The sequence below is a fragment of the Paraburkholderia sp. 31.1 genome, from assembly GCF_014397645.1.
Lineage (GTDB): Bacteria > Pseudomonadota > Gammaproteobacteria > Burkholderiales > Burkholderiaceae > Paraburkholderia > Paraburkholderia tuberum.
Genome location: NZ_VZQN01000008.1, coordinates 1 through 57,671 on the forward strand (window position 1 = coordinate 1; position 57,671 = coordinate 57,671).

Here is a 57,671-nt window from a genome sequence, read left to right on the forward strand (position 1 = left end):
CTGGACACCGGTTGGTGCCGTGACGCTTAACCCCGAACGCGACTCAGTCGTCGAGATGGCGTCGATCAGCGCAAATAAACAGCCTCTGGCTGCATGAGTGAGGCGACAACTTGCTTGACGCGCGCCGATAAAGCGTTTTGGTATGTGCCGGAGGTCGGCCGTTGGGTGAAATCGGTGGAAGAGTATTACGGCAGCAATGGCGTGAGAAACGAGCGCTATACGACCGAACTCGAGTCGTTTAAAAAGAGCGGGCAATAATCGGGTTCAGGCGTTTGATGCGTTCCCGCATTCATTGGGGCAGCGCATTCCGCTCAACGGCGTGTCCGGCGCGCGCACGGGAAGGGCAACGCACGCCGGCGCGCCTCATCCAGGCCGGGCGATAGAATCGCACCATCGTCATCGCCCGTTTTCATTGAAGCCGCATGTATTTCCAACTCACCGGCACTCAGGTCCGCCTGCTCGGCTCGATGCATCTGTTTCCCGCGACGAGCCGTCGAACGCCGCCATGGGTCGCCGAAGCCTATGACTGGGCCGACGCGCTCGTATTCGAGTCCGACCCAGCAACGATCCTGCCGTTTCTCAAAGCCGACGCACACCCCGACGCCGCGCAACTGCGGCCCCTGATGCGCGACGAAGCCTGGACGCAACTGCGGGCGCTGTGGCCGACCGATGGCCTGCTCGCGCCGCTTGAAACACTGCGTCCGTGGGCCGCGCTGATCGTCGCGCCGACGCTGCTGCAGCAGGTCGTCGAGGGTGTCGAGCCGCGCATGTTGCGCTCGGCGCTCGCGCAGGCGAAGCCGTATCGCTATCTCGAGTCCGCGCGGGACGTCGCAGTCGCGCTCGAATCGATTCCGCTCGAAGCCATTGCCGCGGCGCTCGACATGCTGATGGCCGACCGCGGCGAACCGCAGCGCACGCTCGAACGGATGCACGCGGCGTGGCTGGAGGGCGATCTGCACGCGATACAGCAAATCGCCGTCGAAGCGCCGATGTTCAATCTGGCCGGCATCCGTCAGGCGATTCTCGACGTGCGCAATCGCGCGTGGGCCGCGCGGCTGAGCGAGTTGCTGGACGTTCGCGAGCGCACGCTGGTGGTCGTCGGCGCGCTGCATCTATGCGGCCCCGGCAATCTCCCCGACTGTCTCGCGCGACCCGTGCAAGCGGTGTTCTGAACGCGTGCGCGGCTTTCGCGACCGAAAACAGCGGTGTCGACCGCCCGGATGCCAGGCCTGCGCATGCTCGATGACGAGGCGCGCGGCATAATTGCGGATCGTTGCCCGCGCTGTCGCGCATTGACCCTGAAAGCTACCGATGACTGAACCGCAACACACCGCCGCCGCGCGGCTCGCCCAGCTCGAATGGCGCTGGAAGCCGTTCGGGAACCTCACGAGCGTCGAAGTCTATGAGATGCTGGCCGCCCGCAGCGCGGTGTTCGTCGTCGAACAGAACTGCGTGTATGGCGATATCGATGGGCTCGACGTCGAAGCCTGGCATCTGCTTGCGTATGGCACCGGCGACGGTGCGGCGCTGCCGCCGTTGGCCGGCTATCTGCGCGTGTTGTTGCCCGATGCGGCGGATGCCGATGTGCGCATCGGCCGGGTGTTGACGACCGCGCCGTTTCGCGGCATCGGTCTCGGCAATGCGATCCTCGAACGCTCGCTCGCGCAAATCCGTGCGCAGTGGCCCGATACGCCGATCCGTCTGCACGCGCAGGCGCATCTGCAAGGCTTTTACGGTGCGTTCGGCTTCGAGCCGGTCTCGGAGGTTCACGACGAAGACGGCATCCCGCATGTGTGGATGCGCGCGCTGTGAACGCGAACGGGTCAGCGGGGCACGTTCGTGGTCGTCGACGCCGCATGCGTGAGCCCGCGCGCCGCTTTTGCATGCCGCTCGGCGCGCAGGCGTCCGCGAGACGACAGCCGCATCCAGTGACGCAGCGCGATCAGCGCGCCGACCACGCTCATCATCGAACCCGGAATCCATAGCAGGAGCCCGCCGATCTGCTGATCGCGCATCGGGCTCAGCCACGTGAACGCGCGGCCGCAGATCGAGTAGATCGGATACAGCTCGTGCGTCGTAAAAAAGATGAATGCGCCGAGAACGATCTGCGGCGGAATCGCCGCGATCACGACGAGCACGCGCTTGCCCGGAGACAGACGCGCGGGCGGCGCCGGACGCGGATCGAGTACGAGCCACCAGAACAGCAGGCCGTCGATCGCCATGCTCCAGTTCATTACGCGATAGAGCCGCCAGTCGAGCATCGCGACGAAATGGATCGGCGACAGCAGCCAGAAATAGATCAGCCCGACGAATAGCGTGACCGCGACGACCGGGTGCATGACGACGTCGAGCGCCGTGCGCACGAGCGGTGTTTGCAGCGCGGGCCGCACGAAGCGCTGTCGCCAGCGCAACGGAATTCCCGCGCGCAACGCCGCGCCCGGATACGACAGCGCAATGAAGAACGGCCCGAGATGATGCAGCACCAGATGCTGCAAGCGATGCATGAAGAATTCATGCTCGAAGAAATAATCGAGCCGCGTATGCAGCACGACATACAGCGCGACCAGCCCGAACCAGAATGACAGACGCCGCGCGAACGACAGCCGCGCCTTGCGTGCGCCGCGCACGAACAGGATCGCGGGGATCAGCAACGCGATCACGACGGTCGGCGAAAACTCCCAGGGATCGAGCCAGTAGAGCAGGTTCATGGCGATGGCGCGTGCGGTGGCGGCGGCCCGTCGTGCCGCTTACTTGGTCTGGCCCGGCGACTTGACCGCGAACGGCGCGCTCAATGTTTCGCCGTCGGAGAACTTCAGCGTCAGACGCACGGTGTCGCCCGGCGCGACCTTGTGCTTCGCGTCCTCGAGCATCACGTGATAGCCGCCCGGCGCGATCGCGACCTGGCCATGCGCGGGCACCGTCAGCTTGTCGACCATCACCATCTTCTGCGTCGAACCGTTCGATACGGTTTGATGCAGCATCGCATCGCCGTAGTCGTCGCTCGATACATCGACGAGGTCGATCGGCTTGTCGCTCGCGTTGACGAGCGTCGCATAGCCGGCCGCGGGCAGGTTGTTCGGCAGCCAGCGCACCCACGCGTCCTTGATGCTGATCGCGTGAGCATCGGCCGCTTGCGCGGCCGACGCGGTGCCGAGTGACAGCGCGAGCGCGCAGGCGAGGGAAGCGATTGGTTTGAGCTTGATCGTCATGATGGAATGGAGTGGGTTCAAAGAAGAATCAGGATTGGTCATCGATGATGCGGCGCAGGTCCTGCGCGATCGCATCGGGCGTGTCGTGATCGGTGGCGAGCAGGCGCGCGCGGCCCCGGCTGTCGAACACATAGACGGCGGAGCTGTGCGTGACCTCGTAGTTGCCGTTCGAGTCGCGCTTTTCCATCTGATAAGCGACACGATAGCGCTTGGCCAGCGACTCGATCTGCCAGTCGGTGCCGGTCAGCCCTTCGGCGTGCTGTGCGTCGAACGCGCCGACATAGTCGTGCAAGGCCCGCGGCGTGTCGCGCGCGGGATCGACGGTGATGAACAGAATGCGCACTTTCTGCGCATCGGGACCGAGCTTGCCGAGCACCTGCATCAGACGGCCCATCGTTTCGGGACAGACGTCCGGGCAATGCGTGTAGCCGAAGTAAACCAGCGACGTGCGGCCCCTGAACGACGCGGCGTTGACGGGACGGCCGGTGTCGTCGGTCAAGGTGAAGTCCAGATCCGGCAGGTGGCCGGTCACGTTGGTCAACTGCCACGGCTCGGCGCGCTGTGTGCAACCGGTCAGCGCGGCGAGCGCGACCAGCGTGCCCAGCGCAGTTGCCGCCGCAAACCGGCGTGCCAACCCGTGCATCAAGCGGTGCGTGAGTCGCTTGGGTCGTGAGCGGGACAGGTTCGGCCGCGGGCGCTGGGGTGGCAGGATCGGGAACAAAGCAGGGTTCAATGACTCGATTGAAGAGCAGGCAACACGAATCGATGGAGCAGGCAGGCCGCACCGTCGCCCGATCATGCCGCGCAAGATTCGCGCGCGGCACGCGATTGAGCGAGAGCGTGCAACGATGTCCATCACGCCGACGGTCCGCGTGGCAGCGACTGTAGCGCAAAATTGGCGCCAGCGTCGCGCAGCGCGCCGGGCGCACGATTTGCGGGTCAATTTGACGCAGCTTGCTGAAAGCCGGTTGAAGCCCGATCGTTGCGCTTTTGAACGCAATCGATGGAGGCGGATGAATAGATCGCCCATCGGGCTTGAGTCCCAGCTTACTTTCTCGAAAAATTGACGGATGCGCGGTAAGATGCGCACACTTTTCCGGCCATAGATGGCTGAAAGGCGAACCCAGGCGATGCAAGCACTTCCGGCTGTTCTGTCTCCGAGCGAGACGGCATTTTTCTTCGACTTCGATGGCACGCTCGTCGAACTCGCCCCCACACCGGACGGCGTGCTGGTGCAGCCGCGCGTGATCGACCTGCTGCGCGAACTGCGCAGTCTGACGAATGGCGCGGTCGCGGTGGTGTCGGGGCGCGGCATCGACAGCATCGACAGTTTTCTCGGCATGCCCGATCTGCCGGTCGCGGGTCTGCACGGCGCCGAGCGGCGCGATGCGAATGGCGACACGCAGCGCATCGGCTTTCACGACGAGCGCCTGTTGCGCATGGAGCAGGTGCTCGCGCAGGTCGTCAACGAACATCCGGGCATGCTGCTCGAGATCAAGGGCGCGGCGCTCGCGCTGCACTACCGCAACGCGCCGGACCGCGAGCCGGTCGCGCGCGAGGCGACCGAGCGGCTCGTCGCCGATTACCCCGCTTCTTACGTGCTGCAGCCCGGCAAGATGGTCTACGAGATCAAGCCGAAGGACGTCGACAAGGGCCGCGCGACGCGCGCGTTCCTCGACGAGCTGCCGTTCACCGGCCGCACGCCGATCTTCGCCGGCGACGATCTGACCGACGAGAAGGGCTTCGCGGTCGTCAACGAGCGCGGCGGTCTGTCGATCAAGGTCGGCGCGGGCGAAACGATGGCGCACACGCGCGTCGAATCGGTGTCGTCGCTGCTCGACTGGCTCGAAACCATCGTCGCGGCGGCGCGCGGCGCATGACGCCGGTGGCCCCGTTCAACGAAAACAACATATTGCATCGGGAATCGCGCTTCATGAGCCGACTGATCATTGTTTCGAACCGGGTGGCGCCTATTTCGGAGGGCGGTCCGGCGGCGGGCGGTCTGGCGGTCGGCGTGTACGACGCGCTGAAGGAGACCGGCGGCATGTGGTTCGGCTGGAGCGGCGACGTGCTGAGCTCCGGCCAGCCGCAGATCAAGCTCGAGGAGCGCGGTCCGGTGACTTTCGCGACCGTCCCGCTGATGCGGCGCGATTACGACCAGTACTACCGTGGTTTCTCGAACGCGACGCTGTGGCCCGCGTTCCACTATCGATCCGACCTGCTGCATTACGACCGGCACGACTTCGAAGGCTACTGCCGCGTCAACGCGTGGCTCGCGCAGCAACTCGTGCCGCTCCTGCGCGAGGACGACGTGATCTGGGTGCACGACTATCACCTGATTCCGTTCGCTCAGGCGCTGCGCTCGGCTGGCGTGAAGAACCGCATCGGGTTTTTTCTGCACATTCCGTTTCCGGCCGCGCAGGTGCTGCTGACGGTGCCGCCGCATCGCGAGCTCGTCGAGGCGCTGTGCTCGTTCGACCTGCTCGGCTTCCAGACCGGTCCCGATCTGCGCGCGTTCTGCGACTACGTGATCAACGAGGCGGGCGGCTCGATCGACGCGTCGGCGAAAGGACCGCTGAGTGTGCATGCGTTCGGCCGCACGTTGCGCGCCTCTGCGTATCCGATCGGCGTCTATCCGGACGAGATCGCCGAGCTCGCGAAGGCGGGCGAACGCGGCAAGCCGGTGCGCACGATGAAGGCGACCCTGCATTCGCGCAAGCTGATCATGAGCGTCGACCGGCTCGATTATTCGAAGGGGCTGGTCGAGCGGTTCCGTGCGTTCGAGCGCCTGCTCGAGCATACGGCCGCGCAGCGCAACAAGGTGTCGTTCCTGCAGATCGCCCCGCCCACGCGCGCCGACCTGCACGCGTATCAAGACATCCGGCTACAGCTCGAAGGCGAGTCGGGACGGATCAACGGACGTTTCGCCGAGCTGGACTGGACGCCGATCCTATACATCCACAAGCAGTACGAGCGCTCGGTGCTGGCGGCGCTGTTCCGTACCGCGCACGTCGGCTATGTGACGCCGTTGCGCGACGGCATGAACCTCGTTGCGAAGGAATACGTGTCGGCGCAGGATCCGGAGAATCCCGGCGTGCTGGTGCTGTCGCGCTTCGCGGGCGCGGCGCAGGAGCTCGACGGCGCGCTGATCGTCAATCCGGTCGATATCGACGGCATGGCCGAAGCGCTCGCGCGGGCGCTCGACATGCCGCTCGCCGAGCGCCAGGGGCGCTATCGCGACATGATGGCGCAGCTGCGCGAGAACAACGTATCGGTGTGGCGCGATAACTTCATGCGCGATCTGCAGAGCGTCGAGGGCGCGAAGCGCGCCAGAAGCGGGAAAGCGCACGCGGCCACGGGTGCGGCGGGCGCCGCGCGCAAGAGGGCGGCGCGCGAGAGCGTGACCGGCTAAGCCAAGCCGGGCCGCGAGCCAGACAGCAAAAAGCCGCTCCAGGGAGCGGCTTTTTTTCAAGCGATGCGCAGCGCGTGGACCAGGCGTGCGTCAGGCTACGTGCTGTTCGTCGACCTTCTTGCCGCCGATATGCAGCGTCTGGCCCTTGCCATACTGCTTCGAGAGCAGGTCGCGATAGAGGCCCGGACGCTGGCGCAGTTCTTCCGGCGTGCCGTCGTCGATGACCTTGCCGGCGCTCATCACGATGATCCGGTCGAAGTTGTTCAGCGTCGACAGACGGTGCGCGATCGCGATCACGGTGCGGCCGACCATCAGGCGGTCGAGCGCCTTCTGGATCGCTTCCTCGGACGCGCTGTCGAGCGCGGACGTGGCTTCGTCGAGCAGCAGGATCGGCGCGTTTTTCAGAATCGCGCGCGCGATTGCGATGCGCTGGCGCTGACCGCCCGACAGCTTCACGCCGCGGTCGCCCACGATCGTGTCGTAGCCTTCCGGCATCGCTTCGATAAAGTCCACGCAACGCGCCTCGCGCGCGGCGGCGAACACTTCCTCGCGGCTCGCGTCCGGGCGGCCGTACGCGATGTTCTCGTACACCGTGCGATGGAACAGCGAGATGTCCTGGGGCACCAGCGCGATCGCGTGGCGCAGGCTGTCCTGGGTAATCGACGCGATGTCCTGGCCGTCGATCTTGATCGCGCCACCCTGGGTCTCGTAGAAGCGCTGCAACAGCGCGAGCACGGTCGATTTGCCGGCGCCCGACTTGCCGATCAGCCCGACGCGCTGACCCGGTTCGATATCGAGGTCGAAGTGATCGAGAATCGGCCGGCGGCGCGGATAGGCGAACGTGACGCTGTCGAACGTGACGCGGCCGCCCTGCGGCACAAGTTCGGTCGCGTCGTCGCGATCGGGCATGCCGTGCGGTTCGAGCAGCGTGCGCACGGCCTCTGCGAGTCGCGCGACGTGCTGCGTGACGTCGACGAGCGCGACGGCGAGATCGCGCGTGCCGTGCAGGATCGTGAAGCCGAGCGAGCTGACGAGCACGATGTCGCCCGAGGTCGCGCGGCCCTGGTCCCACAGCCATAGCGCCCAGCCTAGCAGGCCGGCCGACAGCAGCGCGGTGACCACGGCGTGCAGCAGACGCAGCTTTTCCAGGTACAGCAGGCTTTGCTGGCGCGCGTCCATTTCCGACTTGACCGTCGAAGCAAAGCGGTGCTGTTCGCGGAACGTCATGCCGAACGCGCGCACGAGCCCCATATTGCTGATCACGTCGACAAGCTCGCCGTCGACCGATGCCGCCTTGGTCGCGAAATTATGGTGACGCGCGGAACCGCGGCCCGCGAGCTTGTACAGCACGACCGACAGGATCGCCGAGCACAGCATCAGGCCGGCGGCCATCAGCGGGTTCACCGCGATGATCATCACGATCGCGCCGAGCACCGCGATGCACGGCGGCAGCACGTTCCACGCGGTGGTGTTTTCGGCGGTGTAGACGGCGTTCGAGGTCGCGGTGATCCGGCTTGCCAGCATGCCGGGCTGCTTTTCGGCGTAGTAGGTCGGCGAGTGGCCGCTCAGGTACTGAAACAGGTCGCGCCGCAAATCGCCCGTCACGGCGACGAACGTGTGCGCGGCGAACCAGCCGCCGATCCGCCACAACAGGTTGTCGGCAGCGATCAGGCCGACGAGGATCGCGAACGCGCCCCACAGCGGTCCCGGATGATGCCTGCCGCCGCCGAGCACGTCGATCAGATGTTTGATCGCGTACTGCGAAGCGAGTGCACAGCCCACGGCCGCAAACACGCTGCACAACACGATCGCATGCGCGAGCGGATGGCGGCGGATAAAGCGGAAGAGAAACGCAAGTGGCCGGTGCGCATAGCTCGCGAGCTTGGCGTTCTGGGCGTTACGCTGGGCGATGGTCAAGTGTTCCAATTGAGCTGAGATCGATGTGTTGCGGGTTGTGCATGCAATGCGCGGACCACACGGACAAGCATGGCTCTGCGTGAAGCCGATGCTTCGCATTGTAAACATGCAAAGGCGATTGCGCCCTGTGTATCCGGGCTTTGACGCGATTGATTTCGCGATGGACCTCCGCGATCTGCGTCGTCCCGACACACCAGCCGACGGGCCATTCAGGCAGATTGCGGAAAATTTCGAGATACGATTACAGATTGCATTCAACCGCGCTGCGGCAATTTTGCAATTCCTACCGGCAACGTTGATGGGCGAGAGCTCGCAGACACGGTACCGCCGCGCCTCCCGAAACCTCGTGCATACTGTAGAACTGTCTTTGAAAACAAGGGTTTGCAAAGTGTTTCGCATTTGTAACAACGTAAAGACTTTGAAATGCTGCGGTGCTGCAACAATCCGGGCATCGATAATGCGTGCTTGGCCCGGCAATTTTTCTGACAGTTTGTCAACGTCGGTGCAACGGGCGCGTTTACTCGCACATGCCCAGTCGCTGATCCACTTGTCCGGGCTCGTTACCAAGCGATCCATCGCAGGATTTCTCAAAAGAATCAGGCCCGCGCCGGCATTTCCGGCCAGACTGCCCTGGCGAGCAAGCGAGTCGCTTTTTCCAAATGCAGTACTTTTGCCTGATTTTTTACTAGGAGTTCGTCAATATGCGAATCGCTCAAATCGCTCCGCTGCACGAGGCGGTTCCTCCCAAGCTGTACGGTGGTACGGAACGCGTGGTGTCCTATCTGACCGAGGCGCTGGTCGAGCAGGGCCACGACGTCACGCTGTTTGCAAGCGGTGATTCGCAAACCTCGGCGAAGCTCGAAGCTTTCTGGCCGCAGGCGCTGCGCCTCGACCCGACGATCCGCGACGTGATGGCGCCGCACATGCTGCTGCTCGAAGAAGTGCGCCGCCGCGCGGACGAATTCGACGTGCTGCATTTCCACATCGACTACTACCCGTTCTCGCTGTTCGCGCGTCAGCCTGTGCCGTTCGTCACGACGCTGCACGGCCGTCTCGATCTGCCTGAACTGCAGCCGATCTTCAACACGTTCAATGACGTGCCGGTCGTGTCGATCTCGGACAACCAGCGCATTCCGCTGCCGCAGGCGCACTGGCTGCAAACCGTCTATCACGGTTTGCCGGAAGACGTGCTCAAGCCGATTCCCAACGTCGAGCCCGGCTACCTCGCATTCCTGGGTCGCGTCTCGCCGGAGAAGGGGCTTGACAGGGCGATTCGCATCGCCGGGCAGGCAGGCATGAAGCTCAAGGTCGCCGCCAAGATCGACAAGGCCGACCGTGCCTACTACGAAGAAGTCATCAAGCCGCTGATGTCGTTGTCGCACGTCGAGTACATCGGCGAAATCGGCGAAGCTGAAAAGCGCGAGTTTCTCGGCAATGCGCACGCACTGGTGTTCCCGATCGACTGGCCGGAGCCCTTCGGTCTCGTGATGATCGAGGCGATGGCTTGCGGCACGCCGGTGATCGCGTTCAATCGCGGTTCGGTGCCGGAAGTGATCGAAAACGGCGTGTCGGGTTTCGTCGTCGAGGACGAAATCAGCGCGGTCGCCGCCGTCAAACGTCTGCACACGCTGCCCCGCGCTGGCGTGCGCAAGGCGTTCGAGGCGCGCTTCTCGTCGAAGGTGATGGCGCAGAACTACGTCGCCACCTATGAAGAGCTGCTGCGCCGCAAACATCGCACGGTGCTGCGCGAAGTCAACGCGGGCTGATTGGCGATTGTTTCGCGGTAGATAAAACGCTGTCGGCAGTAACTCGTTGCACGCTTCCTTCGTTGCTCTGAACGCCCCGCCGGCACGTCGCCGGCGGGGCGTTGTTGCATGCGCGCTGCGTTTTTCGTCGGTGCACAACTGAAAATACGGGTTTCCGCGCGGCGCGAACGAGCCAGTCTCGGTAATATCCCTATAATTGCCGTGCCGCAAATTGGGCTGCGGTGCCGCCGACGACAGGAGGATGCCTTGGCGAGAACGAAAGAGACGCGCGCGAACGCCGCGCCCGGCGCCGGAACGATTTTTACGTTGCGCGCCATCGGTCTCGTGCTCGCCGCCCGCTGGTTTTTCTCGATGTCCGAGATGAAGCTGACCACCGCGCTGACCGCGATGGCGTCTTCACCGTGGGCATGTATCAACCTCGTTTTTCTGTTCCTGCTGATCTTCCTGCCGGGCGCGCGCGCCGTCGCGGAGCGTCCGTTCCATCCGTTGCCGCAATGGCTGCGTCAGGCGCTGCGCCTGTTCGCGTTCCTCGGGTTTCTGTTTGCGCTGTGGTCGGTCGGCGCGTTCGTCGCGAGCGCAGGCTGGCGTCGCGCGATGCAGGCGGTCGCGGCCAGCAACGGTTGGCTCGTCGCGGCGCCGGTGCTGTATGCGACCGTCTTGTGGATCTGCCGGCCGCTGCCGTTGTGGCGCACCAATGTGGCGGCGCGGCGCTTCGCGATCGGCCGCTATGCGGTGTCGCTCGATCCGCTGACCCGCACCGTCGTCGTGTGGGCTGAGCGGCGCAAGGTGGGGCAATACGATGCGCGCGAATTGTCGGTGCGCTGGGCGAGCGGTTCCAATGCGCGCGCGACGCCGGCGCCCGCGGTCGCGTTCGGCGCGCCGGGCAAGGCCGGCGCGTCAGCGGCGCCGATAGGGTCGGTCGCGGCGCCGTCGCTTGCGCGCAGCGCGTTCGGCGTGCGTCCGAAGGTCGAGTTGCTGTGGGATTCGCCGGCCGCCGCGGGTCATAACCGGCAGACCGTTTTCCGCGCCGCGCTGACGACCGAAGGCGATCGCGTCGCCGCTCGCGCGCTCGACACGACGCTGCGCCAGGTCTGACGCTGCATGTTTTGTGCTATCGGTCACATCGCGTGGCCGATGCACGCATCCCGAAGCGAAGCTTCGTCGATAATGCAGTCAAGGCGCCCGGCCTGCAGGCGGGCGAGTGGGACACTCATCGATCATATTGCGTCTTTCGCAGGAGTCGCCATGCTGGTTCGCTGGTTGCTTGCCGCCCTTCATCTGCTCGCTTATGGTTTTGCGCTCGCGTCGATTCTCAGACGCACGTGGTCGCTGCGTCGCGCGTCGGTGCCCGCCGCGTTGCGTTCGGTGTTCCGCGCCGATTCACGCTGGGGCATCGCCGCGCTGGTGCTGATCGTGACCGGCCTGATGCGCATGTTCGGTAGCTATGAGAAGGGCGCCGACTACTACCTGCACCAGCCGCTCTTTCACGTGAAGATGACGTTGCTCGCGCTGATCCTGATCCTCGAAGTGCCCACGATGCTCGGCCTGATGCGCTGGCGCGCGGCGATCCGCAGCGGCGCGGCGCCGAATCTGAAGAAGGCGCGATCTTACGCGCATTTCAGCGTGATCCAGACCGTGCTGCTGGTTCTGATGGTGTTTGCCGCGACCGGAATGGCGCGCGGCATCGGGTTGCCCGCCGGCGCGGTGTAGCGCGGCGGGCCTTCTATTGCCAGGGGCTGGTGGCGCCAGGCGTGGCATCGTTTGCCGCGAAGCCTGGTGCATGCCTGCGTCGCGCTAGCCGACCAACAAGCCAGAATCGTCGACCCGGTCGGCTTTGACCTTTGCCGACTCGCGCACGAGCTCCGGCTCGCCGAGACCCTTGATCAGCTCCAGCGCCTGACGCTCGAACAAGCGACGGTACAAGCCGTTGTCGCGTTTGATCAGCGCGTCGTGGCTGCCTTCCTCGATCACCTTGCCCTTGTCGAGCACGAGGAGCCGGTCGAGCGCGCGCACCGTCGACAGCCGATGCGCGACCACCAGCGTCGTGCGCCCCTGCATCAGCCGCTCCATCGCGCGCTGGATCAGCACTTCGCTTTCGCTGTCGAGGCTCGACGTGGCTTCGTCGAGAATCAGGATCGGCGCGTCGGCGAGAAAAGCCCGCGCGATCGCGACGCGTTGACGCTCGCCGCCCGATAGCTTGATGCCGCGTTCGCCGACCAGCGTGTCGTAGCCGTTCGGCAGCGCGGCGATGAAGTCGTGCGCGCTCGCGAGCCGCGCGGCCCGCTCGATGTCGGCGCGGGTCGCGCCGGGCCGTCCATACGCGATGTTCTCGGCAAGCGAGCGGTGAAACAGTACCGGCTCCTGCTGGACGATCGCGATCTGGCTTCGCAGCGACGCTTGCTGGACCTGCGCGATGTCCTGGCCGTCGATCGTGATCCGCCCGCCCGAAATGTCGTGAAGGCGCTGGATCAGCTTGATGAAGGTCGTCTTGCCCGAGCCGGAATGACCGACCAGCCCGACGCGCTCGCCCGCCGCGATGCGGATGGAAAAGTCGTCGTAGAGCGGCCGGCTGTGCGCGCCATAGTGAAACGACACCTGCTCGAAGCGGATCTCGCCGTCGCGGATCGCGATGGCGCCGGCGCCGGGACGATCCTCGACGCCGAGCGACTGACTCTCGAGCGACACCAGTTCCTCCATGTCGTTGACCGAGCGCTGCAGGTTACGGATGTGCATGCCGATGTCACGCAGATAGCCTTGCAGCATGAAGAACATCGTCAGCGCGAACGTGATGTCGCCGACGCTCGCTTCGCCGCGTGCCCACAGCAGTAGCGCCACGCCGAGAATCGCCGCCTGGATCGCGGCCAGCATGCCGCCCTGGAGGCCGCCGTTGAGCGTGCCGCGCACCCACGTGCGGCGTGTGCGTTGCCGCCATTTGCCGATCACGTGCGCGAGGCGCGCTTCCTCGCGCGCTTCCGCGCCGAATGCTTTGACGACGCCGTTGCAGCTGACCGCATCGGCGAGCGCGCCGCCCATGCGTGTGTCCCACGCGTTCGCGAGACGCGCGGACGGCGCGACGAAGCCGAGCGACACCGTCACGGTCACGCCGATGTACAGCAGCGAGCCGATGCCGACGACGTTGCCCATCATGGGCCAGCGCGAGCCGAGCAGCAGGGTCGCGCCGATCAGCATCACCAGCGATGGCAGCAGCGCGATCAGCAGCGTGTCATTCAGCAGGTCGAGCGCCCACATGCCGCGCGTGATCTTGCGCACGGTCGAGCCGGCGAAGCTGTTCGCGTGCCAGTCGGTCGAAAAGCGCTGCACGCGATGAAACGCGCGCGCGGCGATCTCGCTCATCATCTTCAGCGTGAAGCGGATGATGTTGAAGTACACGCCCTGGCGCAGCAGCGTCGCGGTGAAGCCGAGCGCGGCGAGCGCGCCGAAGGCCGCGAGCGCGTGATGCCAGATGGGCGCCGACGACGCCGGACCGGCCGCGATCGCGTCGACGAGACGTCCGGCGAAGACCGGCGTCAGGATGTCCGCGCCCGCCGTGAACAGCGCGAGCGCCGCGATCACGACGATGCGCCCCGGCTGTTGCGCCCAGTGACGGAAGGTGAAGCCGAGGACATCCTTGAAGGCTTGTCCGCGAAAGTCGAGTTTTCTGTTGGCCATTTGCTTTGGGCCCGGCGAAGCACGAGCGCGCCGAGATTCCAGTCAGAAGCGAAAAAGGGGTAGACAGCCAGCGGATGCCGGAATCCGCGCGGGAACGCGCGAAAAAAACGACGGCAAACAACGGCAACGGAACAACGGACTGTCTGGAATGAACGCGGTGCGCCTGCCGAGGCGGCGGCGCATCAGCGACAACGCTGCGGCTTCAAGGTCGCATCGGTCGTGGCGGACGGGCCGGCGGTCGTGGAACCATGCGGGGGAGCGCGCGATGCACTGCAAACATGTGGCGCCTCCCTGAGATGGTTCAAGATGGAGAAACCGGACGGAGCCGGACCGGGCGAATGCCCGTTTGCCGAATATAGCAATAGTGCGGGGCGCTCGCCAACCTACGGAACGACGTGGTTCTATAGCCAACGATATCTCGTATGGCGCACGCGACGTATTTGCCGGCAAATAGAAAAAGGGCTTACGCATTGCTGCGTAAGCCCTTTTGTCTTCGGTGATCGACACACCAAGAATCTGGTGGGTAGTACTGGGATCGAACCAGTGACCCCTGCCGTGTGAAACGAAAATCAGCCCAAGTACTTGTGTACGGTCTTCCCGCACGCCATTGATTTTACAGCAAATTTAGCTTCCCACGGCTGCCGTTGTTTTCCGTGGTCTGCCGATTACATTGCACCGCTTTTGCACCGCGTATTGGACTACGGCCGCTGCATCGGGCCCATTGGACCGAAGAGCCGCTCCCACTGGCCTGGGAGCTTACAGTCTCGATTCTTGAAGATTTTTCTCGATGCGCTCGAAGAATAGGTCAAGTTCGGCAGGCGAAGCAGTCTGAGCCGAAATGTTGGCCCATGGTTCGAGTGTCACCCGGTCCCACCGTACGGACAAAGGGGCACACTTTGGACACCACGGTTCGTCGAGATTTCCGCCCATAAACCGAATTCGAAGGCGATTCAGAGCACCGCCTGTCGGGTAGGCCGGGTCGAAGGGGCGATCGCTTTCGGCCAACTGTTGGTAATCAACATCCGTGGCGATACGACCTGCGTCTGCGGCAAGCTGTTGCACCCAGAGGTCTTGGTCTGCGACAGAATCCCGATCTTCAAATACGAACCCCCCAAGGCAGGCAAGATGGGCCAACCAACTGCTGTAGGCTTCGAGCCTCTCTGCGATGGGAGCTTCGGCTAGCTTCCGGGGGCGCCCGCCTTTTCCGCCTCCGGAAGCGAGGGGACACTTTCCCTCGGAAAGCCGCTTGAGGCCCGCCTGGAAGTCGCTAACAGCCTTCTGTTCTCTCTTAAAGCGGCTGCGGGGATTATTCTCGTCAAGTAGCTGGAGCAAACCTAGTTCTCGCAAGTCTTCCAGCGTCACATGTTGCATCGTCAGCGCGTCAGCGGCGACCAGTCGAAGCCGATCAATGGAGAGAGCTTGATTCAGCCGGCGGTCCTCGGATGGCTCATGAGCATACCTCGCCCATTCCTGCCCCGTTTCAACGTCGAACGTGCCTTTAAGCCCAAGATCGTACCGTTGCTCAAGTACCGCTGGAGGCAGACCTGATTTCCGCTCTATCAGCCGTAAGAGCCGAATGGTGATCCTCTTTTGTCGACGCTGACCGCGTACGCCGCCCATGTGTCGCCCTGACTTCCATTGTGGTCTGCCGTCACTCACTGAAACCTCGCCGATTGCCCTTTGGTTGTGCTGCGGACGTGAAGGCATCCTAGCAAAACTGATGGATACCTGATAGCTGCGAGCAAAGATCATGGACAAGGATATAAGAGATTTCCGCGTGGCGTTTGCGCAGATGGATAACGCAGCATTGCTAAACCCCGATGAGTTTGGCGAACTCATCGGCAAAACTCGCAACGCGATTTACCACATGTTGTGCCGTGCTCCTGACGCGCTCCCGAAACCGGTATTTCGGCAGAATCGGTATGTTCGCTGGCGAGCCGGGGATGTCCGTGCCTGGATCAACAGTCTGCCAGGTGCTCAGCCGCGCGAGATCTCAGATAAACCTCGTCGTGGTCGCCGCCGCAAGGACGATGATTTCACTGTACATGTCAGATGAGCGGCGTCGACACCCGCCCCGTTCCGGTCAACATCATGGCTTGGCCGCGTGTAAGAGACCTGATTACGCAACAGAAATTCATCTACGTCTCGCTGTATTTCAACCCGGATACGACAGCGTGCGGTTGCTATCTGCTCGGGGTGGACCGGCTTGCTGCTGACCTTAGCATGACGGCCGCAAGCCTTGACGATGCACTTGACGAGTTTTCGCGCCGTGGCTTGATTCAGCGCGATAAGTCCACGGGCGAAGTTTTTGTTGTCGACTGGCCTCGCTGGCACAGATTTGACTCCGTGCCAGCGAGAGGGGCACTGTGGAGTTCGATTGGCAAGATTCAAAGTCGCGATCTGTGGATAAAAGTTGAAAGTTCTTATAAATCAATGCCCAAGCCGGGGAAGGGTAAGGAGAAGGAGAAGGCTTCTTCTAAAGAAGAAGGGGCGATGCGGTTACCGGCCGGATGGTGGAGAACTACGGAAGGTATGGTGCGAGCTGGCAAGCTCGTGGGGATTGAGGCGTGGCCCGGGGAAGATCCATCGGATTTTCAGCGACGCATCCGCACGCAGTTGCAGGCATGCGAAACGCCGTCGCTTTCGCGAACGCGGCCATGAGCGACGTAGTTTGTTTCCACGCGTTCTGTGATGGTCAATTTGGCGCCCAGCCGGATCGTCCCTGCGGGCCGCCGCTCTCCCCACGCCTGCGGCGCGCGTCCCCGTACGGCTCGATCCGGGCTCGCGGCGCTCGCAATGTGCGCGGTTGCTCAACAACGGCTTTGGCTTGCAGAGAGGGGGCTTGTTGTCGGACTGTCATTGTCGCTTGGGCAAGCCCCATTGGGGCGCGTCAGGCCGAAGGCAAAACGTCGCGGGGAGCCGGTGGTCGGCTGTGGAACGCCGGCCGGCGAGCCGGCGCTGTCCACGCCCTCGTGGGGTGGGCAGCGCAGCCGTCCACGGGCGGGCGCGGGAATGACGATAGCAGTAGCACAACGCCGGTCTGCGTGAAGCGAACGTCATCACCGCAACCCAACTGCGGCGGCCACGATTCCTGCGAATTCTTCTCTGCCGAGCACAGGCCGATCTTGATTTCCAACGCGCCGAAATCGTGTCGGTCTCTTGTCCGACGCCGAAGTCGGACAAGAGGGGGCTTGGCGGTTTTGGGGCGTAACACCGACATGCGAAGGCATGGCGTGTTGCGGCCCAAAACTGACAAGCCCCAACCCCTCAGGGGTCGAGGCGCGTAGCGACTCGGGGGCGGTGTTCGGCCGATTTCTGCTGTCCGAAATCTCACTGCACTGGGCCCGGCTAAGACCGAAATCAAAACGTGGGCAGAAATCCGATAGGGGCGTGAACGATGGGAAAGGCGAAGAAATCTGCACTTAAGCTGCTTCCGCCAGATTGGCGCGAATCCATATGGGTGGCGGCATCAACACCAGAATGGCAGCAATCACGGCCGCAGCTAATGCCTGCGCTTGCCGTGCTCTGGATCACAGGATGCCGCCCTGCCGAACTCGAGCAGGGCATCGAGCTTGTCGCGTCACCCGATCAACTCATGGTCAAGATCAGGGGCGCGAAATGTGTGGACGCGGGTGGCCGAGAGCGCGGTCAACCGACGCGTCACATCGGGTTTAGCGTAGATGCGAATGCCAACCCTGCATTACGCTTTCTACACGCCGTGACATGCCGGAACGCCGCTAAAGGGAACGGCAAGTACACGATCACGCACAATAGAGATTACCTGTACAACAGCGTAGTGGCCCTAGGCAGAAGCGCATTCCCAAAGTTGCGGACACGGATCAGTCCGTATTGTTTCCGCCATCAAGTCGCGTCCGATTTGAAGGCTGCCACCTCCGACCACGAAATAACTTTGGAGCAGGCAGCCAAGGTCATGGGTCACCTCAGCGATTACTCCATAGGCGCCTATGGGCACGCGGTCCACGGCCGGAGAGGCCGTGGCGGACGGGTCAAGGTACCTTTTGTTAGCACCACGCGTCCTATTAAGCATTCGCCGAAAGTTGATCGCCTCGCCCGGTTCAAAATGGCGAGCGCGAAGCGGCGCGAACACAAAGCGGATTGAATCTCCTATGTCTGGCATCCGGATGCGTCATCTATGCGTCGTCTATGCGTTGTTGCACGTCTGTCAATCATTCAAGCGCGCGATGCACTGGAGGAATGCGTCGAACTTGCGTCGAATTCGACGCATTTGCGGGTGCGACCAAATAAACCTCCGGCTCGGCAAAATTTCTTCGATCTCGTAGCCGCTGTTTGTCGGCCGACGAATTGAGCTTCCCCCAAAATTTCGGAGGAAGGTCACTTCTAGTCTGCTGTCTACAGGAGTTCCGTGGTGAGGCAATCGCTCAGTTCTTAAGAAAAATATCGATGCGCGACGCTAGAGCTTCCAGATTCCGCGTTTCGCATTCCCAGACTACGAGGACCTTCCATCCGGTTGATTCAAGTTGGTCTTGAACTCTCCGATCGCGCTCTGCGTTTGCGTCAAATTTGGCGATCCAGTAATCGGCGTTCGAAAGAGGGGCCTTTCCGCGCGAACAGGTATGGCGGTGCCAAAAGCAACCGTGGACGAAGATGATCTTTCGACGGCTGCGGAACACGAGATCTGGACGGCCCGGCAATGCTGCGACACAAAGTCGGTATCTGTACCCCATTGAATAAACGAGCCGGCGGACGGCCAGTTCTGGACCGGTGCCGCTACGGCGTACTCGACGCATGAGCGCGCTTCGGGCTGGCTTGGAAAGGTGGTCCATCGTAAGGCCGAATAAGGTCGTATTCGAACCTTATGGTGCCGCGCGAACGCCTGCTACTCAAGCGTTCTATGCGATTTAGATGGATCGCGTGCAGTTTAGTTTTCGCCCGTGAGGCGGCGCGCGGTATCGGTTAAACTCGGTAGCGCCCTCATTCCACTTGGCTCCGGTGTCGGCTTGCGCAGCAGAGATCGTCACGAATTTTCGGACACTCTGAAAGCTTTGCTGCGAAGGTGGGGGGCAATCAAACAACTAATTTGCTGGACGCGCACAATGAACCAAAACGAAAGGCCAGATAATTTTCAGATGTTGATTCAGGGCGGAATGTTGGAGGCGCTCGGGATCAACATGTACACGTCGTTGGGCAAATGCTTGGTCGAGTTCGTCGCCAATGCTTATGACAGCAATTCCCCCGATGTGCAGATTTCAATTCCGTTTGATCGCATCGCCGAAGAGCGTCAAAAACTGAAGGTCGCCCAAAGGCTGAAGCAGAAGGAAGCCCTAGCCGAGCGAAAGGAGCTATCAGCCAAAGAGATTTCTTCCGCGGTGGATGGGGGCGCAGTTGCTCAAGAGGAGAAGGTGGCCACGCTTGAACCTCTCGCTGCGCCGATTGCGTTGCCGGACGTCTCGGTGTTTGAGGAGACGTTGGGGCCGGATGTCGCAATCATAATCACGGACAAAGGGCACGGCATGAGCCCATCCGACGTAGCGTCCAAATTTCTGCCTATAAATCGCCGCCGTCGGGCGGCCGCAAATGGTGCTGAAACCCAACTTATGTCAGAAGGGAGCAAGCGGCATGTGATGGGGCGGAAGGGGCTTGGGAAACTCGCTGGTTTCGGGACGGCTCAAAAAATCACCATTTCTACGAAGAGGGCCGGCGAGACATTCCGAACGATATTCAAGTTGGACGCCCGCGAACTCCGCGTAGCTGAGAATCTGACGGAAATAAAGATTCCGGCAACTTACGAAGAAGGCGCTCCTATTGATGAACATGGGACAACGATCACGCTGTTGGATCTTAAGCCAGACGCAGTTAAATCTAGTGCGGAAAAGATAAATCAGACGCTCGCGGAGGCTTTTTTCGGAATTAAACCTGAGGAATTTGCCATCACGCTGAACGAAACTCCCGTGCAGGAGACTGGCGTGGAGTATGAGTTTATTTTCCCGGAGAATGCATCCAAAACAGGGGATTTAGTGACAGATTATGTTGCAATTCCAGATTTGGGGTCACTCAAGATTCAATACGCTGTTAAATTCAGAAAGCGGGGTCAGCATCTAAGCGCGGGACGTAGAGGGGCGAGAATTTATTGTAATGGCCGTCTCGCTGCCGGTCCATCGCTTTTTAAACTTCCTACCGGGATGCATAATTTCCATGCCCAGGATTATATGGAGGGGATTTTTGTTGCTGACGATATTGATCGACTAGGAATTGATTTCGTTAATACGAATCGGACGCAGCTTCGAGAAGATAACGATATTGTTGATGCGGTTATTCAACACGTTTCGGATATCATGAAGGCCGCGATTGCTAGGCACGCAGCTTTCAAAGAAGGGAAGGTCGATGAGGAGATTCGCGAGACCGAAGCTGGGAAAATGATGACGCAGATTATAAGTCATCTGCCCTCGAAAACTAGGGGGCCGGCTTCGAAACTCTTGAAGACAATTGCCGGGCGATACGGCGCTGAAAGTGTCGAATTTAATCAATTAGCCCCCTTGGTTGTTCAGTCGATGAACGCCGGTGAGGTATTAATTCGCCTGATTGAATTGCAGTCGGATCCGGGCACAATTCATCGTATTACAAGTGAATTGGGTGAGCTTGCGGAAATCGAGAAGAGTGATTCTCTGAAGCTGTATCGCGGTCGCCGGAATGGTATTATCGCACTTCGCAAGCTTATTGAGAAGGGTGATAATCTGTGGAAGCAGAAAGGGATCGAGGGTGAGTTGCAAAATCTCTTTAAACGTGATCCTTGGTTAATTAAGCCGGAATATTCGAATTATGTGACTAGTGATGAAAATCTGAATAGACTGGCTTCTAAGATTGCGAAGGTCTTGGGTGTAGACAAATATTCACCGATCATCAATGTCGATGGCAGTTATGATAAAGAGCGCCCCGATTTGGTATTTTTGATGTCGGATAGCGCGAGTCCACACGTCTTTACCATTGTAGAGCTTAAATCGCCAACTCTTCCGCTCCAGTTCGATCATTTAACTCAGTTAAAAAAATACATAGGGAAGGTGGAGAATTTCATTAGGACTGAGCTTAAGAAGCCTGCCACTGTTAACGGGTACCTGATCGGGTCCATGCCGGACTCAAACCCGAAAAAACAGAGTGAGGAGGAACAATTGCTCTTGAACGAAATTAAGAAGCGCGAGCCGAGCGCCGAGTGGGAGGTCATCGGTCTCGAAGAACTCCTCGCTCGCGCACAAGCGATTCATTCCGACGCGATCAAGGCTTTTGAGGCGCATCTTCAGGATAACGCCGTTGACGATTCGATAACGGTAGACGCGGCACTGGTCAGTAGCGCTGCAGCGTCGACAACGGCTCCCGGGGCTCCGGGGGCGGTCGCGTCCGGAACTGCGTCGCAAAGTGGCGCGTCGGCGGTCAACGCATCTCGTCCGTCGAAGGCTGCCACTCCGAGTCACGGGAAAGGGCCCCAGAAGAAGGGGCGACGTGGCCGTCATGGTGCGCACCGGTAAGAGCGGTCGCTTGTTTGTGCCTCATGCGGGGGCAACAAGAGGAGAGGGCTCGCGGGTGCTTTCAGAAGCGCGGGATGCGCAGGAGCGGCGGGCCCTATCGGGTTACAGGAGGGCTTGGCGAATCGCTGCTTTCTTGTCATGATGACGGCTTTTTAGTGGGCCTGTGCGGTTTTGGTTGATTTGACGTACCGCTAGCGCGGAGCGTGTGGACAATTTTGTTCGAGATCGTTTTATGTGATATCGCCGCTTAAAAATAGAATGCTTAATATTAACCTGGTGAGAAATGAACAAAACAATTGATTTGTTCGCAGGGGCGGGTCTCATGACTGAAGGGTTTCGGCAGGCGGGATTTAGATCCATTTTTGCTGCCGAATCGGACGCGCGGGCGGTGGCCAGCTTTAATAGGAACTTAGATCCTGTCGCTCAGACGTGGGATGTCAGGCAGGTTGTGGATGGGCTCACTGCAGACGTAATCGTCGCCGGTCCCCCTTGCCAAGGATTTAGCTCTCTTGGAAAAATGGACAGCAATGATTATCGAAATAAACTGTCTCTTTCTGTTGTAGATTGGATTCGATCTGCAAATCCAAAGATCGCTGTTATCGAAAACGTTCCGCAATTTATTGAATCCAAATATTGGCGTGCGGTTGAGCGTGCCGCGAAAAAGCTCGGTTACGAGTCTGTTGTTTGGAAACTGAACGCTTCCGACTTTGGAGCGCCGCAAAATCGATTACGCGTGTTTTGCGTTCTCTCGAGAATTGGTCTGCCACGGAAGCCGGAGGCAACCGTCGCTCGCGCTGTCACCGTACGTGAGGCATTTAAGGGCCTGTCGAAAGCCCCGAGCATAAAGATGCAGCATGTCGCCCCTGTTCCTGTCGGAGTCGCCGCGGAACGCATTAAGCTAATACCGCGGAACGGAGACAAGCGAGATCTGCTACGCCAAGCGCCACATTTGTGCCCACCGAGCTGGGCAAAAATGGGAGCACAAGCAACGGACGTGTGGGGGCGAATGAAATTTGACGCGCCCGCGAACACGCTTCGTTGCAGCTTTCAGAACGCATCGAAAGGTCGTTACCTCCACCCGACGGAAGACAGGGTCATTACGTTACGCGAAGGCGCAAGGTTGCAAGGGGTTCCAGATGACTGGGTGTTCGAGGGGGATCGGTCATCGATTGCGAGGCAGATAGGCAACGGCGTGCCAATACCCTTGGCAAAGGCAGTCGCACAAGCCATCTACGAAACGATGTCTAAGAGGCGGCAGGCTCAGCTAACGTCCGGCCGAAAAGTCGGAGTTGCAAGTTCCCGACGCGGCGAGTTGGCGGGCGGTGCGGCATATTGAGGTTAATTGGTCGCGGTGATGCCTCAGCGGCGTGATTCGCAATCGGGTTATTCGGTTGCCAGCTAGGGTTCTGCGGTGGTCCAGTGCGAATAGCGTTCTCCGCTCCGTTGAGGAGTCGGGAAATGGTGCACGAGCTTGTTTCACGCATTCAGTTTTAATCGCCTGCATCACCCGCCTGCTAAGGCTTTCAGGTATCGCGACCAGCATTGTTTCACGGCAAGCCGGGCGCGTTAAGCGCCATTTGCTTCGTTGTGCGACATAACAGCGCTTATGTCAGATTGCGCCCGTCGATCGTCATAATCATGACGTTATACGTAATAGTGACTTTGCAAGTCATCGTGTGACGGCGCGAAGCGATGCCGCTTGGCCTGGGTGAGACGGAATCTCATCACACACCGTTTGCCGGGGAGTCCGTGGTTGATCCGCCACTGCGGCGTGGCGAATGCTGTGCTATGCGAGTGGCGACTGCGCCGTCGCCAAACGGGCCAGAAGCAGACGCTCGCCAGCGGTGCTAATGCGTTACCCCGGCGAGAAAAATTTTTGCTAAAAAGTTTATTTTGAGAGGAAAATTTGAAAAGGACGAAAAGAGAGTACGACTTGGAACTTGATCCATTTGCCTGCTATAAAATGGAGTTCATTCATAACGAATCAAAAGCAAATTTCGAGTCGACCGAGAAGTGGCTGTATCTAGGTGCCAACGCTCGAGATAGTGAATTTGCCAAGGTAGGGGTAACCATGGGCGACCTTGCAACCAGATCATCCAGCTCAGAGAGCCCAAGTTATTATCTCTTTTGCGCTTTTAAGTGTAGGAGCAATATACAGATATCCAAGCTTAAGGCTATAGAAAACAGTGCTTTAAATCATCTTGGCGATGTGTTTGTCTACCATGATGGCTCGACTAAGCGAGCATTGCATCATGAATCAGGACGCATCTCCGAATGTTTTTATGACGTTGATTTTCTGGATTTTTTTGTTGAGCTTCATTATTTCCTATATAAAAATTATTATAGTTATTTTTTGCTTTCTGGATTTGAAAATGAAGCGGGATTTGACGAGGGTGAATTTATAGATTGCGAATTTAACACGGCCCGCATGACGCGTGAAGAAATTAACAAGCATATAAGAATGATTCTCCAATAGTACCGCTAGAGGCGGGCTAACTTTCCATCGGTCTAATGATGCCTGCTACTGTGGTTGAAGTATAAGTATTGGCTGACGTGTCAACAAAATTCTGGTTTCGGCCATTCAGAACCCGCGACTTCCGATAAACTCGCGCCATTGATATCGATTCGTCGTATGATTCTCGGCGCATTGGACCACCAATCGCTTGGAAGGCGGCATCAGCCTTGTGCTGCGACCTGAGATAATCACATGAGCGGATACCAAGTTGCCCCGTGAATAAATCGAACGTCAGCGGCCGTTCAGGTTGCGGTCGATGCCAAACGAGTCGCGCCGGGGACTTCCCGAATGTCCGGTCGGCGACCTCGAATGGCTGTTATCAAGCCGCTACAAGTAGGGGGTTCCTTACCGTGCGAGCGTGATGTACGCTGTGCAACTCGTGACAAAAAGGATCTGATTCATGAGCGATGATTTGCAACGCATGACCGAAACGCTAAGGCTGGCGCTGTTCAATGACCTGTGCCAACGATATGGGAAAACCACGGTCAGTGACCGGGATATCTACGAAGAAGTTCTTCTCTCAACCAGAGAGTCTTTGCTAGGGGTGGTTTCGGACCAAGCCATCAAAAATCTACCACGCGAAAAACAGCATGCCCTCATAAATGGGCTGGCTTTCAACCTCCTGCCTGATGACAACCTAGCGGTGGAGCCGTCGGACGGTACGCCTGTCTGGCTGAGAGTAGTACCCGTCGAGAAAGGGTCCTTGCCGTCTCCGTCGCGCGGAGTCACGTCGCGATGGATTCGGCTGGACACGATAACGGAGGTAAGTTCGTCGGCTGGCATTGACATGGGCGGCGATCCGGAGGACACCGTTAATGTGGTGTGCGTGGTCGCGGCGGGCCAAGCCTATCATCCGACCACCAACCGATACCGGGGATCGACAGTAGATCGTCCTGTGAAACGCTTGCTCGAGCTTACGAGACGAACCCTGCGGGACCACGGCTGATTCGGTAGCTGGCGCTGTAATGCAAACCGGTTGGACCCGTCTTACTCCGTATTGTTTGACGGCAGAGGCCCAAAGCGTTGCCACGCTTCGGGCCTTTGTTTTTGTGCCTACGGAAAGAGGATCGCGGTAATGTCCCGCGCGCTGTGCAGAAGATGAATAACGTTGATCCGCTCGGGGGCTGGTCGATGACGCGATAGAAAATCTGGTAGTTGCCGTGTACCCGGTGCCGCACGCAGCGATCCTCGTAGCGCGGCACAAGCGGAAACGCGAGTGTCATATCTGGGAGCGTCCGCATTTAGCTGCGTCGACCGTCCCTCGTGGGTCGAAATGCGTCGCCAAGCGAGTGCGCGTAGCGTGCGAACTTTTTTGATGCAGCCACCGCTGGCAATGGCCGAAAACGACGGGCACACCGTCTGTCAACCAAGGGTGAATTGACATTGTGAGGTTATTTGGTCGCGCCTCACTGCTGTGTGACCGTTCGATTACGACGGTGCATAAAGCCATCAAGGCACTTTTTGCAGTGCCTGCGACGCTCGGTGAAGGTTCGCGGGAGCGGCAAGCCAGCCGAACAGCACGTGAAGCCCAAACTTTTCCCCCGATTCTTTCCGCGGATCGAGGTTATTTGGTCGCGCCCACGGAATGCAGCAGGCGAAATCAACACTTTCGATGGTCCGGGCAGCCGGCGTATGCTTCTAACAAAAGGAGAACGCCATGCCAGCCGACAAACTAGGCCGCTATATGCGGAGCCCCAAGTTTCTGAATCGAGCCGATGAAGCCGTCGCTGAAGCTGTGCGCAATCTGGAGTCGCGCGGTATCCGGCCTGTTTATCTCAATCGAAAGACAGGCCGGATTGTGGGCGACGGTGCCGACGCCACTCACGAAAATGGCTCTTGCGAGGTTCGCCGGGTTCCCGATATATTGAAAAATCGGGACAAGTCCGAAGGGGCCGAGGAATGATCGACAATGGAGCCGCGCTCGGCAGGGCGTTTGCCTCTGAGCGTAATGCGCAGGATTGGAAAGCCTATGCGAAGAAGCTTGAGCAACAGCTTCTGGTTGCCCAAGCTAACCTTGCCGGCCATAAAGCGCTGAAAGAAATCGCGATACGCGAACTCACGAAGGTCGCTCCGTCCCATTTCTTAACGGTTCAACAGAACAGGCAACGGTTGTTTGATGAGCAGTTCGACGCCGTGGTGTCCGTCAATCACCGCACGACGTAGATCAAACGGACGGCCCTTGAATACGGGCAACTTGCTACGCGGTGTCCCGACCACCAGCGTCAGCAGTGGGCTTCGGAGGATCGCCATCGCCTCGCCCGAGCACTGAGGGCGCTTGGCTTCGTCCGATATTGCCACCGTGCCCAATACCTGAGCCAAACAGCCGATTCACTCGATCTTCCAGTTCCGGCATGCGCGACGCCATCTGACCACCAACCCACGAGAACACTTGGTCAGGAACGATGTGGATCAGGCTGAACGTGTTGTTGCACAACGTCTGGCACATACCGACATAGAGAACGATGTAGCCGATGATGCTCACGACGCCCGTCGTGGAGTCGTATTGGGCGTTTGCCATAGCGACCCCGAACATTGAATTCAGCAGCGTTCCAAGCACCACGATGCCCGCTCCGGCCAGTACGAAGCCGATTTCCATGAAGACCGGTCGAAACATGACGTTCAACAGGAAGATGTAGCCGTGCGTCGGCCTTTGTCCCAACCCTTCACCTTCGCCGTCGAGGTGCGTCATCGCCCATAGCGGCGAAGCAACCATCGACTCGCCGACTACGGCGTACCACGACAAAACGCCGCTGAACCAGATGATGAACGGAAGCATCGGAATGTAGATCGACAGCATCGCGCCGAAGAAGAACAACGTGATGCACATAACCACGACGAACGGTGCCAATGCATCGAGGATGCCTTTTGCCGCGCCCTTGGCGGCACCGACGACCCCTCCTGTCGCCACGTCTCCGACTACGCCTATCAACTTTCCAACATTGGAGTCCGAAGCCCCCTCCAGGCCCTTCAAGGCGGCATATGCACCGAGCGCGGTCCAGCCTGCGTCGAGAATGTAGTCACCAAGGTTCTTCATGCCGATCAGCGGATTCGTCGTGCCTCCCGGCCCTTGACCGGAGTTCAGATTGACCGCCCACTTCACCATGCCTTGGCCGTCGAAGACCTTCCCGAGGATGCTCTTCGCGTCGGTGATGCCCGTAATCCCACTTCCCGACAGGTTGGCGAGACTTGGCGAAGTCGTCACCGATGCATCCTGCTGGTTCTGTTGCGCATACGTCGCGCTGACCTTCCGGTATAGCTGCGGGTACGGCATGTTGTTGGCATCGGTGCCGGGCACAGCGGCGGCCGTCGCGTTCGCGAGCGTCGTCACCTGCGAGTTTGCCTGCGCGAAAGTCTGATACCACGCGCCCATCATGATCCAGCCGTCGCGTTGGAGGTTCGACTGGATCACGCTCGCGAGTCCGCTGATTGCGGTCGTGGAATTCGATATCGCCTGCGAAATAGTAGCCTGGTACTGGAGCGCGGCCTGATTGATCGTGTTTTGCGGATCTGCCGGCTGTGTCTGCCCGTTCACGGCCGACACGTAAGCTTGCGCAGCATCAGACAACGTGGACTGGAGCGTGCTCAATGCGCTCTGGTGTGCGCTGAGCATTTGCGAGTAAATCGATCCGGGGTCGAGCGAATACACGGCCATGCCGTCATACGTTGGCAGCGTCGGCGGTTGTGTAATGTCGATCTCCGCTCCGCCACAGGAAAGGCCGCGCTGGTTCATGAGCACGACCTTGTTGCTCGTCATAATCGCGGTGAAATTCTCGGCCGGATCGACGGACACGCCGCTGTCGTTCGGCATGTTGGCGATCGCCGCGTTAGCCGCCTGCGCGCAAAGGTTCCCTTCGAAGAGAGCTTTCGCCAGTGCGGTGGCCTGCGGCGACGCTGGCGTTGCGATCATCGATCCGCCGCTGTTGAGCACTGAAACCGCCGCGTCGAGCGACAGGTTCGCAATGCCCACGCCGAGCATTGTTCCCCACAGCATCACCATCTGTGCGCCGCAGTAGCCGCCGAACATAGGAACGAGGCCAGCGAAGCCCGCGCCCAAGCGGATGATGAACCAAGGTGACGATTTCTTCTGCCCCATGAACTCACCGTCCTGCCCGGTTGCTATCATCGCGGAACCAAAGTGGTACATGGCCCAAATCGCCCCGACCGCGAGCATGCACGAATTCAGCACGAGGAACATTTGCGCAATCATGCCGCCCGATCCGCCACCAGCAGCAAGCGGGTTGTGTACCACCGACCCGTAGACCAGTTCCAGTAGCGACATCGACTTGTCGCCACTGCGGTTCGCTGCGTTCTGAATGTCGCTCATCGACACGGACGACTGCGCAAAGGACGTTGCCGATGTCAGCGTGATAACCGCCGCAGTTGCTGCTCGCTTCGCCTTGCCCATTAAAGCGCGATGTCGCGAACATAGGACTGCATGAGCGAAGCAACTGGGAAGGTCGTCTGTTTTTGAATCGTAGCCGGTCATTGTTGGATGTCCCTCGCGACTTCGTTTTCGAGTGCTTTGAACGCCTGCTTCAGCAGGAATCCCCAGAAGAAGGTGACCCAGGCGATGGCCACGGCGACGCCGAGCCAATTCGACCAGCTCCCCGTGCCGTGATGGATGCGCGCCCACCAAAGCGAAGCGCACAGGAAGCAATGCACGAGCACACAAACCTGGACAATCAAGCAGGCGTCCCTGAACTGCTCGCGCGTCAAAACACCACGAGCCCGGCGTCGGCGCAGAGCGAGTGGCAACGCTCGTATTACGCGAAAGAAGTGGTTAGTTTCCATGTCACCTCGCGCGATGCAGCGCGAACCACTGCCGCCGCGTCATGGGAATTTGCACGCAGACGCCGTTCACAACCTGCACCTCCATCGTCTGCTGGTTGTAGAACTCCTCCCAGATCGCGACGATGTCTGGGGGCGTGCCGGGTGGCTCGACGCCCAACGGGTCAGACGGCGAAGTTTGGGCGACTGCCAGTGGTGACACCGCGATCAGCGCAGCAAACGCAAATGCAGCGTTCATGCTCGCTTCCCGTAGCATTGTTGACCGAGTGAAATGACCTTTTGCGTTGTGCACGTCAGTGCCCCCCTGCGTAGACGACGGCGCGGCGCAAGTCATACAACCCAAATAGGTAGCCTCTCATTTCGCCCGGTTCGCTGCGCTCGATTAGCGTTTTCAATCGGTCAAGGGGCATGCGAAACGGGTCTTCTGTTTCGAAGACCACGGACAGTTCGCAATCGAGTGGCAGGCCATTGAGGGGGTGGGCCGGTAGAATGGGTGCAGCCATGATTTCACCTCTCTCGTTCAGGTGAGTTGTGGTTAGGCGTGCTGGCTGGTAGCCGCCGGTCAGCACGCCGCTTTCGCGTCGAATCAGCCAAGTTTCCGGGCCAAATCAGTGGCACGTGGCTTGTAATAGACCCGGTGCAGTACGTTGAGGGTGCGGTGGCCGGTGATGGCGGCCAGCTCCAGGACGCTGTCCACGCGGTCCGCGAGGCGCGTGCAGGCCTCTCGGCGAAGATCATGGAAGTGAAGGTCGTCTAATTGGGCCCGCTCACAGGCACGAAGAAAAACCTTCTTCAGCGAATCGGCGGAGATGGGAAAGACGCGGCCGGTGATGTGACGGGGGAGGGCGGACAACGTGGCAACAGCGCGGCTCGATAGTGGCACGTCTCGCGATTCACCGTTTTTCGTATCGTGCAGACGCACGTACCGATCCTCAAGAAACACGTCGGACCAGCGCAGCGACAAGATTTCACTTCGTCGCATCGCGGTTTCGACCGCGATAATAACGATCGGTCTTACCCAGTCGTTTCGACTGCCGCCGCGTTCAAAGCGACCGTTTTCGTCGCGTGGACTGGCTGCTAATTCTGCGAGCAGTCGCTTTTCTTCGTCGTGCGACAGCCGACGGGTGCGGGATCGATTTTCTCGCGGGCGACGGATGAGTGATACCGGGTTGACGTCTATGTGGACGTCCCATTCCTTGCGCGCCACATTGAGGACATGCCCAATGAGCGTTAGCTCACGGTTGACAGTCGATCCTGTGACCGCTTTTCGTTTTGCATCGCCGGCCAGTCGGCGATCGCGGTAGTCCGCGATGACCTTGCTCGATAGAGCAGTGATTTTGTATTGTGAAATGAGGTCTTCGCGCAGTTTTTTTATCCGCTCGATTTCGCCCGCACCGCTCTTCTTATGGGGCGAGACCTCGTTGGCGTATCGCTTCAAGAGGTCGTCAAGCGTGTTGCGCTCCGCTTCCGTTCTATCGACAAAGGTCCCTCGATCCATGTCGGACTCGATACACCGTGCCCAAGCTTCGGCTAAAGCCTTTGTGTCGAACGTGCGTGTTTGGGTGGGATAGCCGCGCCGACGTATAAACGCGCGCCAATAGTTTCCCCGCTTCAGGATTGATGCCACTGGATGCTCCAGACAGTTGTTCGTCGTTGTCTGGGGCTGATTTTCGAGGTGCACCGCTCGTGCACCAAAAGGGCATTCCGCGAGGTTTGCAAACGCAAAGAAAAAGGCCCTCGGCTTTCGCCAGAGGGCCTTTATTCTTCGGGTTTCACGTACCCATGAATCTGGTGGGTGGTACAGGGATTGAACCTGTGACCCCTGCCGTGTGAAGGCAGTGCTCTACCGCTGAGCTAACCACCCGAAGAGATCGAAATTATCTCAGGGAATTTAGGGTTCGTCTAGTCTTTTTTAAGCAGTTTGCTCATCAGTTGCCGGCGCGGGTTCAAGACGCCATACGCTCGCGCCTTTGAGCGCCTTGTCGAGATCGTCGAGTACGGCTTCGTGCGCGGTGCTTTCGTCGTCGCTCGCAGCGATCACGACCAGCTCCAGCGAGTCGAGCGCGACACGCGGCGCATGCGTATCGCCGCCGGCCCGCGCTTCGCCGAGCATGTCGATGACGAGGCTTTCCTGACCGCGCGTCATCGCCAGATAGACCTCGGCGAGCAGTTCCGAGTCGAGCAGCGCGCCGTGCAGCGTACGGTGCGCATTGCTGATGCCGAAGCGGTCGCACAGCGCATCGAGCGAATTGCGCTTGCCGGGGAACATCTGCTTGGCTTGCGCGAGCGTGTCGATGATCTCGCCGCAGTGCATGCTCACTGGCGGCAGACCGAGCAGCGCGAACTCGGCGTCGAGAAAGCCGATGTCGAATGGCGCGTTGTGGATGATCAGGTCCGCGTCCTGGATGAAATCGCGGAACTGGTCGATGATCTCCGCGAACTTCGGCTTATCGCTCAAAAATTCCGTGGTGAGGCCGTGCACCGCGAGCGCGCCCGGATCGCTGTCGCGCTCGGGGTTGATATAGAAGTGCAGGTTGTTGCCGGTCAGCCGGCGGTTCACGAGCTCGACGCAACCGAGTTCGAGAATCCGGTCGCCGCCGCGGGCGTTCAGGCCGGTAGTTTCGGTATCGAGGATCAGTTGACGCATGTCGGATTAGCCTGCTTCGAAAAAATTGCGGAAAAAAAGCGGGGAGGGCGGCGCGCGGTGTAGCCGATGCGCGCACGCTCTTTACATCTCGGCGAGCGATGCCACGCCGCGATTGGCCAACTGATCGGCGCGCTCGTTTTCCGGGTGGCCATTGTGGCCGCGCACCCAGCGCCATTCAATCTCGTGTTGCGCGACGAGCGCATCGAGCCGCTTCCACAGATCGGCGTTCTTGACCGGCTGTTTCGCCGCGGTGACCCAGCCTTTCTTCTTCCAGCCGTGAATCCACTCGCTGATGCCTTTCTGTACGTACTGCGAGTCGGTGTGCACGATCGCCTTGCACGGGCGCTTCAACGCCTCGAGCGCGGAAATCACGCCCATCAGCTCCATGCGATTGTTGGTCGTGTTGGCCTCGCCGCCGAACAGTTCTTTTTCCTGGCTGCCGAAGCGCAGCAACGCGCCCCAGCCGCCAGGGCCGGGATTTCCCTTGCAGGCGCCGTCGGTATAGATGTCGATGTGATCTGGAGTCATTCGGTATGGTTTCGTGTGTTCGGGGTGGCGGCGGGCGCGAGGCCTGCCGCGAGCACGGGCTTTTTCACTTTGAGCGGCCCGACGAGACGCATGCCGCGCACGCGCTTGATCGCCTTGATCATGTAGGTGGCGCCGAAAATCGGCCACCAGCGGTCGCCGGCGGCTTCCATGAAGCCGTAACGCGCGAGCCATTGATCGCTCGCGAGCGGCGGACGATAGCAGCCGAAGCGCCCGCGTTCAAGGTCGAAGCCGAGCAGCTTGATCCAGTCCTTCAGGCGCGTGAACGCGATCAGATCGACGGCGGAGGGCACGAACGGGCGGCCTGTCATCTTGCCGATCGACTGCCGTACTCCCCACAGCGACAACGAGTTGAAGCCGAGGATGATCAGTTGGCCTTCGGGCACCAGCACGCGTTCGGCTTCGCGCAACAGCCGGTGCGGGTCGCTGGTGAATTCGAGCGTATGCGGCATCACGAGCAGGTCGACGCTTTGCGCCTCGAACGGCAGATCGAGCAGGTCGCACCAGACCGCGCTGCGCCCGGCCGGCGCGTGCAGACCAGGGGCGCCTCGCGCGGCGTTCGCGGGGTTGTCGTCGCCAGCGTTGCCCGCGCTGCCGATGCCGCTCACGCTGCCACGACGTGCCCAGCGCGGATACGTGTACGGCGCGCTCGCGCCGCTCGCCGCGTCGAGCACGAGGCCGCGGCACGGCATGCGGTTCTCGCGTAGCGCGTCGAGCTGCGGCAGGCCGAGTTGCAGCGCATGATAGCCGAACACGTCCGACACCACGCGATCGAGCTGGGTTTGCTCCCAGTCGAGCACGTAGCGGCCTGGCGGCGAATCGGTCCAGGCGGGCCAGTCTATAATCGCTCGGTCAGTCATATTAAAAATGCGTCGCCTATGAATGCGCTCGAGTACGTACCGGTCCCGGCGTTTGAAGACAATTACATCTGGGTCATTGCCGACGGACACCACGCGGTCGTCGTCGATCCGGGCGAAGCCGCCCCTGTGCGCGCCTGTCTGGCCCAACGAGGCTGGCGGCTGAGCGCTATTTTACTCACGCACCATCATCAAGACCACGTCGGCGGGGTGGCCGATCTGCTGAACGGCCAGGACGTGCCGGTCTACGGCCCCGCCGGCGAAGCGATCGCGCACCTGACACATCGTCTCAAAAGTGGCGATCACGTGACGATCGCTGCACCCGCACTTGAATTCAGCGTGCTCGACGTGCCCGGTCACACGAGCGGACACATCGCCTATTTCCAGGCGGCCGATACGCGCGGCACGCCGCACGTGTTTTGCGGCGACACACTGTTCGCGTGCGGTTGCGGGCGCCTTTTCGAAGGCACGCCGCAGCAGATGCTGAATTCGCTCGATGCGCTCGCCGCGCTGCCCGGCGCAACCGAAGTGCATTGCGCACACGAATACACGCTGTCGAACATTCGTTTCGCGCTCGCTTGCGAGCCGCACAATGCCGAACTGCAGGCGTGGCGCGATAAGGCGAACGAGTTGCGCGCCCGCCAACAGCCGACGCTGCCGACCACGATCGCGCACGAGCTCGCGGTCAATCCGTTCCTGCGCGCAGGCGAGCCGGCGATCCAGTCGAACCTCGAAGCACGATTGCACGAAACGGTGTCTGACCGGCTGAAGGCCTTCACATTGATGCGCGAATGGAAGAACCGCTTCCGTTGATCCGGAGCGCATTCGGCGGTTCTTCACGCGATGAATCGGAAAAATTCGCCAAGCCCCAGATTTGGTTGATTTTTTTCTTGATTTTCCAATTGACGGAAACGTTGACGTTTCGTACTATCGGCTGCAAATTCCAGCCCTTGTGGAAACCGAGACGTTCATGCGATTTATCTTAAGTGCGTTATTGGTCCTGACACTCGCCGCGTGCGCGAGTCAGGGACCGACGACGAATACCGCCACTAACCCCGCCAGCCAGCAGGCCGTAGCCGACGCCCTTCGCAAGAACGCCACCGCTAAAGAAACCATCAACGTCGACCAGAGCTCCGTCAATCAGTTGACGAGCCAGGACGCCGATCTGTGGGGCCGCATTCGCCGTGGCTTCCAGATGCCAGACCTGCAGAGCGACCTCGTCGACATGCAGCTGAACTGGTATCTGCAGCGTCCCGATTACGTGCAGCGCATGACCGAGCGCTCGCAGAAATACCTGTATCACATCGTCGAGGAACTTGAGTCGCGCCATATGCCGACCGAGCTCGCGCTCCTGCCGTTCATCGAGTCTGCATATAGCCCGCAGGCTTTGTCGGTCGCCAAGGCTGCGGGTATGTGGCAGTTCATGCCGGGCACGGGCCGGACCTACAACCTGAAGCAGAACATGTGGCAGGACGAGCGCCGCGACGTGCTTGCGTCGACCAGTGCCGCGCTCGACTACCTGTCGAACCTGCACGACATGTTCGGCGACTGGCAACTCGCGCTCGCTGCGTATAACTGGGGCGAGGGCAACGTGCAGCGCGCGATCGCGCGCAACGAGGCGGCGGGTCTGCCGACCGACTACATGAGCCTGCGTCTGCCGAACGAAACGCGCAACTACGTGCCGAAGCTGCAAGCGGTCAAGAACCTCGTGATGAACCCGCAGATGTACGGGCTCACCCTGCCGTCTATTCCGAACCACCCGTACTTCGTGACGGTCACGACCTCGCACGACATCGACGTCGACGTCGCCGCGCGGCTCGCCAACATGTCGACGGACGAGTTCCGTTCGTTGAACCCGTCGTTCAGGAAGCCGGTGATTCTCGGCGCGACGCAGCCGCAGATTCTGTTGCCTTTCGACAACGCGTCCGCGTTCGAGCGCAATCTGAAAACGTACTCGGGCTCGCTGTCGTCCTGGACCACCTACACGGTCGACGCACGCGCGACGCCCGCGGCGATCGCACAGAAGATCGGCGTCGACCCCGACACGCTGATGGAAGTGAACAAGATTCCGGTCGGTATGCGCCTGAAGCCGGGCTCGACGATCGTCGTGCCGCGCGGCTCGGACGACGACGAGGACATCAGCGCCGACGTCGCCGAAAGCGCGGTGCTCGCGATGGAACCCGACGTACCCGACACGCGCAAGATGCTGATCCGCGTGCGTCGCAATCAGTCGATGGCGGCCATCGCGGTGCGCTACGGCGTGTCGGTCGCTCAGCTGAAGGCGTGGAACAGGACGCATCGCGATCAGGTTTCGCGCGGCCAGGTGATCGTGCTGCACGTGCCGGTCGGCAAGCCGGTACCCAGCGAGCCGGGTCCGGAAAAGATCGCCGCCGACGTGCAAGGCGGCAGTGTGCAGAAGATTGGCGTCCACGTCGCAGACACACACGGTGAATCGCGCTACGATAAGAAGAAAGGGCGCGGCCACTCCGCCATCGTCAAGGTCTCCGAGCCGGGCGGCAAGGGTAACAAGCCGGCGGCGCCCGTTGCCAGCAAGGGCAAGGTCGAGAAGGTCTCGGCCTCGGAGCCCGGCAAGGCGTCGAAGGCTGCGGCTGAGAGCCGCCCGAAGACCGTGGCCAACGCGAAGAAGAAGGGTAAATAGACCAATAGCGGCTCTCACGGTAGTGACCACATGCGTTGCGGGGGCAGCGCATGGATTGCGCTCCGATCACGTACCGTGTTCATCCAACGCCGTCACCTCAGGGTGACGGCGTTTTTCATTGCGCGGACGATTCCTGCGCGTTTGCGGTATTTACTTTATTGTTCGTGCTTCGGCCGCGTTGGCCGCGGGGTGCCGGTCCGTCCTGATCCGTCCGAACCTCGGGAGAGGTTCTTGAGGTCATTTCCAGGTTTACTTCCTGATTTATGTCGTCGACCCAACTGCGCGTCTTTCTGCTTTTTTCCGCCGGCTACTTCGTCTCTTACGTGTTTCGCGGCGTCAATCTTGGTTTCGCGCCGTTCATCACGCGCGATCTCGGTCTGTCAGCCGCCGATCTGGGTGTGCTGACGAGTCTGTATTTCCTCGGTTTCGCGGGCGCGCAGATCCCCGCTGGCGTGCTGCTCGATCACTTCGGCGCGCGTCGCGTGACGTCCGTCACGTTGCTTTTTGCCGCGCTCGGCATCTGGGTATTCGGCGCCGCGCACAGTCTCGGCATGATGATGGTCGGGCGGCTGCTGATCGGCGTTGGCGTGTCGGTGTGCCTCGGCGCCGCGTTCAAGGCGCTCGCGCAGCATTTTCCCGTGGCGCGTTTGCCATTGATGAACGGGCTTGTGATGGCGATCGGCGGTTTCGGCGGCGTGATGGTCGGTTCGCCGCTCACGTGGGTGCTCGGTTTTTCCGGCTGGCGCCCGGTTTGCGTCGGACTCGGTGTGCTGACGGTAGCGGTTGCGCTCGCGCAATGGACGCTCGCTCCGGACGCGCGCGAAACGCATCGCCAGGCGAGCATCGTCGCGCAGTTCAAGGGTACGTGGCACATCCTGCGCAGCGCGGCATTCTGGAAAATCGCGTCGTTCTCGGTCGTTACGCAAGGCGTCTTCTACGCGATGCAGTCGTTGTGGGTCGGAGCATGGCTGCGCGACGTACAAGGCTTCGAGCCGCACCAGGCGGCGGCGCTCGTGTCGATTCTCGGCTTCGCGATGATGGCCGGCTGCGTCGGTTTCGGCGCGGCGGCGCGTAGTCTCGAGCGGCGCGGCCTCTCGCTGTACGCGTTCTGCGGCATCGGCATGGCGCTATATGTGCTGACGCAGATGCTCATCATGTTTAACGCGCCGTTGCCGGCGAGCCTGTTGTGGGCCGCCTACGGCATCTTCGGCGGCACCGGGATTCTGAGCTACGCGGTGATGGCGCGGCATTTCCCGCCGCAGATGATCGGCCGGGTCAACACGACGCTGACGCTAATTATTTTTCTGCTGATCTTCGGTTTCCAGATCGGCGTTGGCGCGGTGCTGTCGCACTGGCCGGCGAGCGGCGGGCATTACCCGGCGCTCGCGCATCTGAGCGCGTGGAAAATCCTCGTCGCGCTGCAGGTGCTGAGTGCGATCTGGTACGTGTTGCCGGGTCGGCAGCTTGTCCGTTCGGGCGAGATGCGCGCGGAGCAGGAGGCCTGAACGGCCGCGCCAGGCCTTGCGTCGGACCCGGAGGGGCCGCCACGGCGGTTCGGTCCCCGTCAATAGTGGTGTCTCGACAGAACCGCATAGACAGGCGTGGCAAGTACCTGGCGACGCGGCCCGGCAAGGCTTTGAAGGTCCGCCCAGGCACGTCGCCTCAACGCCTCGTCCTATCTCCCATTTGGAGGGAACAGTGGATTCAGGCTATAATTTGAAGGTTTGAGCTTATCCACCCGCACCCTAGCGCCTACCTCCCCCATACCGTTCATCCGCCGCGCGCCATTGGCGTAGCAAGAAGGGTTCCACACCCAGCCGAGTCGTCCACACAATGGACCCATCGCGCCCCTTGCAGCGTCACCGGCAACTCGCGAGCGAGTCTGCGCGCGCATCCACGATGTGTTTCGCTGCGGCTTGCAATCGGATAGACAGGTGGCAACAGGGTGTTCCCCCAAGGAGTCTCCCGTGTTGCCGTCATTTTCTCCCGCTCTACTCGCGCTCGCCGACGGCACGGTCTTTCGTGGTTATTCGATCGGCGCCCCAGGGCACACCATCGGTGAGGTCGTGTTCAACACTGCCATCACCGGCTATCAGGAAATCCTGACTGACCCGAGCTACGCGCGCCAGATCGTGACCCTCACGTACCCGCATATCGGCAACGTCGGCGTGAACGCCGAAGACGTCGAAGCGACGAAAGTCCATGCCGCCGGCCTGATCATCCGTGATCTGCCGGTTCTCGCGTCGAACTTCCGCATGGAGGGCACGCTCCCGCAATATCTGCAGGACGAAGGCGTGGTCGCCATCGCCGGCATCGACACCCGCAAGCTGACCCGCCTCCTGCGCGACAAGGGCGCGCAAAACGGCGCGATCCTCGCTGGTTCCGACGACGAAGCGAAGGCCATCGAACTCGCGCGCTCGTTCCCGGGCCTCGCCGGCATGGACCTCGCGAAGGTCGTGTCGACCCAGGAAACCTACGAGTGGACCAAAACCGAATGGCGTCTGGGCACGGGCTACGGCGAGCAGAAAGCGCCGACGTACCGCGTGGTCGCATTCGACTACGGCGTCAAGCAGAACATCCTGCGCATGCTGGCCGAGCGCGGCTGCCATGTCACCGTGCTGCCGGCGCAAGCGAGCGCCGCTGACGCGCTCGAGCTCAACCCCGACGGCGTGTTCCTGTCGAACGGCCCGGGCGACCCTGAGCCGTGCGACTACGCGATCGCGGCGACCAGGGAGTTCATCGAGCGCGGCATTCCGACCTTCGGCATTTGCCTGGGCCACCAGATCATGGGCCTCGCGGTCGGCGCGAAGACGATGAAGATGAAGACGGGCCATCACGGCGCGAACCATCCGGTCAAGGATCTCGAAGACGGCCGCGTGGTGATCACGTCGCAGAACCATGGTTTCGCGGTCGATGCCGACACGCTGCCCCCCAACGCGCGCGTGACCCACGTGTCGCTGTTCGACGGCACGCTGCAGGGCTTCGCGCTGACCGACAAGCCAGCGTTCTGCTTCCAGGGCCACCCGGAAGCATCGCCCGGTCCGAACGACATCGCGTACCTGTTCGACCGCTTCACCGCGTTGATGGACGCGCACAAGAACGGCAAGAGCGCAGCGGCTTGAAGTAGTACAGGCCGGCCGCAGGGGCCAGCCGGAAACGGCTCGCGGCGGCGGCCGCAGCCCGCGGCGCTACGCGGCGGGCATGCCGCGATACAGCGCGCGCAACGTGAAAACGGCGCGCGCCGACGGAAAGAATTCAGGAATACATTAGCGAGAGCGTTATGCCCAAGCGGACAGACATCAAGAGCATCCTCATCATCGGCGCGGGTCCGATCATCATCGGTCAGGCGTGCGAGTTCGATTATTCGGGCGCGCAGGCATGCAAGGCGCTGCGTGAGGAAGGCTACAAGGTCATTCTCGTCAACAGCAATCCGGCGACGATCATGACCGACCCGAACACGGCCGACGTGACCTATATCGAGCCGATCACGTGGGAAGTGGTCGAGCGCATCATCGCGAAGGAGCGCCCGGACGCGATCCTGCCGACGATGGGCGGGCAGACAGCGCTGAACTGCGCGCTCGACCTGCACGCGCACGGCGTGCTGGCGAAGTACGAGGTCGAGCTGATCGGCGCATCGCCGGAAGCGATCGACAAGGCGGAAGACCGTCAGAAGTTCAAGGACGCGATGACCAAGATCGGCCTCGGTTCGGCCAAGTCGGGCACCGCGCATTCGATGGAAGAAGCGCTGCAGGTGCAGGCGAAGATCGCCGCGGAAACCGGCAGCGGCGGCTATCCGGTCGTGATCCGTCCGTCGTTCACGCTGGGCGGCTCGGGCGGCGGCATCGCGTACAACCGCGACGAGTTCGAAGAGATCTGCAAGCGTGGGCTCGACCTGTCGCCGACGCGCGAACTGCTGATCGAAGAGTCGCTGCTCGGCTGGAAAGAGTACGAGATGGAAGTGGTCCGCGACAAGGCGGATAACTGCATCATCGTCTGCTCGATCGAAAACCTCGACCCGATGGGCATCCACACCGGCGACTCGATCACCGTCGCGCCGGCGCAGACGCTGACCGACAAGGAATATCAGATCCTGCGTAACGCGTCGCTCGCGGTGCTGCGCGAGATCGGCGTCGACACGGGCGGCTCGAACGTGCAGTTCTCGATCGATCCGAAAGACGGCCGCATGATCGTGATCGAAATGAACCCGCGCGTGTCGCGCTCGTCGGCGCTGGCGTCGAAGGCAACCGGCTTCCCGATCGCGAAGGTCGCGGCGAAGCTGGCGGTCGGCTACACGCTGGATGAACTCAGGAACGAAATTACCGGCGGCCAGACCCCGGCCTCGTTCGAACCGACGATCGACTACGTCGTCACGAAGATCCCGCGTTTCGCGTTCGAGAAATTCCGTGAAGCCGATTCGCGCCTGACCACGCAGATGAAGTCGGTCGGCGAAGTGATGGCGATTGGCCGCACGTTCCAGGAGTCGTTCCAGAAGGCGCTGCGCGGCCTCGAAGTCGGCGTCGACGGTCTCGATGAAAAGACCGCCAATCGCGATGAGATCATCCGCGAGATCGGCGAAGCTGGTCCGGATCGCATCTGGTATGTTGGCGACGCGTTCCGTGTGGGCATGAGCGCGCAAGAGATCTTCGAGGAAACCGCGATCGACCCGTGGTTCCTCGCGCAGATCGAACAGATCGTGCTGAAGGAAAAGGCGCTGGCAGGCCGCGCGCTGGCGAGCCTGACGAAGGAGGAGCTGAAGTATCTGAAACAGAGCGGCTTCTCGGATCGTCGTCTGGCCAAGCTGCTCGGCGCGAAGCCGGCGGACGTGCGCGCGCGTCGTATCGAGTTGAACGTGCGTCCGGTGTATAAGCGCGTCGACACCTGCGCGGCCGAGTTCGCAACCAGGACCGCGTACATGTACTCGACGTACGAGGAAGAGTGCGAAGCGAATCCGACCAGCAACAGGAAGATCATGGTGCTGGGCGGCGGCCCGAACCGGATCGGCCAGGGTATCGAGTTCGACTACTGCTGCGTGCATGCCGCGCTCGCGATGCGCGAGGACGGCTATGAAACGATCATGGTCAACTGCAACCCCGAAACCGTGTCGACCGACTACGACACCTCCGACCGTCTGTACTTCGAATCGCTGACGCTCGAAGACGTGCTCGAAATCGTCGACAAGGAAAAGCCGGTCGGCGTGATCGTGCAGTACGGCGGCCAGACGCCGCTGAAGCTCGCGCTCGACCTCGAGGCGAACGGTGTGCCGATCATCGGTACGTCGCCGGACATGATCGACGCGGCCGAAGACCGCGAGCGCTTCCAGAAGCTGCTGCAGGACCTCGGTCTGCGCCAGCCGCCGAACCGCACCGCGCGCGCCGAAGACGAAGCACTGAAGCTCGCCGACGAAATCGGCTATCCGCTCGTCGTGCGTCCGTCGTACGTGCTGGGCGGCCGCGCGATGGAAATCGTCCACGAGCCGCGAGATCTCGAGCGCTATATGCGCGAGGCGGTGAAGGTGTCGAACGACTCGCCGGTGCTGCTCGACCGCTTCCTGAACGACGCGATCGAATGCGACGTGGATTGCATTTCCGATGGCGATGCCGTGTTCATCGGCGGCGTGATGGAGCACATCGAACAGGCGGGCGTGCACTCGGGCGACTCGGCCTGCTCGCTGCCGCCGTATTCGCTATCGAGGGCGACCATCGCCGAACTGAAGCGCCAGACCGCTGCGATGGCGAAGGCGCTGAACGTGGTCGGCCTGATGAACGTGCAGTTCGCGATCCAGCAGGTACCGCAGGCTGACGGCTCGAAGGACGACATCATCTACGTGCTCGAAGTGAACCCGCGCGCGTCGCGCACGGTGCCGTACGTGTCGAAGGCGACCAGCCTGCCGCTCGCGAAGATCGCAGCGCGCGCGATGGTCGGCCAGAAGCTCGCCGCGCAAGGCGTGACGAAGGAAGTCGAGCCGCCGTACTTCAGCGTGAAGGAAGCGGTGTTCCCGTTCGTCAAGTTCCCGGCGGTCGACCCGGTGCTCGGACCTGAAATGCGTTCGACCGGCGAAGTGATGGGCGTCGGCCAGACGTTCGGCGAGGCTCTGTTCAAGTCGCAGCTTGCGGCGGGTTCGCGTCTGCCCGAATCGGGCACGGTGCTGCTGACCGTGATGGACGCCGACAAACCGAAGGCAGTCGAAGTCGCGCGCATGCTGCACGAGCTCGGCTACCCGATCGTCGCGACCAAGGGCACGGCTGCCGCGATCGAAGCGGCCGGCGTGCCAGTCAAGGTCGTCAACAAGGTGAAGGACGGCCGTCCGCACATCGTCGACATGATCAAGAACGGCGAGATCGCGCTCGTCTTCACGACCGTGGACGAAACGCGCGCGGCGATCGCCGATTCGCGTTCGATCCGCATGAGCGCGCAGGCGAACAAGGTCACCTACTACACGACGATGTCGGGCGCACGCGCGGCGGTGGAGGGTCTTCGTTATCTGAAGAACCTGGAAGTCTATGATTTACAAGGACTCCATGCTCGCCTAAACTAAGGCTTCGACTAGCTGTCCAAGATGTAAGTGCCGCGGTTAAGCGGCGTTCCGCAGGTGCTGCGGCCCGGGTTTGTCCACGGGCGGCGGCTTTCGCGGAATGCACTTAACCGCGGTGATTTTTTTTATGGCCGTTTTTTGCCTCCAGAGTTGTTTATGAGCACTATTCCATTGACGAAGCGCGGCGCAGACATGCTGCGCGATGAATTGCAGCGCCTGAAATCGGTTGAACGTCCGGCCGTGATCAACTCGATCGCGGAAGCGCGCGCCCAGGGCGATCTGTCGGAAAACGCGGAATACGACGCTGCGAAGGAAAAGCAGGGCTTCATCGAAGGCCGTATCGCCGAAATCGAGTCGAAGCTCGCGGGCGCGCAGGTGATCGATCCGTCGCAAGTGGAAGCGGACGGCCGCGTGGTGTTCGGCGCGACGCTCGAGCTCGAAGACCTCGAGTCGGGTGCGTCGGTCAAATACCAGATCGTCGGCGACGATGAAGCGGACATCGACCACGGCCTGATCTCGATCAGCTCGCCGATCGCGCGTGCGCTGATCGGCAAGTCGGAAGGCGACGTCGCGTCGGTGCAAGCGCCGGGCGGCGTGCGCGAATACGAAATCATCGCGGTCAGCTACGTCTGAGGGTGGCGCCGGTGTCTTTGATGCCGCATCGTTTTTTCCGCCTGTTGACGGTGGTGTGGGTCGGTAGTCTGTTGACTATCGGCTATGCGGTTGCGCCCGTGCTGTTCACGACGCTCGACCGGATGACGGCGGGCGCCGTCGCCGCGCAGCTGTTTCGTATTCAGGGTGTGATTGGCGTCGTGTGCGGCATTTTGCTGCTCGGTCTCGCCAATTTGCTCGTGCGGCGCGGGAGTGGCGCATATCGCCGCTTGCGCTGGCTGCTCGCCGGTATGCTCGTATGCGTGCTGGTTGGCTATTTCGCGTTGCAGCCGTTCATGAACGCGATGCGCGTGGCGGCGCTCGAGGCGGGCAGCGACATCGGGCATTCCGTTTATGCGACGCGCTTCGGCATCCTGCATGGCGTGTCCAGTCTGTTCTACCTGATCGAGAGCCTGCTAGGGATTGCGCTCGTTTGGCTGCTGCCGGCGCCTGTCGGTGCCGCGGCCGAGGAAGAGGGCGCGCGCGGCGTCACAAGCAAGGTGGCGGGCTGAAGCTCGCGGGTGGCTGATGGTGTGACGGTGCGCGTGCCATGGCCGCCGGGTCGATGCCGATGCCCGCGATGAACCTCACATTGCGACAAATCGTCGCGATTCCGGTGTCCAACTACGGTTCATTCGCGCTGCTTCGGGCCTCGCGCTCAAGGCCGCCAATGCGCAGTGCGGAGTCGGTCCGCACCTTGGGCGCGTGTTCTCTTACTTCGACTGATGCGAACGCTTCGCGCTGGTTTGACGCTTCTTCGCGCGCTTGATGTTGCCGCCCTGCGTCACGCGTTCATTGCCGCGCACCAGCACCGCTTTCGCTCGCGGCTTGCGCATCGGCACGTCGGTCGGCTTGTCGACCTTGACGATGCGGGGTGGGCGTCCCTTGGCCGGCCGGGTTTCTTCGGCTGCCGCTTCGCGGGCGCTCGGCAACGCGCCGCGCTTCGCTTTTGCCGCCGGCTGTGCCGATTCTGGCTTCCAGATCACGAGCAGCTTGCCGATATGCTGGATCGGTGCAGCGTTCAGCGCGTCGCAGATTTCTTCGAAGATAGCGATGCGCTCCTCGCGCTCATCGCCGAACACGCGAATTTTGATCAGTTGACGCGCGGCGAGGTGCACCTTGATTTCGGCGAGCACAGCGTCGGTCAAGCCTTCGGCGCCGACGAGCACGACCGGTTTGAGCGCATGTGCCTGGGAGCGCAACTCGGCGCGTTGGTCGGAAGAGACTTTGAGGGCTGGCATGGAAAGTGGAAGACTCGACTAAAATGGGGGCTCCTGCGTTTTCGTCCGATCGCCGAGCGATTCGGGCGACTCGATTCAGCAGGGCGCGCGTCAGAACAACAGAATCGCGGATCGCCGCCAGTCTGGCGGGGGCCGCGCGAATTAACCGCGTATTATCCCCTAAAGCGCGACCCGACGCAGCAATAGTTAAATCTTTAATGGCAAAAAACAAGTTCAATACCGCGTGGCTGCACGACCACATCAACGATCCGTACGTCAAAATGGCGCAGCGGGAAGGTTATCGCGCCCGCGCGGCCTACAAACTCAAGGAAATCGACGAGCAGGACAAGCTGATCCGTCCCGGGCAGGTGATCGTCGACCTCGGTTCCTCGCCGGGCAGCTGGAGCCAGTACGTGCGCAACAGGCTCGCGGGCGGCTCGCAGCGCAACGCGGAGCGCGAAGGTGGCATCGACGGCACGATCATCGCTTTGGACATTCTGCCGATGGAGCCGGTGGCCGACGTGCACTTCATCCAGGGCGATTTCCGCGAAGACTCGGTGCTGGTCCAGCTCGAAGAATTGGTCGGTGCGCGCCAGGTAGACCTTGTAATTTCGGATATGGCGCCCAACCTGTCGGGCGTGGCGATCGCGGATGCGGCGCGGATCGAGCATTTATGCGATCTCGCGCTCGAATTCGCGCAAAATCACCTGAAGCCGGATGGTGCCCTTTTAGTCAAATGCTTTCACGGCAGCGGATATAGTCAGATTGTCGAAAAGTTCAAACGCCAATTCAAGGTGGTGGCGGCCCGCAAGCCGAAGGCGTCGCGGGATAAATCGTCAGAAACATTTATTTTGGGTAAGCATCTGAAGCGTCCCGCATAGGGATGCGGCGAGCCGGTTCCATCTCTGCCAATAATGAGCCCGATGCGTCCGGAGACGGGCGTCAAGCCGGCCCGCTACCCTATTTCCGTGGTAGTGAAACCTTATGGCAGGGGTCTGCGGACTGGATTAGAATGCTTTCGTGGTGCCGCAAGGCAAATGTAGGCGCCCGTCTAAGTGAAGGAGTGGTGCTTTGAACAACAATATGTTTTCGAAAGCAGCAGTGTGGCTGGTGATCGCACTGGTGCTGTTTACGGTGTTCAAGCAGTTCGACAAGCCCCGTGTCCAGGAAGGCGTTTCCTATTCGCAGTTCATGGACGACGCGAAGAACGGCAAAGTCAAGAACGTCATTGTCCAGGGGCGGAACCTCACGGTCACTCCAGCAGACGGCCAGAAGTACCAGATCGTGTCGCCCGGCGACATCTGGATGGTCGGCGATCTGATGAAGTATGGCGTACAGGTGAGCGGCAAGGCTGACGACGAACCCAATGCACTGATGTCCGTGCTGTATTACCTCGGACCGACGATCCTGATCATCGGTTTCTGGTTTTACATGATGCGACAGATGCAGGGGGGCGGCAAAGGCGGGGCCTTCTCGTTTGGCAAGTCGCGCGCGCGACTGATCGACGAGAACAACAACGCAATCAATTTCACCGACGTCGCCGGTTGCGACGAAGCCAAGGAAGAAGTGTCGGAACTCGTCGACTTCCTGCGCGATCCGCAGAAATTCCAGAAGCTCGGTGGTCGTATTCCGCGCGGCGTGCTGCTCGTTGGCCCGCCGGGAACCGGTAAGACGCTGCTCGCGCGCGCCATCGCCGGCGAGGCGAAGGTGCCGTTCTTCAGCATTTCAGGTTCAGATTTCGTGGAAATGTTCGTCGGCGTCGGCGCGGCTCGCGTGCGCGACATGTTCGAGCAGGCCAAGAAGCACGCGCCGTGTATCGTGTTCATCGACGAAATCGACGCGGTCGGCCGTCATCGAGGCGCCGGCATGGGCGGCGGTAACGACGAGCGCGAACAGACGCTGAACCAGATGCTCGTCGAAATGGACGGCTTCGAGGCGAACTCGGGCGTCATCGTGATCGCCGCGACGAACCGTTCGGATGTGCTCGACAAGGCGCTGTTGCGTCCGGGCCGTTTCGACCGTCAGGTGTACGTGGGTCTGCCCGATATTCGCGGCCGCGAGCACATCATGAAGGTGCACCTGCGCAAGGTGCCGATCTCGAACGACGTCGATGCGGCAGTGATCGCGCGCGGCACGCCGGGTTTCTCGGGCGCAGATCTCGCAAACCTCGTCAACGAAGCAGCACTGTTCGCGGCGCGCCGCGGCAAGCGCATCGTCGAAATGACGGACTTCGAGGACGCGAAGGACAAGATCTTCATGGGTCCGGAGCGCAAGTCGGCTGTGATCCGCGAAGAATCGAAGCGTGCTACCGCGTATCACGAATCGGGTCATGCGGTGATCGCGAAGCTGTTGCCGAAGGCCGATCCGGTGCACAAGGTCACGATCATTCCGCGCGGCCGTGCGCTGGGCGTCACATGGCAGTTGCCGGAGCATGACAACGAAACGTACTCGAAGGAATATCTGCTCGACCGTCTTGCCATCCTGTTCGGTGGCCGCGTCGCGGAAGAGCTGTTCCTGAACCTGATCAGCACCGGTGCGTCGGACGACTTCAACAAGGCGACGCAGACGGCTCGCGCAATGGTTGCCCGCTTCGGCATGACGGATGCGCTCGGACCGATGGTCTATGTCGACGACGAGAACGACGCTTCGCCGTTCGGCCGAGGCTTCACGCGGACCATTTCGGAAGCGACGCAACAGAAGGTCGACGCGGAAATCCGTCATGTGCTGGACGAGCAGTACAATCTCGCACGGCGCCTGCTCGAAGAGAACCGCGACAAGGTCGAAGCGATGACCGCCGCACTGATGGAGTGGGAGACGATCGACGCCGATCAGATCAACGACATCATGGCAGGCCGTCCGCCGCGTTCGCCGAAGAGCTCGCCGCCGTCGGCGAGCGACGCCTCGTCGGGCGGCAGCCCGGGCACCGAAGTCAAGCCGGGCAGCGCAACCGCGCCGGCCTGATCGGCAGCCAGTAGAAAGGGCGGGCCGGTGTGCTACACACCGGCCCGTTTTGCATTTGTCCGTTCCAAGTGAAGCATTGCTACGTGTCGAAAGTCGATTCCTCTTCCGCACCCCTTCCAGAGCCGCTGCAGTGTGGCCGCTTCAAGCTGACGTTCGAACGCCCGTTGGTCATGGGCATCCTGAACGTCACTCCCGATTCCTTTTCCGATGGCGGCAAGTTCGCGACGCGCGGCGATGCGCTGCGCCAGGCCGAGCGCATGATGCTGGAGGGCGCGGACATCATCGATATCGGCGGGGAATCGACGCGTCCTGGCGCGCCGCCGGTGCCGCTCGACGAAGAGCTGGAGCGCGTGTTGCCGCTCGTCGAGCAACTGCGTGGCGCGAACGTGCCATTGTCGGTTGATACGTACAAGCCGGAAGTGATGCGTCATGCGTTGAATGCGGGCGCCGACCTGATCAACGACATCTGGGGCTTCCGCATGCCCGGCGCGATCGACGCGGTGCGCGACAGCGACTGCGGCCTTTGTGTCATGCATATGCTAGGTGAGCCGCAGACCATGCAGGTGGGCGAGCCGCACTATGACGACGTCGTCGGCGAAGTGCGCCACTTCCTCGAGGAGCGTGTCGCGACGTTGCAGCAGGCGGGGATTGCGCGCGAGCGTATCAGCGTCGATCCGGGTTTCGGCTTCGGCAAGGTCGTCGTCGAGCATAACTACGCGCTGCTCGCGCATCTGCGCGACACGGCCCCGCGCGCCGCTTCGCCGTATCCGATTCTTGCGGGCATGTCGCGCAAGTCGATGGTTGGCGCGGTGACGGGGCGGCCGGCGCCGGAGCGCGTGGCCGGCAGCATCGCCGCGGCGGTGTGCGCGGCCGAACGGGGCGCCGCGATTCTGCGCGTACACGACGTCGCGCAAACAGTCGATGCATTGAAAGTATGGGCAACCCTGCGCGACGCGGACAAGCAGAGCCGCGCGCACGGTTGAACCCGCAGCCATAGACAGGGAGAACAAACATGGCACGTCGTTACTTCGGAACGGACGGCATTCGGGGCAAGGTCGGCGAAGGCCCGATCACGCCGGAATTCGTGTTGCGGCTCGGCTATGCGGCCGGCAAGGTGCTCGCGGGCGCCGATCAATGGGCGAAAACAGGCACCCGTCCGACCGTGCTGATCGGCAAGGACACGCGGGTGTCGGGCTACATGCTCGAAGCCGCGCTCGAATCGGGCTTCTCGGCGGCTGGCGTCGACGTGATGCTGGCCGGCCCGATGCCGACACCCGGCATCGCCTATCTGACGCGCGCACTGCGGCTTGCCGCGGGTGTCGTGATCAGCGCATCGCACAACCCGTACTACGACAACGGCATCAAGTTCTTCTCGGCCGACGGCAACAAGCTGCCGGACGACGTCGAGGCGCAGATCGAGGAGCAGCTCGAACTGCCGCTCGCGTGCGCGGCCTCCGAGCAACTGGGCAAAGCGCGCCGTCTCGATGACGCAGGTGGCCGCTACATCGAGTTCTGCAAGAGCACGTTCCCGGCCGCGTACGACCTGCGCGGCATGAAGCTCGTCGTCGATTGCGCGCATGGCGCCGCGTACGACGTCGCGCCGCACGTGTTCCATGAGCTCGGCGCGGAAGTGATCCCGATCGGCGTCTCGCCGAACGGCTTCAATATCAACGACGGCGTCGGCGCGACCGCGCCGGATGCGCTGGTTCGCGCGGTGCGCGCAAACCACGCGGACCTCGGTATCGCGCTCGATGGCGACGCCGACCGTCTGCAGGTCGTCGACGAGTCCGGCCGCCTTTTCAACGGCGACGAGCTGTTGTACGTGCTGGTCAAGGACCGGATCGCGACCGCTGGCCACGTGGAAGGAGCGGTCGGCACGCTGATGACCAACATGGCCGTGGAGGTCGCGCTGCAGAATGCCGGCGTCAAGTTCGTGCGCGCCGCGGTCGGCGACCGCTATGTGCTCGAACAGCTTCGCGAGCACGGCTGGCAGCTCGGCGCCGAAGGTTCAGGCCACATTCTGTCACTCGATCGCCATTCGACCGGTGACGGCATCGTGTCCGCTCTGCTCGTGCTGGCGGCGATGCAGCGCAGCGCCAAATCGCTCACGGATCTGCTCGACGGTGTCACCCTGTTTCCGCAGAAGCTGATCAACGTGCGCATGAAGCCCGGCTCGGACTGGAAGGGCAGCGAGACGATCCGCAGTGCGATCAAGGTGGCCGAAGGCGCGCTCGACGGCCGCGGCCGCGTGTTGATCCGCGCGTCGGGCACCGAGCCGGTACTGCGCGTGATGGTGGAGGCGCAGAACGTCGCGGACGCGCTCGAGCATTCTGAAGCGATTGCCGAAGCCGTGCGGGTAGCGACGGCCTGATCGATTCCCGAGTCGACGGCGGGCGGTGGCGACCGCTTGCCGCCTGCCTGAGCGTCGCAAGCAGAAGATTCAGCGGGCTCCGTAAACTGCGCGGCCGGGCTTTCACACCCAACGAAGGCTCGTTCCTCACCCCATCGAATCCCCACTCCGCAGCCGCCAAAATGACGGCACATCCCGCACAAAAACGACCTCCGCGCGCAGCGCAAACGTTCGCGCCCCATCTTTTTTTGTCTACCTCGAAAAATGCGATGCAACGGGCATCGGCACAGCGGCAATTCGGCGGCTTCGGCACCTTTCACGGGGTAATATTACTGTCACATTTGATTCATTATCAGTCACGTTTTTGTCATAAAGAGACCCTAAGCTTCGCGGTGTTCGAGTTTCACGCTCACACCACACGCTCACACCCCCTTGGAGGTCTCATGAAATTGATGCAAACCGTGTTCGCTGGCGTCGCTGGCGCGCTCTTCGCAATCGCAGCGCAAGCCGCAGACATCACCGGCGCGGGCAGCACGTTCGCGGCACCGATTTACACGAAGTGGGCCGACGCTTATCAGAAGACCGGCGGCGGCAAGGTTAACTACCAAGGCATCGGTTCGTCGGGCGGCATCAAGCAGATCGAGGCGAAGACCGTCGATTTCGCAGGCTCGGACGCTCCGCTGAAGGACGACGAACTCGCGAAGGCAGGCCTCTTCCAGTTCCCGACGGTGGTCGGCGGCGTGGTGCCGGCAGTCAACGTGCCGGGCGTCAAGCCGGGCGAACTGGTGCTGTCGGGTGAAGTGCTCGGCGACATCTACCTGGGCAAGATCAAGAAGTGGAACGACCCGGCAATCGTCGCGCTGAACCCGAAGGTCAAGCTGCCGGATCTGGACATCGCCGTGGTGCGTCGCGCCGACGGTTCGGGCACCAGCTTCATCTGGACGAACTACCTGTCGAAGGTCAACCCGGAATGGAAGACGAAGGTCGGTGAAGGTGCGACGGTCAACTGGCCGACCGGCACGGGCGGCAAGGGCAACGACGGCGTCGCGGCTTTCGTGCAGCGTCTGCCGGGCGCGATCGGTTACGTCGAATGGGCGTACGCCAAGCAGAACCACATGAACTACGTCGCGATGAAGAACGAATCCGGCGCGGTGGTTCAGCCGGAGACCGACACGTTCAAGGCAGCGGCGGCCGGCGCCGACTGGTCGAAGTCGTTCTATCAGATCCTGACGAACGAGCCGGGCAAGAACGCATGGCCGATCGTCGGCGCGACGTTCGTGCTGCTGCACACGACGCAGGACAAGGCACCGCAAGGCTCGGAAACGCTGAAGTTCTTCGACTGGGCGTTCAAGAACGGCGGCCAGGCTGCGAACGATCTGGACTACATCTCGCTGCCGCAGTCGGTCGTCTCGGAAATCCGCACGCAGTGGAAGCAGAAGGTCAAGGATTCGGCAGGCAAGACGCTCGCCGAGTAACAGGCGTAAGCTGGCGCGGTCGATCTGGGCCGCGCCCTGTAGCACCCCGGCCGTCCTCGTGCGAGGACGGCCTGTGACTTTCACGCGGCATGCGCCGCATGCATCACCGACCGCCCGACATGTGTCGTCCGGCAACTGGAAACAGGTCCCTCAGGCTCTCATGTCCGATATTCATTTAGCGTCCGGCACGAGCCGGGCCACTCCGCCTGGCCGCGCGTCGCAGCAAAAAGCGCCTGGCCGCTCGGGCGATGTGATCTTCGGCGGCCTCGCACGCCTTTCCGCCATCGTCACGCTGCTGCTGCTCGGCGGCATCATCGTGTCGCTGATCGTCGCCTCGATGCCGTCGATTCGGGAGTTCGGTCTCGCGTTCCTGTGGACGGCGGTGTGGGATCCACCCAGCAACCAATTCGGCGCGCTCGTGCCGATCTACGGCACTCTCGCGACGTCGATCATCGCTCTCCTTATCGCGGTGCCCGTCAGCTTCGGTATCGCGCTATTTCTGACCGAACTGTCGCCCGCGTGGCTGCGCCGGCCGCTCGGCATCGCGATCGAGCTGCTCGCCGCGATTCCGTCGATCGTGTACGGCATGTGGGGTCTGCTCGTGTTCGCGCCGATCTTCGCGGTGTGGTTCCAGAAGCCGCTAGGCGCGGTGCTCGGCGGCATTCCGATCGTCGGCGCGCTGTTCGCCGGTCCGCCGATCGGCATCGGCATTCTGTGCGCGGGCGTGATCCTTGCGATCATGATCATCCCGTACATCGCAGCGGTGATGCGCGACGTGTTCGAAGTGACGCCGGTGCTGCTGAAGGAATCGGCGTACGGTATCGGCTGCACGACGTGGGAAGTGATGTGGAAGATCGTGCTGCCGTTCACCAAGAGCGGTGTGATCGGCGGCGTCATGCTCGGTCTCGGCCGCGCGCTGGGTGAGACGATGGCGGTCACGTTCGTGATCGGCAACACCAATCTGCTCGACAATATTTCGCTGTTTTCGCCGGGCAACAGCATCACGTCGGCGCTCGCCAACGAGTTCGCGGAAGCGGAGCCGGGCCTGCATACGTCGGCGCTGATGGAGCTCGGCCTGATCCTGTTCGTGATTACATTCATCGTGCTGGCGATTTCGAAAATCATGCTGCTGCGTCTCGAGAAAGGGGAGGGCGCGAAATGAGCGGGCCGTCCCTGAACATGCCGGGTCTGAAGGACGCCGCGACGCTCGAAACGATGCGCGTGCGTCTGCAAGGGCGCCGTCGCATGACCAACGCGCTTGCGCTGACGCTGTCGCTCGCGGCGATGGCGTTCGGCCTGCTGTGGCTCGTGTGGATTCTCTATACGACGCTGCGTCTCGGTATCGGTGGTCTGTCGATCGAGCTGTTCACGCAGTCGACGCCGCCGCCGAACACCGATGGCGGCGGTCTCGCCAACGCGATCGTCGGCAGCCTGTTGCTGGTCGGGCTCGCGACCTTCGTCGGCACGCCGATCGGCATCATGGCGGGCGTCTATCTCGCCGAATACGGCCAGAAAGGCTGGCTCGCGAACCTCACGCGCTTCATCAACGACATCCTGCTGTCGGCGCCGTCGATCGTCATCGGTCTGTTCGTCTACGCGCTCGTCGTCGTGAAGATGGGCCACTTTAGCGGCTGGGCCGGCGTGCTCTCGCTGGCGCTGCTGCAGATTCCGATCGTGATTCGCACGACCGAAAACATGCTGAAGCTCGTGCCGAATGCGATGCGTGAAGCCGCGTTCGCGCTCGGCACGCCGAAGTGGAAGATGGTGCTGTCGATCACGCTGAAGGCGTCGATCGCGGGCATCGTCACCGGTGTGCTGCTCGGTGTCGCGCGAATTGCCGGCGAAACCGCACCGCTGCTCTTCACCGCTTTGTCGAACCAGTTCTTCTCGGTCGATATGGGCCAGCCGGTCGCGAACCTGCCGGTCACGATCTACAAGTTTGCGATGAGCCCGTTCGCGCAGTGGCAATCGCTCGCGTGGGCCGGCGTCTTTCTGATCACGCTCGCGGTGCTGGGACTGAACGTCCTCGCGCGCACGATCTTCTCGAACAAGTAAGGGCGGAGTGAATCCGATGAACGTAGCAGAAACCCAACTCAATCCGATCGGGCACGCAGCCGCGCCCGCGGGCTCCGACCCCGAACACAGCGCTCACGCGCAAACGCCGTCGCGTCCGAAGATCGAGGTCAAGGACCTCAACTTCTTCTACGGCAAGTATCACGCGCTGAAGAACGTCAATCTGCAGATTCCCGAAGGCAAGGTGACCGCGTTCATCGGCCCGTCGGGCTGCGGCAAGTCCACGCTGCTGCGTACCTTCAACAAGATGTACGCGCTCTACCCGGAGCAGCGCGCGGAAGGCGAGATCGTGATGGACGGCGAAAACCTGCTGACCATGCGCCAGGACATTTCGCTGCTGCGCGCGCGCATCGGCATGGTGTTCCAGAAGCCGACGCCGTTCCCGATGTCGATCTACGACAACATCGCTTTCGGCGTGAAGATGTTCGAGAAGCTGTCACGCTCGGAAATGGACGACCGCGTCGAATGGGCGCTGACCAAGGCGGCGCTGTGGAACGAAGTGAAGGACAAGCTCGGCCAGAGCGGCTACGGTTTGTCGGGCGGCCAGCAGCAGCGTCTGTGCATCGCGCGCGGTATTGCAATTCGCCCCGAAGTGCTGCTGCTCGACGAGCCCTGCTCGGCGCTCGACCCGATTTCGACGGGCCGTATCGAAGAGCTGATCGCTGAACTCAAGAGCGACTACACGGTGGTGATCGTCACGCACAACATGCAGCAGGCGGCCCGCTGTTCGGACTACACTGCCTATATGTACCTCGGCGAACTGATCGAATTCGGCGACACCGAAAAGATCTTCATCAAGCCGGTCCGCAAGGAAACCGAGGACTACATCACTGGCCGCTTCGGCTAATCCGCCGGGCAATACAACGGAGTACGACATGTCCGATAAACATCTGTCCAGCCAGTTCGACGCCGACCTCAACCTCGTTTCGTCGAAGGTGCTCGAAATGGGCGGCCTCGTCGAATCGCAGATCGTCAACGCGATGCAGGCGCTCAACGAATTCGACCTCGACATCGCCGAGCAGGTGATCGTCGCCGAAGACCGTCTGAACAAGATGGAAGTCGAGATCGACGAAGAGTGCAGCAACATCATCGCGCGCCGTCAGCCGGCCGCGCGCGATCTGCGCTTGCTGATCGCGATCTCGAAGACCATCACGAACCTCGAGCGCGCCGGCGACGAAGCCGAAAAGATCGCGAAGCGCACCAAGCGTCTGATGGAAGACGGCGCATCGCGCACCATCAACATCGCCGAGATCAAGCTGTCGGGCGAAATGGCCGTGTCGATCCTGCGCCGTGCGCTGGACGCGTTCGCGCGTCTGGACACGGTTGCCGCCGCGCAGATCGTGCGCGACGACAAGGCGATCGACGAGGAATTCCGCGCGTTCGTGCGCAAGCTGATTTCGTATATGACCGAAGATCCGCGTTCGATCTCGGTGGGCCTCGACTTCCTGTTCATCGCCAAGGCAATCGAGCGGATCGGCGACCACGCGAAGAACATCGCGGAATTCATCATCTACATCGTCAAGGGTACCGACGTGCGGCACCAGTCGCGCGACGCGCTCGAACGCGAAGCGCTCAGCTAATCCAGAGATAAGGAACAGAGGTGCCGATGCCCAGCAGCATTCTCGTCATTGAAGATGAGCCCGCCATTTCCGAACTGATTTCGGTCAATCTTCAACACGCCGGGCACTGCCCGATTCGCGCGTACAACGCGGAGCAGGCGCACAACCTGATCAGCGACGTACTGCCCGATCTCGTGCTGCTCGACTGGATGTTGCCGGGTAAATCGGGTATTTCGTTCGCGCGCGATCTGCGCAACAACGAGCGTACGAAGCATATCCCGATCATCATGCTGACCGCGCGAGGCGACGAGCAGGACAAGGTGCTCGGCCTCGAGATCGGCGCCGACGACTACGTGACGAAGCCGTTCTCGCCGAAGGAACTGATGGCGCGCATCAAGGCGGTGCTGCGCCGCCGCGCGCCGCAGCTGACCGAAGACGTGGTCGCAATCAACGGCCTGAAGCTCGATCCGGCCACGCACCGCGTCGCCGCGCATGCGGAAGGCAGCGAGATCAAGCTCGATCTCGGCCCGACCGAATTCCGTCTGCTGCACTTCTTCATGACTCACCCGGAGCGCGTGCACAGCCGCACGCAACTGCTCGATCAGGTGTGGGGCGATCACGTGTTCGTCGAAGAGCGGACCGTCGACGTGCATATCAAGCGTCTGCGCGCGGCACTCAAGCCGGCCGGGTGCGATGCTATGATTGAAACGGTACGCGGCAGCGGTTACCGGCTGGCGAAGAGCGCCTGATAGCCGTCGGCGGCGCGCTGCATCGCATGGCGCTGTGCCGCCGTACCTCCCTCCTGCGCTGTATTTTCTCTTCGATCGCTAGACCATGAACATCATCTGGGCGCGCTCCATCGTGTCGGTCGTGCTGCTTGCTGTTCTGTGCGCGGTGGTCGGCGCACTGCTGAACGTCAAGGCAGGGCTCGCTCTCGCCATCGTCCTGCTGCTCGTACAGAGTGTCTTTAGTACCTTCCACAAGCAGCGTCTGTGGCGTCTGCTCGACGCGCCGGTGTACGGCGAAGTGCCGAGCGCCCCCGGCATCTGGGGCGAAATCTACTACCGTCTGCACAAGCTCGCGAAGCGCTGGCATGCCCAGGTGCGCCAGGTCGAGCAGCAGCATTCGCGTTTCATCCAGGCGATCCAGGCGTCGCCTAACGGTGTCGCGATGCTCGACGATCATGATCAGATCGAGTGGTGCAACGCGATTTCCGAAAGCCACTTTGGGCTCGATGCGAAGCGCGATCTGCGTCAGCACATCACGCATCTGGTGCGTCATCCGGATTTCGTGCGCTATCTGAATTCGCATCGGTACGAGGAAATGCTGATCATGCGCGGCATGGGCGACAAGCGCCAGAACGTGCTGTCGGTGCAGGTGTTTCCTTACGGCGACAATCGCAAGCTCGTGCTGTCGCAGGACATCACCGAGCTCGAGCGCACCGATGCGATGCGGCGTGACTTCGTCGCCAACGTGTCGCACGAATTGAAAACGCCGCTCACCGTGTTGTCCGGCTTTCTCGAGACGATGCGCGAGCTGCCGTTGGGCGAAGCCGAGCGCGCGCGTTATCTCGAGCTGATGGAGCAGCAGGCGTCGCGCATGCGTCATATCGTCAGCGATCTGCTCGTGCTCGCGACGCTCGAAGGCGACAACAAGCCACCGAGCGATCAGATGATCGACATGCGCGCGGTGTTGCGGCATCTGCATGACGACGCGCAGAGCCTGTCCAGCGATCATCACAAGATCGTCTTCGATGCCGACGAAGCGCTGACCGTCACCGGCGTCGAAACCGAGATTTTCAGCGCATTCGGCAATCTGGTGACGAACGCGATCCGCTACACGCCGGACGGCGGCTCGATCAAGGTCAACTGGCGTGCGCAGGGTGGCCATGCGGTGTTCTCGGTCACCGATAGCGGCTTCGGCATTCCGGCCGCCGATATCCCGCGGCTCACCGAGCGCTTCTATCGCGTCGATCGCAGCCGTTCGCGCGACACGGGCGGCACCGGGCTCGGTCTCGCGATCGTCAAGCACGTACTGCAACGGCACGATGCGCAACTCGACGTGAAGAGCGAAGAAGGGCGCGGCAGCACGTTCACGGTGCGCTTTCCGGTGTATCGGACGGCGCGCTGTCAAACCGCACAGGTTTGAACGCGGCAGTCGTACGACTGGTCGACGCATAAAAAACCGCCTGAAAAAGGCGGTTTTTTTATGCGCGCGGATCGTCGGGTGCCCGCCATCGCGGCGAGCACCCGAAACGCGGGCGACTACGAACAGAACTTGCCGAGCAGACTCATCTGAGCATTGCGCGACGCCTTGCCCGGCCGGCGCCGGCGGTAGTGACCGTCGCTCTGCATCAACCAGGCCGACTGGTTGTCGCCGAGAAACGCCGACAGCCCTTCCGCGATCACGCGCCGCTTCAGTCGCCGGTTGTTGACCGGGAATGCGACTTCGACGCGCCGGAACAGATTGCGATCCATCCAGTCGGCGCTCGACAGATAGACCTGTTCCTTGCCGCCGTCGTAGAAGTAGTAGATACGATGGTGTTCGAGAAAGCGCCCGACGATCGAGCGCACCGTGATGTTCTCGGAGAGCCCTTGCACGCCCGGCTGCAGCGAGCACACGCCGCGCACGATCAGATCGATCTTCACGCCGGCCTGCGATGCTTCGTACAGCTCGGCGATCACCGTCGGCTCGAGCAGCGCGTTCATCTTCGCGACGATGCGCGCCTTCTTGCCCGCGCGCGCATGCTCGGCTTCCTTGCGGATCGCGTCGACGAGCTTCGGATGCAGCGTGAACGGCGACTGCCACAGCTCGTGCAGCTTCAGCTCGCCGCCGATGCCGGTGAGCTGCTGGAACACATGGTGCACGTCCTCGCAGATCTTCTGATCGGCGGTCATCAGACCGAAATCGGTATAGAGGCGCGCGGTGCGCGGGTGATAGTTGCCCGTGCCGAGGTGCACGTAGCGCTTCAGGCTCGCCTTGCCGCCCGCCGACACGCGTCGCACGATCAGCATCATCTTCGCGTGGCACTTGTGGCCGACTACGCCGTAGACCACGTGCGCGCCGACCGCTTCGAGCTGCGAGGCCCAGTTGATGTTGGTTTCCTCGTCGAAGCGCGCGAGCAGCTCGACGACCACCGTGACTTCCTTGCCGTTGCGCGCGGCCTGCATCAGCGCATCCATCAGCGGCGAGTCGATGCCGGTCCGATAGATGGTCTGCTTGATCGCGACCACGTTCGGGTCCTTGGCCGCCTGCAACAGCAGCTCGAGCACCGGCTGGAAGCTCTCGTACGGATGATGCAGCAGCACGTCGCCCTGATCGATCACGTCGAACATGCTCGCGCTGTTGGCGATCTGCCTCGGCGTC

General features: G+C 61.5%; 51 protein-coding genes and 1 tRNA gene (1 of these 52 running past the window's edge). 35 read left to right on the forward strand and 17 right to left on the reverse strand.

Annotation, left to right across the window (positions count from 1 at the left end):
* The first annotated feature begins 114 nt into the window (after nt 1-114).
* The 3 genes from F6X37_RS07260 (at nt 115) to F6X37_RS07270 (ending at nt 1,812) form a co-directional block, all read left to right on the forward strand.
* Nucleotides 115-258 (forward strand): hypothetical protein, encoded by a 144-nt coding sequence (locus tag F6X37_RS07260; RefSeq protein WP_187610951.1) that lies wholly within the window; start codon nt 115-117, stop codon nt 256-258.
* 164 nt (nt 259-422) lie between these two features.
* Nucleotides 423-1,172, forward strand: coding sequence for a TraB/GumN family protein (locus tag F6X37_RS07265; RefSeq protein WP_187610819.1), 750 nt, complete (start codon nt 423-425; stop codon nt 1,170-1,172).
* Between the two features lie 139 nt (nt 1,173-1,311).
* The gene (locus tag F6X37_RS07270) at nt 1,312-1,812 is read left to right on the forward strand and encodes a GNAT family N-acetyltransferase (RefSeq protein ID WP_187610820.1); all 501 of its coding nucleotides are present in this window, start codon (nt 1,312-1,314) and stop codon (nt 1,810-1,812) included.
* 11 nt (nt 1,813-1,823) lie between these two features.
* Here F6X37_RS07270 and F6X37_RS07275 read toward each other — a convergent pair whose 3' ends face one another.
* The 3 genes from F6X37_RS07275 to F6X37_RS07285 are packed head-to-tail and all read right to left on the reverse strand — an operon-like array spanning nt 1,824 to nt 3,852.
* The gene (locus F6X37_RS07275; protein WP_187610821.1) at nt 1,824-2,708 is read right to left on the reverse strand and encodes a cytochrome c oxidase assembly protein; all 885 of its coding nucleotides are present in this window, start codon (nt 2,706-2,708) and stop codon (nt 1,824-1,826) included.
* 39 nt (nt 2,709-2,747) lie between these two features.
* Nucleotides 2,748-3,209: a copper chaperone PCu(A)C gene (locus tag F6X37_RS07280; RefSeq protein ID WP_187610822.1), complete on the reverse strand. Its 462-nt coding sequence runs from the start codon at nt 3,207-3,209 to the stop codon at nt 2,748-2,750.
* A 28-nt stretch (nt 3,210-3,237) separates the two neighbouring features.
* Entirely contained in the window at nt 3,238-3,852 is a 615-nt protein-coding gene (locus tag F6X37_RS07285) for an SCO family protein (RefSeq protein WP_176078925.1), read from the reverse strand.
* Between the two features lie 487 nt (nt 3,853-4,339).
* Between F6X37_RS07285 and otsB the strand changes: the two genes are divergently transcribed.
* Complete coding sequence (gene otsB / locus F6X37_RS07290; RefSeq protein ID WP_090801136.1) at nt 4,340-5,089, forward strand: trehalose-phosphatase; 750 nt, start codon at nt 4,340-4,342, stop codon at nt 5,087-5,089.
* A 53-nt stretch (nt 5,090-5,142) separates the two neighbouring features.
* Entirely contained in the window at nt 5,143-6,621 is a 1,479-nt protein-coding gene (gene otsA, locus F6X37_RS07295) for an alpha,alpha-trehalose-phosphate synthase (UDP-forming) (protein WP_184047663.1), read from the forward strand.
* 90 nt (nt 6,622-6,711) lie between these two features.
* Here the strand turns inward: otsA and F6X37_RS07300 are convergent, their stop codons facing one another.
* Nucleotides 6,712-8,547 carry an ABC transporter ATP-binding protein gene (locus F6X37_RS07300; RefSeq protein WP_090801134.1) on the reverse strand — a complete coding sequence of 612 codons (1,836 nt, stop codon included), beginning with the start codon at nt 8,545-8,547 and terminating at the stop codon, nt 6,712-6,714.
* A 692-nt stretch (nt 8,548-9,239) separates the two neighbouring features.
* On the opposite strand from F6X37_RS07300, the gene F6X37_RS07305 reads away from it, so the two are divergent.
* The 3 genes from F6X37_RS07305 (at nt 9,240) to F6X37_RS07315 (ending at nt 12,014) form a co-directional block, all read left to right on the forward strand.
* Nucleotides 9,240-10,304: a glycosyltransferase family 4 protein gene (locus tag F6X37_RS07305; protein ID WP_090801132.1), complete on the forward strand. Its 1,065-nt coding sequence runs from the start codon at nt 9,240-9,242 to the stop codon at nt 10,302-10,304.
* Nucleotides 10,305-10,550: 246 nt separating this feature from the next.
* Entirely contained in the window at nt 10,551-11,399 is an 849-nt protein-coding gene (locus tag F6X37_RS07310) for a hypothetical protein (RefSeq protein ID WP_187610823.1), read from the forward strand.
* A gap of 150 nt (nt 11,400-11,549) precedes the next feature.
* Nucleotides 11,550-12,014, forward strand: a complete 465-nt coding sequence (locus F6X37_RS07315) for a DUF2214 family protein (protein WP_184047675.1) — start codon at nt 11,550-11,552, stop codon at nt 12,012-12,014.
* Between the two features lie 84 nt (nt 12,015-12,098).
* Here F6X37_RS07315 and F6X37_RS07320 read toward each other — a convergent pair whose 3' ends face one another.
* Together F6X37_RS07320 and F6X37_RS07325 are read right to left on the reverse strand one after the other, a co-directional pair.
* On the reverse strand, nt 12,099-13,973 hold the full coding sequence (locus tag F6X37_RS07320) for an ABC transporter ATP-binding protein (protein ID WP_187610824.1): 1,875 nt from the start codon (nt 13,971-13,973) through the stop codon (nt 12,099-12,101).
* A gap of 756 nt (nt 13,974-14,729) precedes the next feature.
* Entirely contained in the window at nt 14,730-15,593 is an 864-nt protein-coding gene (locus F6X37_RS07325; RefSeq protein ID WP_187610825.1) for a hypothetical protein, read from the reverse strand.
* 130 nt (nt 15,594-15,723) lie between these two features.
* On the opposite strand from F6X37_RS07325, the gene F6X37_RS07330 reads away from it, so the two are divergent.
* From F6X37_RS07330 to F6X37_RS07340, 3 genes are all read left to right on the forward strand, one after another.
* Entirely contained in the window at nt 15,724-16,029 is a 306-nt protein-coding gene (locus F6X37_RS07330) for a helix-turn-helix transcriptional regulator (protein WP_187610826.1), read from the forward strand.
* Complete coding sequence (locus F6X37_RS07335) at nt 16,026-16,634, forward strand: hypothetical protein (RefSeq protein ID WP_187610827.1); 609 nt, start codon at nt 16,026-16,028, stop codon at nt 16,632-16,634. Before F6X37_RS07330 ends, F6X37_RS07335 begins: the two co-directional genes overlap by 4 nt.
* Nucleotides 16,635-17,370: 736 nt before the next feature.
* Nucleotides 17,371-18,093: a site-specific integrase gene (locus F6X37_RS07340; protein ID WP_222944792.1), complete on the forward strand. Its 723-nt coding sequence runs from the start codon at nt 17,371-17,373 to the stop codon at nt 18,091-18,093.
* Between the two features lie 280 nt (nt 18,094-18,373).
* Here the strand turns inward: F6X37_RS07340 and F6X37_RS07345 are convergent, their stop codons facing one another.
* On the reverse strand, nt 18,374-18,778 hold the full coding sequence (locus F6X37_RS07345; protein WP_187610828.1) for a very short patch repair endonuclease: 405 nt from the start codon (nt 18,776-18,778) through the stop codon (nt 18,374-18,376).
* A 270-nt stretch (nt 18,779-19,048) separates the two neighbouring features.
* On the opposite strand from F6X37_RS07345, the gene F6X37_RS07350 reads away from it, so the two are divergent.
* From F6X37_RS07350 to F6X37_RS07375, 6 genes are all read left to right on the forward strand, one after another.
* Nucleotides 19,049-21,472, forward strand: coding sequence for an ATP-binding protein (locus F6X37_RS07350; protein WP_187610829.1), 2,424 nt, complete (start codon nt 19,049-19,051; stop codon nt 21,470-21,472).
* A gap of 283 nt (nt 21,473-21,755) precedes the next feature.
* Complete coding sequence (locus F6X37_RS07355) at nt 21,756-22,808, forward strand: DNA cytosine methyltransferase (RefSeq protein ID WP_187610830.1); 1,053 nt, start codon at nt 21,756-21,758, stop codon at nt 22,806-22,808.
* A gap of 597 nt (nt 22,809-23,405) precedes the next feature.
* Entirely contained in the window at nt 23,406-23,948 is a 543-nt protein-coding gene (locus F6X37_RS07360; protein ID WP_222944793.1) for a hypothetical protein, read from the forward strand.
* A gap of 439 nt (nt 23,949-24,387) precedes the next feature.
* Entirely contained in the window at nt 24,388-24,933 is a 546-nt protein-coding gene (locus tag F6X37_RS07365; RefSeq protein ID WP_187610832.1) for a hypothetical protein, read from the forward strand.
* A 711-nt stretch (nt 24,934-25,644) separates the two neighbouring features.
* A complete protein-coding gene (locus tag F6X37_RS07370) occupies nt 25,645-25,890 on the forward strand; it encodes a hypothetical protein (RefSeq protein ID WP_187610833.1) in 246 nt (81 codons plus the stop codon).
* Complete coding sequence (locus tag F6X37_RS07375) at nt 25,887-26,150, forward strand: hypothetical protein (RefSeq protein WP_187610834.1); 264 nt, start codon at nt 25,887-25,889, stop codon at nt 26,148-26,150. The genes F6X37_RS07370 and F6X37_RS07375 overlap by 4 nt, the downstream gene beginning before the upstream one ends.
* A 34-nt stretch (nt 26,151-26,184) precedes the next feature.
* On the opposite strand, the gene F6X37_RS07380 is transcribed toward F6X37_RS07375, so the two are convergent.
* From F6X37_RS07380 to F6X37_RS07415, 8 genes are all read right to left on the reverse strand, one after another.
* On the reverse strand, nt 26,185-28,392 hold the full coding sequence (locus F6X37_RS07380) for a DotA/TraY family protein (protein ID WP_187610835.1): 2,208 nt from the start codon (nt 28,390-28,392) through the stop codon (nt 26,185-26,187).
* 77 nt (nt 28,393-28,469) lie between these two features.
* Complete coding sequence (locus tag F6X37_RS07385; RefSeq protein WP_187610836.1) at nt 28,470-28,778, reverse strand: hypothetical protein; 309 nt, start codon at nt 28,776-28,778, stop codon at nt 28,470-28,472.
* A gap of 1 nt (nt 28,779) precedes the next feature.
* Nucleotides 28,780-29,013 (reverse strand): hypothetical protein, encoded by a 234-nt coding sequence (locus F6X37_RS07390; RefSeq protein ID WP_187610837.1) that lies wholly within the window; start codon nt 29,011-29,013, stop codon nt 28,780-28,782.
* Nucleotides 29,014-29,361: 348 nt separating this feature from the next.
* Entirely contained in the window at nt 29,362-30,273 is a 912-nt protein-coding gene (locus F6X37_RS07395; protein WP_262419831.1) for a site-specific integrase, read from the reverse strand.
* 291 nt (nt 30,274-30,564) lie between these two features.
* Nucleotides 30,565-30,639 (reverse strand) — tRNA-Val (locus F6X37_RS07400).
* A gap of 48 nt (nt 30,640-30,687) precedes the next feature.
* Complete coding sequence (gene dnaQ / locus F6X37_RS07405; protein ID WP_187610839.1) at nt 30,688-31,422, reverse strand: DNA polymerase III subunit epsilon; 735 nt, start codon at nt 31,420-31,422, stop codon at nt 30,688-30,690.
* Nucleotides 31,423-31,503: 81 nt separating this feature from the next.
* A complete protein-coding gene (gene rnhA, locus F6X37_RS07410; RefSeq protein ID WP_184028269.1) occupies nt 31,504-31,950 on the reverse strand; it encodes a ribonuclease HI in 447 nt (148 codons plus the stop codon).
* Complete coding sequence (locus tag F6X37_RS07415) at nt 31,947-32,828, reverse strand: class I SAM-dependent methyltransferase (RefSeq protein ID WP_187610840.1); 882 nt, start codon at nt 32,826-32,828, stop codon at nt 31,947-31,949. The genes rnhA and F6X37_RS07415 overlap by 4 nt, the downstream gene beginning before the upstream one ends.
* 18 nt (nt 32,829-32,846) lie before the next feature.
* Between F6X37_RS07415 and gloB the strand changes: the two genes are divergently transcribed.
* The 7 genes from gloB to F6X37_RS07450 all read left to right on the forward strand — a co-directional run bounded on the left by gloB (nt 32,847) and on the right by F6X37_RS07450 (nt 43,179).
* Nucleotides 32,847-33,638 (forward strand): hydroxyacylglutathione hydrolase, encoded by a 792-nt coding sequence (gene gloB, locus F6X37_RS07420; protein WP_187610841.1) that lies wholly within the window; start codon nt 32,847-32,849, stop codon nt 33,636-33,638.
* A 157-nt stretch (nt 33,639-33,795) separates the two neighbouring features.
* On the forward strand, nt 33,796-35,484 hold the full coding sequence (locus F6X37_RS07425) for a transglycosylase SLT domain-containing protein (RefSeq protein ID WP_187610842.1): 1,689 nt from the start codon (nt 33,796-33,798) through the stop codon (nt 35,482-35,484).
* A gap of 263 nt (nt 35,485-35,747) precedes the next feature.
* Nucleotides 35,748-36,989: an MFS transporter gene (locus tag F6X37_RS07430; protein ID WP_187610843.1), complete on the forward strand. Its 1,242-nt coding sequence runs from the start codon at nt 35,748-35,750 to the stop codon at nt 36,987-36,989.
* A 462-nt stretch (nt 36,990-37,451) separates the two neighbouring features.
* The gene (gene carA / locus F6X37_RS07435) at nt 37,452-38,606 is read left to right on the forward strand and encodes a glutamine-hydrolyzing carbamoyl-phosphate synthase small subunit (RefSeq protein ID WP_187610844.1); all 1,155 of its coding nucleotides are present in this window, start codon (nt 37,452-37,454) and stop codon (nt 38,604-38,606) included.
* Between the two features lie 158 nt (nt 38,607-38,764).
* Nucleotides 38,765-42,019 carry a carbamoyl-phosphate synthase large subunit gene (gene carB, locus F6X37_RS07440; RefSeq protein WP_187610845.1) on the forward strand — a complete coding sequence of 1,085 codons (3,255 nt, stop codon included), beginning with the start codon at nt 38,765-38,767 and terminating at the stop codon, nt 42,017-42,019.
* A gap of 153 nt (nt 42,020-42,172) precedes the next feature.
* Nucleotides 42,173-42,649, forward strand: coding sequence for a transcription elongation factor GreA (greA, locus tag F6X37_RS07445; protein ID WP_062127755.1), 477 nt, complete (start codon nt 42,173-42,175; stop codon nt 42,647-42,649).
* A 20-nt stretch (nt 42,650-42,669) separates the two neighbouring features.
* Nucleotides 42,670-43,179 (forward strand): DUF4149 domain-containing protein, encoded by a 510-nt coding sequence (locus F6X37_RS07450; protein ID WP_187610846.1) that lies wholly within the window; start codon nt 42,670-42,672, stop codon nt 43,177-43,179.
* A gap of 201 nt (nt 43,180-43,380) precedes the next feature.
* Here the strand turns inward: F6X37_RS07450 and F6X37_RS07455 are convergent, their stop codons facing one another.
* Complete coding sequence (locus F6X37_RS07455; protein ID WP_187610847.1) at nt 43,381-43,908, reverse strand: YhbY family RNA-binding protein; 528 nt, start codon at nt 43,906-43,908, stop codon at nt 43,381-43,383.
* A 197-nt stretch (nt 43,909-44,105) separates the two neighbouring features.
* Here F6X37_RS07455 and F6X37_RS07460 point away from each other — a divergent pair, with 197 nt between their 5' ends.
* From F6X37_RS07460 to phoR, 11 genes are all read left to right on the forward strand, one after another.
* A complete protein-coding gene (locus F6X37_RS07460) occupies nt 44,106-44,768 on the forward strand; it encodes an RlmE family RNA methyltransferase (protein WP_187610848.1) in 663 nt (220 codons plus the stop codon).
* Nucleotides 44,769-44,958: 190 nt separating this feature from the next.
* Nucleotides 44,959-46,848 carry an ATP-dependent zinc metalloprotease FtsH gene (ftsH, locus tag F6X37_RS07465; RefSeq protein ID WP_018421239.1) on the forward strand — a complete coding sequence of 630 codons (1,890 nt, stop codon included), beginning with the start codon at nt 44,959-44,961 and terminating at the stop codon, nt 46,846-46,848.
* A gap of 170 nt (nt 46,849-47,018) precedes the next feature.
* The gene (gene folP / locus F6X37_RS07470; RefSeq protein ID WP_187610943.1) at nt 47,019-47,831 is read left to right on the forward strand and encodes a dihydropteroate synthase; all 813 of its coding nucleotides are present in this window, start codon (nt 47,019-47,021) and stop codon (nt 47,829-47,831) included.
* Between the two features lie 29 nt (nt 47,832-47,860).
* The gene (glmM, locus tag F6X37_RS07475; protein ID WP_187610849.1) at nt 47,861-49,219 is read left to right on the forward strand and encodes a phosphoglucosamine mutase; all 1,359 of its coding nucleotides are present in this window, start codon (nt 47,861-47,863) and stop codon (nt 49,217-49,219) included.
* 422 nt (nt 49,220-49,641) lie between these two features.
* Nucleotides 49,642-50,673, forward strand: coding sequence for a phosphate ABC transporter substrate-binding protein PstS (gene pstS / locus F6X37_RS07480; RefSeq protein ID WP_184061442.1), 1,032 nt, complete (start codon nt 49,642-49,644; stop codon nt 50,671-50,673).
* A gap of 160 nt (nt 50,674-50,833) precedes the next feature.
* Complete coding sequence (gene pstC / locus F6X37_RS07485) at nt 50,834-51,835, forward strand: phosphate ABC transporter permease PstC (protein WP_184061443.1); 1,002 nt, start codon at nt 50,834-50,836, stop codon at nt 51,833-51,835.
* Entirely contained in the window at nt 51,832-52,728 is an 897-nt protein-coding gene (pstA, locus tag F6X37_RS07490; protein WP_187610850.1) for a phosphate ABC transporter permease PstA, read from the forward strand. The genes pstC and pstA overlap by 4 nt, the downstream gene beginning before the upstream one ends.
* 16 nt (nt 52,729-52,744) lie before the next feature.
* On the forward strand, nt 52,745-53,593 hold the full coding sequence (pstB, locus tag F6X37_RS07495) for a phosphate ABC transporter ATP-binding protein PstB (protein WP_090801100.1): 849 nt from the start codon (nt 52,745-52,747) through the stop codon (nt 53,591-53,593).
* Nucleotides 53,594-53,621: 28 nt separating this feature from the next.
* Nucleotides 53,622-54,326: a phosphate signaling complex protein PhoU gene (phoU, locus tag F6X37_RS07500; RefSeq protein WP_027198295.1), complete on the forward strand. Its 705-nt coding sequence runs from the start codon at nt 53,622-53,624 to the stop codon at nt 54,324-54,326.
* A gap of 26 nt (nt 54,327-54,352) precedes the next feature.
* Nucleotides 54,353-55,054 (forward strand): phosphate regulon transcriptional regulator PhoB, encoded by a 702-nt coding sequence (phoB, locus tag F6X37_RS07505; RefSeq protein ID WP_008922879.1) that lies wholly within the window; start codon nt 54,353-54,355, stop codon nt 55,052-55,054.
* Nucleotides 55,055-55,139: 85 nt separating this feature from the next.
* The gene (gene phoR / locus F6X37_RS07510; RefSeq protein WP_187610851.1) at nt 55,140-56,453 is read left to right on the forward strand and encodes a phosphate regulon sensor histidine kinase PhoR; all 1,314 of its coding nucleotides are present in this window, start codon (nt 55,140-55,142) and stop codon (nt 56,451-56,453) included.
* A gap of 116 nt (nt 56,454-56,569) precedes the next feature.
* On the opposite strand, the gene ppk1 is transcribed toward phoR, so the two are convergent.
* Nucleotides 56,570-57,671 carry the 3' portion of a polyphosphate kinase 1 gene (gene ppk1, locus F6X37_RS07515; protein ID WP_187610852.1) on the reverse strand. 962 nt of this gene lie beyond the right edge of the window, so only the last 1,102 of its 2,064 coding nucleotides appear in the window; the start codon falls outside the window, past its right edge; its stop codon occupies nt 56,570-56,572.

Coding starts and splice junctions, on each gene's coding strand:
- F6X37_RS07265 (WP_187610819.1), top strand. CDS start 423: ATGTATTTCCAACTCACCGGCACTCAGGTCCGCCTGCTCGGCTCGATG.
- F6X37_RS07270 (WP_187610820.1), top strand. CDS start 1,312: ATGACTGAACCGCAACACACCGCCGCCGCGCGGCTCGCCCAGCTCGAA.
- F6X37_RS07275 (WP_187610821.1), bottom strand. CDS start 2,708: ATGAACCTGCTCTACTGGCTCGATCCCTGGGAGTTTTCGCCGACCGTC.
- F6X37_RS07280 (WP_187610822.1), bottom strand. CDS start 3,209: ATGACGATCAAGCTCAAACCAATCGCTTCCCTCGCCTGCGCGCTCGCG.
- F6X37_RS07285 (WP_176078925.1), bottom strand. CDS start 3,852: ATGCACGGGTTGGCACGCCGGTTTGCGGCGGCAACTGCGCTGGGCACG.
- otsB (WP_090801136.1), top strand. CDS start 4,340: ATGCAAGCACTTCCGGCTGTTCTGTCTCCGAGCGAGACGGCATTTTTC.
- otsA (WP_184047663.1), top strand. CDS start 5,143: ATGAGCCGACTGATCATTGTTTCGAACCGGGTGGCGCCTATTTCGGAG.
- F6X37_RS07305 (WP_090801132.1), top strand. CDS start 9,240: ATGCGAATCGCTCAAATCGCTCCGCTGCACGAGGCGGTTCCTCCCAAG.
- F6X37_RS07315 (WP_184047675.1), top strand. CDS start 11,550: ATGCTGGTTCGCTGGTTGCTTGCCGCCCTTCATCTGCTCGCTTATGGT.
- F6X37_RS07320 (WP_187610824.1), bottom strand. CDS start 13,973: ATGGCCAACAGAAAACTCGACTTTCGCGGACAAGCCTTCAAGGATGTC.
- F6X37_RS07325 (WP_187610825.1), bottom strand. CDS start 15,593: ATGGGCGGCGTACGCGGTCAGCGTCGACAAAAGAGGATCACCATTCGG.
- F6X37_RS07330 (WP_187610826.1), top strand. CDS start 15,724: ATGGACAAGGATATAAGAGATTTCCGCGTGGCGTTTGCGCAGATGGAT.
- F6X37_RS07335 (WP_187610827.1), top strand. CDS start 16,026: ATGAGCGGCGTCGACACCCGCCCCGTTCCGGTCAACATCATGGCTTGG.
- F6X37_RS07340 (WP_222944792.1), top strand. CDS start 17,371: ATGGGAAAGGCGAAGAAATCTGCACTTAAGCTGCTTCCGCCAGATTGG.
- F6X37_RS07345 (WP_187610828.1), bottom strand. CDS start 18,778: ATGGACCACCTTTCCAAGCCAGCCCGAAGCGCGCTCATGCGTCGAGTA.
- F6X37_RS07350 (WP_187610829.1), top strand. CDS start 19,049: ATGAACCAAAACGAAAGGCCAGATAATTTTCAGATGTTGATTCAGGGC.
- F6X37_RS07355 (WP_187610830.1), top strand. CDS start 21,756: ATGAACAAAACAATTGATTTGTTCGCAGGGGCGGGTCTCATGACTGAA.
- F6X37_RS07365 (WP_187610832.1), top strand. CDS start 24,388: ATGAGCGATGATTTGCAACGCATGACCGAAACGCTAAGGCTGGCGCTG.
- F6X37_RS07370 (WP_187610833.1), top strand. CDS start 25,645: ATGCCAGCCGACAAACTAGGCCGCTATATGCGGAGCCCCAAGTTTCTG.
- F6X37_RS07375 (WP_187610834.1), top strand. CDS start 25,887: ATGATCGACAATGGAGCCGCGCTCGGCAGGGCGTTTGCCTCTGAGCGT.
- F6X37_RS07380 (WP_187610835.1), bottom strand. CDS start 28,392: ATGGGCAAGGCGAAGCGAGCAGCAACTGCGGCGGTTATCACGCTGACA.
- F6X37_RS07385 (WP_187610836.1), bottom strand. CDS start 28,778: ATGGAAACTAACCACTTCTTTCGCGTAATACGAGCGTTGCCACTCGCT.
- F6X37_RS07390 (WP_187610837.1), bottom strand. CDS start 29,013: ATGAACGCTGCATTTGCGTTTGCTGCGCTGATCGCGGTGTCACCACTG.
- F6X37_RS07395 (WP_262419831.1), bottom strand. CDS start 30,273: ATGGATCGAGGGACCTTTGTCGATAGAACGGAAGCGGAGCGCAACACG.
- dnaQ (WP_187610839.1), bottom strand. CDS start 31,422: ATGCGTCAACTGATCCTCGATACCGAAACTACCGGCCTGAACGCCCGC.
- rnhA (WP_184028269.1), bottom strand. CDS start 31,950: ATGACTCCAGATCACATCGACATCTATACCGACGGCGCCTGCAAGGGA.
- F6X37_RS07415 (WP_187610840.1), bottom strand. CDS start 32,828: ATGACTGACCGAGCGATTATAGACTGGCCCGCCTGGACCGATTCGCCG.
- gloB (WP_187610841.1), top strand. CDS start 32,847: ATGAATGCGCTCGAGTACGTACCGGTCCCGGCGTTTGAAGACAATTAC.
- F6X37_RS07425 (WP_187610842.1), top strand. CDS start 33,796: ATGCGATTTATCTTAAGTGCGTTATTGGTCCTGACACTCGCCGCGTGC.
- F6X37_RS07430 (WP_187610843.1), top strand. CDS start 35,748: ATGTCGTCGACCCAACTGCGCGTCTTTCTGCTTTTTTCCGCCGGCTAC.
- carB (WP_187610845.1), top strand. CDS start 38,765: ATGCCCAAGCGGACAGACATCAAGAGCATCCTCATCATCGGCGCGGGT.
- greA (WP_062127755.1), top strand. CDS start 42,173: ATGAGCACTATTCCATTGACGAAGCGCGGCGCAGACATGCTGCGCGAT.
- F6X37_RS07450 (WP_187610846.1), top strand. CDS start 42,670: ATGCCGCATCGTTTTTTCCGCCTGTTGACGGTGGTGTGGGTCGGTAGT.
- F6X37_RS07455 (WP_187610847.1), bottom strand. CDS start 43,908: ATGCCAGCCCTCAAAGTCTCTTCCGACCAACGCGCCGAGTTGCGCTCC.
- F6X37_RS07460 (WP_187610848.1), top strand. CDS start 44,106: ATGGCAAAAAACAAGTTCAATACCGCGTGGCTGCACGACCACATCAAC.
- folP (WP_187610943.1), top strand. CDS start 47,019: ATGGGCATCCTGAACGTCACTCCCGATTCCTTTTCCGATGGCGGCAAG.
- glmM (WP_187610849.1), top strand. CDS start 47,861: ATGGCACGTCGTTACTTCGGAACGGACGGCATTCGGGGCAAGGTCGGC.
- pstS (WP_184061442.1), top strand. CDS start 49,642: ATGAAATTGATGCAAACCGTGTTCGCTGGCGTCGCTGGCGCGCTCTTC.
- pstC (WP_184061443.1), top strand. CDS start 50,834: ATGTCCGATATTCATTTAGCGTCCGGCACGAGCCGGGCCACTCCGCCT.
- pstA (WP_187610850.1), top strand. CDS start 51,832: ATGAGCGGGCCGTCCCTGAACATGCCGGGTCTGAAGGACGCCGCGACG.
- pstB (WP_090801100.1), top strand. CDS start 52,745: ATGAACGTAGCAGAAACCCAACTCAATCCGATCGGGCACGCAGCCGCG.
- phoU (WP_027198295.1), top strand. CDS start 53,622: ATGTCCGATAAACATCTGTCCAGCCAGTTCGACGCCGACCTCAACCTC.
- phoB (WP_008922879.1), top strand. CDS start 54,353: ATGCCCAGCAGCATTCTCGTCATTGAAGATGAGCCCGCCATTTCCGAA.
- phoR (WP_187610851.1), top strand. CDS start 55,140: ATGAACATCATCTGGGCGCGCTCCATCGTGTCGGTCGTGCTGCTTGCT.